45 protein-coding genes and 1 pseudogene (2 of these 46 running past the window's edge) are annotated in these 57671 nt (G+C 72.7%); 23 read left to right on the forward strand and 23 right to left on the reverse strand.

Features of this window, described 5'->3' with window-relative positions; all coding sequences use genetic code 11:
- A protein-coding gene (locus ACJX2R_RS23720) for a citrate synthase 2 (RefSeq protein WP_262699169.1) crosses the window boundary here: on the forward strand, positions 1–1002 show its 3' portion. 102 nt of this gene lie to the left of the window's left edge; only the last 1002 of its 1104 coding nucleotides appear in the window; the start codon falls outside the window, past its left edge; its stop codon occupies positions 1000–1002.
- Position 1003: 1 nt separating this feature from the next.
- Here the strand turns inward: ACJX2R_RS23720 and ACJX2R_RS23725 are convergent, their stop codons facing one another.
- The 9 genes from ACJX2R_RS23725 to ACJX2R_RS23765 all read right to left on the reverse strand — a co-directional run bounded on the left by ACJX2R_RS23725 (position 1004) and on the right by ACJX2R_RS23765 (position 15450).
- On the reverse strand, positions 1004–1672 hold the full coding sequence (locus ACJX2R_RS23725) for a TetR/AcrR family transcriptional regulator (protein WP_262699170.1): 669 nt from the start codon (positions 1670–1672) through the stop codon (positions 1004–1006).
- Positions 1669–2667, reverse strand: a complete 999-nt coding sequence (locus ACJX2R_RS23730) for an enoyl-CoA hydratase family protein (RefSeq protein WP_413101774.1) — start codon at positions 2665–2667, stop codon at positions 1669–1671. Before ACJX2R_RS23730 ends, ACJX2R_RS23725 begins: the two co-directional genes overlap by 4 nt.
- Positions 2664–4247, reverse strand: coding sequence for a 4-coumarate--CoA ligase family protein (locus tag ACJX2R_RS23735; protein WP_413101775.1), 1584 nt, complete (start codon positions 4245–4247; stop codon positions 2664–2666). The genes ACJX2R_RS23730 and ACJX2R_RS23735 overlap by 4 nt, the downstream gene beginning before the upstream one ends.
- Before the next feature lie 128 nt (positions 4248–4375).
- Positions 4376–5536: an acyl-CoA dehydrogenase family protein gene (locus ACJX2R_RS23740; RefSeq protein WP_262699172.1), complete on the reverse strand. Its 1161-nt coding sequence runs from the start codon at positions 5534–5536 to the stop codon at positions 4376–4378.
- Between the two features lie 247 nt (positions 5537–5783).
- On the reverse strand, positions 5784–7742 hold the full coding sequence (locus tag ACJX2R_RS23745; RefSeq protein WP_413101776.1) for a biotin carboxylase N-terminal domain-containing protein: 1959 nt from the start codon (positions 7740–7742) through the stop codon (positions 5784–5786).
- 11 nt (positions 7743–7753) lie between these two features.
- On the reverse strand, positions 7754–9352 hold the full coding sequence (locus ACJX2R_RS23750; RefSeq protein ID WP_413101777.1) for an acyl-CoA carboxylase subunit beta: 1599 nt from the start codon (positions 9350–9352) through the stop codon (positions 7754–7756).
- Positions 9353–9455: 103 nt separating this feature from the next.
- Positions 9456–11183, reverse strand: a complete 1728-nt coding sequence (locus ACJX2R_RS23755; protein WP_413101778.1) for an acyclic terpene utilization AtuA family protein — start codon at positions 11181–11183, stop codon at positions 9456–9458.
- A 90-nt stretch (positions 11184–11273) separates the two neighbouring features.
- Complete coding sequence (locus tag ACJX2R_RS23760) at positions 11274–12233, reverse strand: TIGR03084 family metal-binding protein (RefSeq protein ID WP_413101779.1); 960 nt, start codon at positions 12231–12233, stop codon at positions 11274–11276.
- Positions 12234–12552: 319 nt separating this feature from the next.
- Positions 12553–15450, reverse strand: coding sequence for an FAD-binding and (Fe-S)-binding domain-containing protein (locus ACJX2R_RS23765; protein ID WP_413101780.1), 2898 nt, complete (start codon positions 15448–15450; stop codon positions 12553–12555).
- Between the two features lie 258 nt (positions 15451–15708).
- On the opposite strand from ACJX2R_RS23765, the gene serC reads away from it, so the two are divergent.
- A complete protein-coding gene (serC, locus tag ACJX2R_RS23770; RefSeq protein ID WP_413101781.1) occupies positions 15709–16827 on the forward strand; it encodes a phosphoserine transaminase in 1119 nt (372 codons plus the stop codon).
- Between the two features lie 96 nt (positions 16828–16923).
- Here the strand turns inward: serC and ACJX2R_RS23775 are convergent, their stop codons facing one another.
- On the reverse strand, positions 16924–17928 hold the full coding sequence (locus ACJX2R_RS23775; protein ID WP_413101782.1) for a hypothetical protein: 1005 nt from the start codon (positions 17926–17928) through the stop codon (positions 16924–16926).
- Positions 17929–18284: 356 nt separating this feature from the next.
- On the opposite strand from ACJX2R_RS23775, the gene ACJX2R_RS23780 reads away from it, so the two are divergent.
- Positions 18285–18836, forward strand: a complete 552-nt coding sequence (locus ACJX2R_RS23780; RefSeq protein WP_413101783.1) for a hypothetical protein — start codon at positions 18285–18287, stop codon at positions 18834–18836.
- A gap of 246 nt (positions 18837–19082) precedes the next feature.
- Entirely contained in the window at positions 19083–20078 is a 996-nt protein-coding gene (locus ACJX2R_RS23785; protein WP_262699182.1) for an aldo/keto reductase, read from the forward strand.
- A 177-nt stretch (positions 20079–20255) separates the two neighbouring features.
- On the opposite strand, the gene thpR is transcribed toward ACJX2R_RS23785, so the two are convergent.
- The 4 genes from thpR to ACJX2R_RS23805 form a co-directional block, all read right to left on the reverse strand.
- Positions 20256–20870, reverse strand: coding sequence for an RNA 2',3'-cyclic phosphodiesterase (gene thpR / locus ACJX2R_RS23790; RefSeq protein ID WP_413101784.1), 615 nt, complete (start codon positions 20868–20870; stop codon positions 20256–20258).
- Between the two features lie 150 nt (positions 20871–21020).
- Positions 21021–22463: an MFS transporter gene (locus ACJX2R_RS23795; RefSeq protein ID WP_413101785.1), complete on the reverse strand. Its 1443-nt coding sequence runs from the start codon at positions 22461–22463 to the stop codon at positions 21021–21023.
- A 34-nt stretch (positions 22464–22497) separates the two neighbouring features.
- Positions 22498–22959: a MarR family winged helix-turn-helix transcriptional regulator gene (locus ACJX2R_RS23800; protein WP_046090048.1), complete on the reverse strand. Its 462-nt coding sequence runs from the start codon at positions 22957–22959 to the stop codon at positions 22498–22500.
- Between the two features lie 227 nt (positions 22960–23186).
- Complete coding sequence (locus tag ACJX2R_RS23805) at positions 23187–24653, reverse strand: NCS2 family permease (protein ID WP_413101786.1); 1467 nt, start codon at positions 24651–24653, stop codon at positions 23187–23189.
- A gap of 234 nt (positions 24654–24887) precedes the next feature.
- On the opposite strand from ACJX2R_RS23805, the gene ACJX2R_RS23810 reads away from it, so the two are divergent.
- Together ACJX2R_RS23810 and ACJX2R_RS23815 are read left to right on the forward strand one after the other, a co-directional pair.
- Positions 24888–25169: a DUF2530 domain-containing protein gene (locus ACJX2R_RS23810; protein ID WP_262699186.1), complete on the forward strand. Its 282-nt coding sequence runs from the start codon at positions 24888–24890 to the stop codon at positions 25167–25169.
- Between the two features lie 336 nt (positions 25170–25505).
- Positions 25506–26324, forward strand: a complete 819-nt coding sequence (locus ACJX2R_RS23815) for an SAM-dependent methyltransferase (RefSeq protein ID WP_413101787.1) — start codon at positions 25506–25508, stop codon at positions 26322–26324.
- Between the two features lie 103 nt (positions 26325–26427).
- Here ACJX2R_RS23815 and ACJX2R_RS23820 read toward each other — a convergent pair whose 3' ends face one another.
- Positions 26428–30012 (reverse strand): sacsin N-terminal ATP-binding-like domain-containing protein, encoded by a 3585-nt coding sequence (locus ACJX2R_RS23820; RefSeq protein ID WP_413105938.1) that lies wholly within the window; start codon positions 30010–30012, stop codon positions 26428–26430.
- Between the two features lie 1182 nt (positions 30013–31194).
- Positions 31195–32097, reverse strand: a complete 903-nt coding sequence (locus ACJX2R_RS23825; RefSeq protein ID WP_413105939.1) for a DUF3027 domain-containing protein — start codon at positions 32095–32097, stop codon at positions 31195–31197.
- Positions 32098–32262: 165 nt separating this feature from the next.
- Between ACJX2R_RS23825 and ACJX2R_RS23830 the strand changes: the two genes are divergently transcribed.
- The 4 genes from ACJX2R_RS23830 (at position 32263) to ACJX2R_RS23845 (ending at position 36552) form a co-directional block, all read left to right on the forward strand.
- Entirely contained in the window at positions 32263–34032 is a 1770-nt protein-coding gene (locus ACJX2R_RS23830; protein ID WP_413101788.1) for an MFS transporter, read from the forward strand.
- A gap of 141 nt (positions 34033–34173) precedes the next feature.
- Positions 34174–34680, forward strand: a complete 507-nt coding sequence (locus tag ACJX2R_RS23835) for a hypothetical protein (protein ID WP_262699189.1) — start codon at positions 34174–34176, stop codon at positions 34678–34680.
- A 172-nt stretch (positions 34681–34852) separates the two neighbouring features.
- Complete coding sequence (mqnB, locus tag ACJX2R_RS23840) at positions 34853–35665, forward strand: futalosine hydrolase (RefSeq protein ID WP_413101789.1); 813 nt, start codon at positions 34853–34855, stop codon at positions 35663–35665.
- Positions 35662–36552 (forward strand): 1,4-dihydroxy-6-naphthoate synthase, encoded by an 891-nt coding sequence (locus ACJX2R_RS23845; protein WP_413101790.1) that lies wholly within the window; start codon positions 35662–35664, stop codon positions 36550–36552. Before mqnB ends, ACJX2R_RS23845 begins: the two co-directional genes overlap by 4 nt.
- Before the next feature lie 135 nt (positions 36553–36687).
- On the opposite strand, the gene ACJX2R_RS23850 is transcribed toward ACJX2R_RS23845, so the two are convergent.
- Positions 36688–37071 (reverse strand): cold-shock protein, encoded by a 384-nt coding sequence (locus ACJX2R_RS23850; protein ID WP_317259519.1) that lies wholly within the window; start codon positions 37069–37071, stop codon positions 36688–36690.
- Positions 37072–37239: 168 nt separating this feature from the next.
- On the opposite strand from ACJX2R_RS23850, the gene ACJX2R_RS23855 reads away from it, so the two are divergent.
- On the forward strand, positions 37240–37548 hold the full coding sequence (locus ACJX2R_RS23855; RefSeq protein WP_413101791.1) for a hypothetical protein: 309 nt from the start codon (positions 37240–37242) through the stop codon (positions 37546–37548).
- 112 nt (positions 37549–37660) lie between these two features.
- On the opposite strand, the gene ACJX2R_RS23860 is transcribed toward ACJX2R_RS23855, so the two are convergent.
- Positions 37661–38302, reverse strand: coding sequence for an HAD family hydrolase (locus ACJX2R_RS23860; protein WP_371105968.1), 642 nt, complete (start codon positions 38300–38302; stop codon positions 37661–37663).
- Positions 38303–38368: 66 nt separating this feature from the next.
- On the opposite strand from ACJX2R_RS23860, the gene ACJX2R_RS23865 reads away from it, so the two are divergent.
- From ACJX2R_RS23865 to ACJX2R_RS23875, 3 genes are all read left to right on the forward strand, one after another.
- Positions 38369–39478, forward strand: a complete 1110-nt coding sequence (locus tag ACJX2R_RS23865) for a FecCD family ABC transporter permease (protein WP_413101792.1) — start codon at positions 38369–38371, stop codon at positions 39476–39478.
- A 5-nt stretch (positions 39479–39483) separates the two neighbouring features.
- On the forward strand, positions 39484–40707 hold the full coding sequence (locus ACJX2R_RS23870) for a FecCD family ABC transporter permease (protein ID WP_413105940.1): 1224 nt from the start codon (positions 39484–39486) through the stop codon (positions 40705–40707).
- 86 nt (positions 40708–40793) lie between these two features.
- Entirely contained in the window at positions 40794–41675 is an 882-nt protein-coding gene (locus ACJX2R_RS23875) for an ABC transporter ATP-binding protein (RefSeq protein ID WP_413101793.1), read from the forward strand.
- A gap of 67 nt (positions 41676–41742) precedes the next feature.
- On the opposite strand, the gene ACJX2R_RS23880 is transcribed toward ACJX2R_RS23875, so the two are convergent.
- A complete protein-coding gene (locus tag ACJX2R_RS23880) occupies positions 41743–43044 on the reverse strand; it encodes a hypothetical protein (RefSeq protein WP_413101794.1) in 1302 nt (433 codons plus the stop codon).
- Between the two features lie 186 nt (positions 43045–43230).
- On the opposite strand from ACJX2R_RS23880, the gene ACJX2R_RS23885 reads away from it, so the two are divergent.
- On the forward strand, positions 43231–46218 hold the full coding sequence (locus ACJX2R_RS23885) for a helicase C-terminal domain-containing protein (RefSeq protein WP_413101795.1): 2988 nt from the start codon (positions 43231–43233) through the stop codon (positions 46216–46218).
- A gap of 70 nt (positions 46219–46288) precedes the next feature.
- Here ACJX2R_RS23885 and ACJX2R_RS23890 read toward each other — a convergent pair whose 3' ends face one another.
- The gene (locus tag ACJX2R_RS23890; protein WP_413101796.1) at positions 46289–46993 is read right to left on the reverse strand and encodes a VanZ family protein; all 705 of its coding nucleotides are present in this window, start codon (positions 46991–46993) and stop codon (positions 46289–46291) included.
- Positions 46994–47487: 494 nt separating this feature from the next.
- On the opposite strand from ACJX2R_RS23890, the gene ACJX2R_RS23895 reads away from it, so the two are divergent.
- The 3 genes from ACJX2R_RS23895 to ACJX2R_RS23905 all read left to right on the forward strand — a co-directional run bounded on the left by ACJX2R_RS23895 (position 47488) and on the right by ACJX2R_RS23905 (position 52291).
- Positions 47488–49137, forward strand: a complete 1650-nt coding sequence (locus ACJX2R_RS23895; RefSeq protein ID WP_413101797.1) for a DNA repair helicase XPB — start codon at positions 47488–47490, stop codon at positions 49135–49137.
- A 164-nt stretch (positions 49138–49301) separates the two neighbouring features.
- The gene (locus ACJX2R_RS23900; protein WP_413101798.1) at positions 49302–49772 is read left to right on the forward strand and encodes a hypothetical protein; all 471 of its coding nucleotides are present in this window, start codon (positions 49302–49304) and stop codon (positions 49770–49772) included.
- Between the two features lie 296 nt (positions 49773–50068).
- Positions 50069–52291 carry a HelD family protein gene (locus ACJX2R_RS23905; RefSeq protein ID WP_413105941.1) on the forward strand — a complete coding sequence of 741 codons (2223 nt, stop codon included), beginning with the start codon at positions 50069–50071 and terminating at the stop codon, positions 52289–52291.
- A gap of 95 nt (positions 52292–52386) precedes the next feature.
- Here ACJX2R_RS23905 and ACJX2R_RS23910 read toward each other — a convergent pair whose 3' ends face one another.
- The gene (locus ACJX2R_RS23910) at positions 52387–53109 is read right to left on the reverse strand and encodes a copper homeostasis protein CutC (RefSeq protein WP_413101799.1); all 723 of its coding nucleotides are present in this window, start codon (positions 53107–53109) and stop codon (positions 52387–52389) included.
- 56 nt (positions 53110–53165) lie between these two features.
- Between ACJX2R_RS23910 and ACJX2R_RS23915 the strand changes: the two genes are divergently transcribed.
- From ACJX2R_RS23915 to ACJX2R_RS23925, 3 genes and pseudogenes are all read left to right on the forward strand, one after another.
- Positions 53166–53837 (forward strand): hypothetical protein, encoded by a 672-nt coding sequence (locus ACJX2R_RS23915; protein WP_413101800.1) that lies wholly within the window; start codon positions 53166–53168, stop codon positions 53835–53837.
- Between the two features lie 274 nt (positions 53838–54111).
- A complete protein-coding gene (locus ACJX2R_RS23920) occupies positions 54112–55386 on the forward strand; it encodes a Cmx/CmrA family chloramphenicol efflux MFS transporter (RefSeq protein WP_413101801.1) in 1275 nt (424 codons plus the stop codon).
- 86 nt (positions 55387–55472) lie between these two features.
- Positions 55473–55628, forward strand: a pseudogene (locus ACJX2R_RS23925) (response regulator transcription factor); the annotation flags it as partial.
- Positions 55629–55636: 8 nt separating this feature from the next.
- Here ACJX2R_RS23925 and ACJX2R_RS23930 read toward each other — a convergent pair.
- Positions 55637–55909, reverse strand: coding sequence for a DUF4031 domain-containing protein (locus ACJX2R_RS23930; RefSeq protein ID WP_413101802.1), 273 nt, complete (start codon positions 55907–55909; stop codon positions 55637–55639).
- Positions 55909–56265 (reverse strand): hypothetical protein, encoded by a 357-nt coding sequence (locus ACJX2R_RS23935; RefSeq protein WP_020870494.1) that lies wholly within the window; start codon positions 56263–56265, stop codon positions 55909–55911. The genes ACJX2R_RS23930 and ACJX2R_RS23935 overlap by 1 nt, the downstream gene beginning before the upstream one ends.
- 213 nt (positions 56266–56478) lie before the next feature.
- Between ACJX2R_RS23935 and ACJX2R_RS23940 the strand changes: the two genes are divergently transcribed.
- A complete protein-coding gene (locus ACJX2R_RS23940; RefSeq protein ID WP_413101803.1) occupies positions 56479–57462 on the forward strand; it encodes a MurR/RpiR family transcriptional regulator in 984 nt (327 codons plus the stop codon).
- A 110-nt stretch (positions 57463–57572) separates the two neighbouring features.
- Positions 57573–57671: the beginning of an N-acetylmuramic acid 6-phosphate etherase gene (murQ, locus tag ACJX2R_RS23945; RefSeq protein ID WP_262699204.1), read on the forward strand. Its footprint extends 834 nt past the window's final position; the window shows 99 of its 933 coding nt (coding positions 1–99); the start codon lies at positions 57573–57575; its stop codon lies beyond the right edge, outside the window.

Genomic DNA, 57671 nt, shown 5'->3' on the forward strand with positions numbered 1-57671 from the left:
ATCGAGGATCTGGTGGGCCATGTCTCCTTCGGGAACGTCTGGGGTCTGCTGGTCGACGGCGCCTTCAACCCGGGGCTGCCGGCCGCCGAGCCGTTTCCCATCCCGGTCCACTCCGGGGACGTCCGGGTCGATGTGCAGTCCGCGCTGGCCATGCTCGCGCCCGTCTGGGGCCTCAAACCGCTGCTGGACATCGACGAGGAGCAGGCCCGTGAGGACCTGGCGCGCGCGGCCGTGATGGCCCTGTCCTACGTGGCCCAGTCGGCCCGTGGCCAGGCGAAGCCGATGGTGCCGCAGCGGGAGATCGACAAGGCCGGAACCATCGTGGAGCGCTTCATGCGGCGCTGGCGCGGTGAGCCGGACCCCAAGCATGTGGCCGCCGTCGACGCGTACTGGACCTCGGCGGCCGAGCACGGCATGAACGCCTCCACCTTCACCGCCCGCGTCATCGCCTCCACCGGCGCCGACGTGGCCGCCGCGCTCTCCGGCGCGGTGGGCGCCATGTCGGGGCCGCTGCACGGCGGCGCGCCCTCCCGGGTGCTCGGCATGATCGAGGAGATCGAGCGCACCGGGGACGCCACCCGCTACGTCAAGCAGGCCCTGGACCGGGGCGAGCGGCTGATGGGCTTCGGCCACCGGGTCTACCGCGCCGAGGACCCGCGGGCGCGGGTGCTGCGGCGCACCGCCAAGGAGCTGGGCGCACCGCGCTTCGAGGTCGCCGAGGCGCTGGAGCGGGCCGCCCTGGACGAGCTGCACAGCCGCAGGCCGGACCGGGTGCTGGCGACGAACGTGGAGTTCTGGGCGGCCATCGTGCTGGACTTCGCCGAGGTCCCGGCGCCCATGTTCACCTCGATGTTCACCTGCGCCCGTACGGCGGGCTGGAGCGCGCACATCCTGGAGCAGAAGCGGACCGGCCGTCTGGTGCGGCCGTCGGCCCGGTATGTCGGCCCCGGCGCGCGCAGCCCGCACGAGGTCGACGGCTACGGGGACACCGCCTCGCGGTAGGTCACGAGGCGGCTGGGGCCGGGCGGTCGTGGGCAAGGTGATCGCCAACCGGGTGGCCGTCCGGGTCCCTCGGGGTCAGGATCCCCTCCAGGATCCGCGACCACTGGGCCACCACCCGCTCCCGGCGGTGGCCGTCGTCCGTCAGCAGATTGGCCAGGCCGAGCCCCCGCCCCATGTCGAGCAGGCCCTGGACGGCCTCCCGGACGCCCGGCACCGACTCGTCGGCGCCCAGCAGTTCCACCGCCATCCGATGCGTCTCCCGGCCGATCTTCGCCTCCAGGGCGGTCACCCGGGCTCCCAGCTGCTCCTCGTACGAGGCCGCCACCCACAGCTGGAGCGCGGCCCGGAAGAGCGGGCCGGTGTAGAGGGTGACCAGCGCCTCGACCACCGCGGGGACACGGCCCTCCCCGTGCGGTGCGGGGAGGGCGCGCAGCTCCGCCGAGCGCTCCTCGGCGACATGTTCGACGGCGGCCGTGAAGAGGTCCTCGCGGGTCGGGAAGTGGTGCTGGGCCGCGCCGCGCGACACCCCGGCCCGCTCGGCGACCACCGCGACCGTGGATCCGGCCCAGCCGCGCTCGGCGAGGCAAGCCACGGCGGCCTCCAGCAGCCGCCTGCGGGTGGCGCGGCTGCGGTCCTGCTTGGGGTCGCGCGATGCCGTACGGGGGGTCATCGGGACACCCCGACGGAGCCCGTGGCCCCCGTGTTCCCCGAGGCACCCGTGTCCCCCGAGGCCGGTATCGGCCCCGTATCCGCCCCCGCCCCCGCGGCCGGTACCGCCCCCGCATCCACCGCCGCCCCCGCGTCGGCCGCCGTCTGCCGCATCCACGCCGGGTCGCGCCGCTCCAGGAACGACGTCATGCCCTCACGCGCCTCCTCGGAGGCGAAGAGGCGGGCCGACAGCGCGGCGAGCGCCTCGCCGTCCCGGTCGAAGGCGCGCAGCACATCGGCGGTCACCAGCCGCTTGGACTCGGCCAGGCCCTGCGGGGAGCCCCGGCGCAGCCCGTCGAGGACGGGCGCCAGCGCCTCGTCCGCGTCCCCCTCCGGGTCCGCGAGCGTCACCAGCCCGATCCGGGCCGCCTCGGCTGCGTCGAACCGCTCGCCCGTGAGGTAGTAGCGGGCCGCCGCGCGCCGGTCCAGCCGGGGCAGCAGCGGCATCGAGATGACGGCCGGGGCGAGGCCGAGCCGGGCCTCGGTGAAGGCGAAGCTGGCGCCGCGCCCGGCCGCCGAGATGTCGCAGGCCCCGAGCAGCCCGAGCCCACCGGCCCGTACGTGCCCGGTGACGCGGGCGACCACCGGCTTGGGCAGCTCCACGATCGACCGCAACAGATCCACAAGACCGGACGCCCCGGACGCCGAGGGCGGTTCGCTCAGGTCCGCGCCCGCGCAGAAGGTCGTGCCGGTGTGGGTGAGCAGCACCGCCCGCACCCGGTCGTCCCGCCCGGCCGCCGCCAGCGCCTCGCGCAACTCGGCGACCAGGCGCGAGGAGAGGGCGTTGCGGTTGCGCGGCGAGTCCAGGGTGAGGGTGATGATCCCGCGCGCGGAAGCGGCCCGTACGAGCGGCTTTCGCGCGTCGGCCGTAAGGCCGTCGGTCGTGGAGCCGTCGGCCGTAAGGCCGTCGGTCAGCGGGCGGCCGGCCGTGGGGCCGGCCGTGGGGCCGTCGGTCATGGGGCGGTCGTGCTCCTTTCCCTGGCGCGCAGTTCACGCCTGAGGATCTTGCCGGTGGCCGAGCGCGGCACGGCGTCCGTGAACTCCACGCGGCGCACCTTCTTGTACGGGGCCACCTGTCCGGCAACGTACGCGACCAGGTCGTCCTCCGAGATCCGGGTCCCGGGCCTGGGCACCACGTACGCCTTGGGGATCTCATTGCCCGCCCCGTCCGTCACCCCGATCACGGCGGCGTCGACGACGGCCTCATGGGCGAGCAGCACGGCCTCCAGGTCGGCCGGGGCGACCTGATACCCCTTATACTTGATCAGCTCCTTCACCCGGTCCACCACATACAGCCAGCCGTCCGCGTCCACATGTCCGACGTCGCCGGTGTGCAGCCAGCCCTCGGCGTCGATCATCGCGTCGGTGTCCTCGGGGCGGCCCAGGTAGCCCTTCATCACCTGCGGTCCGCGGATGACGATCTCGCCGTCCTCGCCCACGGCCAGGTCGGCACCGCTGTCCGGGTCGACGATGCGCATCTCGGTGCTCGGGAGCAGCTTCCCCACGGTCCCGGGCGGGGCGTTCTTCGCGTCGCGCGGCACCAGATGGGAGCCCGGGGACAGCTCGGTCATCCCGAACGCCTGAAGCAGCGGTGGCACGCCGAGCCGCTGGGCGCACGCCTCCGCGAGCCGGGCGTCCAACGGGGCCGCCGCGCTCAGCACATACCGCACCGACGACAGGTCATGGCCGTCCACCGCCGGGTGCTTGGCGAGCGCGAGCACGATCGGCGGGGCCACATAGAGCGCCTGGGCGCGGTGCTTCTCGATCGCCGCGAGGAAGGTGTCGAGTTCGAAGCGGGGCAGCACGATCACCGTGCCGCCGTTGCGGAGCGGTGCGTTCATGAGCGCCGTAAGGCCGTAGCTGTGGAAGAACGGCAGGACGGCCAGCACCCGCTCCCCCGGCTGGTTGGGCACCAGCGTCTCCACCTGCGCGAGGTTGGTGGACACGTTGCGGTGGGTGAGCATCACGCCCTTGGGGGTGCCGGTGGTGCCGGAGGAGTACGGCAGTACGGCGATGTCCTCGGCCGGGTCGATCTCCACCACCGGTTCCGGCGCGGTGCTGCTCAGCATGGAGCGCAGCGAGCGATGGCCGCTCGCCTCGTCGCATACGAAGATCTCCCGTATCCCGCCCGCCCGTTCGGCCGCCTGCCGGGCCACGCCCAGCAGCGCCGAGACGGTGACGATCCACGACGCGGCCGCGTCCCGGAGCTGCTTGGCGAACTCCTCCGGCGTGGCCAGCGGATGCACCGTGGTGACCGCGGCCCCGGTGCGGGTGGCGCCGTAGAACGCCGGTGGATACATGATCGAGTTGGGGCTGTGCAGGCCCACCACATCGCCCTTGCGCACCCCCGCCTCGGCCAGCGCGGCCCCGATCCGGCGCGCGGCGCGGTCCAGCGCGGCATAGCTCAGCGCCGCCCCGGTCACGCCGTCCACCAGCGCGGTCAGATCGCCGAACTCCTCGGCCGCGCGGGCCAGTACGGCGTCGTGGATGGGCAGATCGACGGGCGGTACATCGGGATACTCGCTGCGCAGCACCATGGCCGCTCCCCTCAGCTCTGATGGACCTACCTGTCCGTTCTGCCCTACCCGCGAGCTCCCTACGACTTCGGCGGGCCCGGTGCCGACTCAGCGAGTCCGGGCGCCCGCCAAGTACGACCTGGGCCCGCTCAGTACGACTTGGGCAGGCCCAGGGTCTGGTGCGAGACGTAGTTGAGGATCATCTCCCGGCTGACGGGGGCGATCCGGGCCACCCGGGCGGCCGTGATCAGCCGCGCCAGCCCGTACTCGGCGGTCAGGCCGTTGCCGCCGAGGGTGTGCACGGCCTGGTCCACCGCCTTCACCGCGGCCTCCCCGGCCGCGTACTTGGCCATGTTGGCGGCCTCGCCCGCGCCCGCGTCATCGCCCTCGTCGTACAGGTACGCCGCCTTCGCCATCATCAGCCGGGCCAGCTCCAGCTCGATATGGGCCTGGGCGAGGGGGTGGGCGATCGCCTGGTGGGCGCCTATGGGCTCCTTCCACACCTGGCGGGTACGGGCGTAGTCCACGGCCTTGTCGAGCGCGTAGCGGCCCATGCCCAGCGCGAACGCCGCCGTCATGATGCGCTCCGGATTGAGCCCCGCGAACAGCTGGAGCAGCCCGGCGTCCTCGTCGCCCACCAGCGCGTCGGCGGGCAGCGCCACGTCGTCCAGCACCAGCTCGAACTGCTTCTCGGCGGCGGCCAGCTCCATGGGGATGTGGTGGTGGGAGAAGCCGTGGGTCTCGCGCGGGACGATGAACAGACAGGGCTTGAGCTTCCCGGTCCTGGCGTCCTCCGTACGGCCGACGACAAGGACCGCGTCGGCGTTGTCCACACCGGTGATGAAGACCTTACGGCCGTTGAGTATCCAGCCGCCGCCCTCGTCCCGGCGGGCGGTGGTGGTGATGCGGTGCGAGTTGGATCCGGCGTCGGGCTCGGTGATGCCGAAGGCCATGGTGATGCTGCCGTCGGCCAGACCGGGCAGCCAGCGCTCCTTCTGCCCGGCGGTGCCGAACCGGGCGATGACGGTGCCGCAGATGGCGGGCGAGACGACGAGCATGAGCAGCGGGCAGCCCGCCGCGCCCAGCTCCTCCAGGACGATGGACAGCTCGGTGATGCCGCCGCCCCCTCCGCCGTACTCCTCGGGGAGGTTGACGCCGAGATAGCCCAGCTTGCCTGCCTCGGTCCACAGTTCGGCGGCCCCGTCGCCCTCCTGGGGGCCGCCCGGGGCGTGCCCCTTGGCGAAGGACGACACCGCGGCGCGGAGCGCCACGCGCTCCGGGGTGTCCACGGGCGTGTGCGGGCTGGTCATGGACGGCTCCTCCCACGTACGTGCGTTGTGCGGGCCATGTGCGCTGTGCTGTACGGGCCCCTTGCGGTGCGTTGCGCGGTCCGGCTGTGACGCGTCGCGCCACGGGCCGTTACGGTCCCGCGCGGCCCGTAGGGGCGGTACGGGGTGTGCGGGCGGTACAGGATGTGCGAGTTGTGCGGCCCGTACGGACTGCGCGAGCTGCGCGGCTCATACAGACTGTGCAGCCCGTACGGTGCGCGGGGCCGGGTCACTCCCCGGCCGCCACGACGGCGAGCAGGGCTCCGACCTCGACCTGGCGGCCGGGGGCGGCGTGCAGGGCGGTGAGCACCCCGGCGGCGGGCGCGGTCACGCGGTGCTCCATCTTCATGGCCTCCAGCCACAGCAGGGGCTGTCCGGCCTCCACCCGGTCCCCCACCGCCACCTCGGCGACCCGGACCACCGTGCCCGGCATGGGCGCCAGCAGCGAGCCGGGCTCGGCGCGGGCGGTGGGGTCGGGGAAGCGGGGCAGCGCGGTGAACACATGGCAGCCCCGGGGCGTGTCGACATAGCGGCGGTCCCCATAGGCCGTCACCTCGAACGTCCGCCGGACCCCGGCCACGACAAGGACCACCCGCGCCGGATCCGCGTCCCGCCCCGGGGCAACATCCCGCCCCGGCTCGGCGGTCAGCAGCCGGACGTCGGAGAAGCCCTCCGCGAGCAGCCCGTCACGGGTGAGGCGGTAGCGCACCTCGTGCTCGGTGCCGTCCGGTTCGGCGCGGTAGCTCCTCAGCTGCGGCTGGGAGGGCACATTGCGCCAGCCGCCCAGCCGCCCCGCCACGGTCGCCGGGCGCCGCGCCGCGTCGGCGAGGGCGGCGGCGAGGGCGGCGAGCGGAGCCGCCTCATCGTTCTGGGAGGTTTCAGCGGTCAGCTCGGACAGATGGCGTTCGAGGAACCCGGTGTCCATACGGCCCGCCTCGAACTCCGGGTGGCGCAGTGCCCGTACGAGCAGTTCCCGGTTGGTCACCGGGCCGTGGATCCGGGCCCGCTCCAGCCCGTGGGCCAGCCGCCGCACCGCCTCGGCCCGGGTGGGGGCAACGGCGATGACCTTGGCCAGCATCGGGTCGTAGTGGACGCCGATCGCGTCCCCGCCGTCCGGTCCGGAGTCCACCCGCAGCCCGGGGATCTCCAGCCGGTGCAGGATCCCCGTCTGCGGCCGCCAGTCGCGCGCCGGGTCCTCGGCGTACAGCCGCGCCTCGACGGCGTGCCCCCGGGCCGCCGGAGGCTCGGCGTCAAGCCGCTCCCCCTCCGCGATCCGCAACTGGAGCGCCACCAGGTCGAGACCGTGGATCTCCTCGGTGACCGGGTGCTCGACCTGGAGGCGGGTGTTCATCTCCAGGAAGTACGCCCGCCCCGAGGACGAGACCAGGAACTCCACCGTGCCCGCGCCCTCGTAGCCGATCGCACGCGCCGCGTTCGCCGCCGACTCGGCCAGGGCGCGCCGCAGTTCCGCGTCAAGACCGGGGGCCGGGGCCTCCTCGATGACCTTCTGGTGGCGGCGCTGGAGGGAGCAGTCGCGGGTGCCGAGGGTCCATACGGTGCCGTGGGTGTCGGCGAGCACCTGGACCTCGACATGGCGGGCGCCCTCCATATAGGGCTCAACGAAGATCTCGCCGTCGCCGAAGGCGGAGGCCGCCTCGGCGCGGGCGGAGTCGAGTTCGGCGGGGAGCGCGGCCAGCTCGCGCACCACCCGCATGCCCCGGCCGCCGCCGCCCGCCGCCGCCTTGACCAGCACGGGCAGATCGCCGGCGGCGACCTCGGCCGGGTCGAGCGGATCGAGCAGCGGCACACCCGCCTTGCGCATGATCTCCTTGGCCCGGGTCTTGGAGGCCATGGCCTCCATCGCCTCGGGTGGCGGCCCCACCCACACCAGCCCCGCGGCCCTTACGGCGCGCGCGAAGTCGGCGTGCTCCGAGAGGAAGCCATAGCCGGGGTGGACGGCGTCGGCCCCGGCGGCCTGGGCGGCCTTCACCAGGAGGTCGCCACGCAGATAGGTGTCGGCCGGGGCGTCGCCCGACAGCCTTACGGCGGCGTCGGCCTCCCGCGCGTGGGGCGCGTCGGCGTCCGCGTCGGAGTGCACCGCGACGGTGGCGATACCGAGGTCACGGCAGGTGCGGACGATTCGACGCGCTATCTCGGCGCGGTTGGCGACCAGGAGGGAACGGATCACGGGTTCCTCACTCACATCCGGAAGACGCCGAAGCCACCGCGCGCGCCCTCGACCGGCGCGGTGTGCAGGGCGGACAGACACAGGCCGAGTACGGTGCGGGTGTCGCGCGGGTCGATGACGCCGTCGTCGTAGAGCCGCCCGGAGAGGAAGAGCGGCAGCGACTGGGACTCGATCTGCTGCTCCACCATGGCGCGCAGCGCGCCATCGGCCTCCTCGTCGTACGGCTGGCCCTTCGCGGCGGCGGACTGCCGGGCGACGATCGACATCACCCCGGCGAGCTGCTGCGGGCCCATCACGGCTGACTTGGCGCTGGGCCAGGCGAAGAGGAAGCGGGGGTCGTACGCTCGGCCGCACATCCCGTAGTGACCGGCGCCGTATGAGGCGCCGATGAGCACGGACAGATGCGGGACGCGGGAGTTGGAGACGGCGTTGATCATCATGGCGCCGTGCTTGATGATCCCGCCCTGTTCGTAGTCGCGGCCGACCATGTAGCCGGTGGTGTTGTGCAGGAAGAGCAGCGGTATGTCGCGCTGGTTGGCGAGCTGGATGAACTGCGCGGCCTTCTGCGACTCCTCGCTGAACAGCACCCCCTGGGCGTTGGCCAGGACCCCGACCGGATAGCCGTGCAGCGCGGCCCAGCCGGTGGCCAGGCTGCGCCCGTACAGCGGCTTGAACTCGTCGAAGTCCGAGCCGTCGACGATCCGGGCGATCACCTCGCGCGGATCGAAGGGGACCTTCAGATCGCTCGGAACGATGCCGAGCAGCTCCTCGGCGTCGTACTTCGGCGGTTCGGCGGGCCCCGGATCGGGGTGCGCCTTGCGCCAGTTGAGGCGCGCGACCACCCGGCGGGCCTGGCGCAGCGCGTCCGGCTCGTCGGTGGCGAAGTAGTCGGCGAGCCCGGAGGTGCGGGCGTGCATCTCGGCGCCGCCCAGCGACTCGTCGTCGCTCTCCTCGCCGGTGGCCATCTTCACCAGCGGCGGGCCGCCCAGGAAGACCTTGGAGCGCTCCTTGACCATGATCACGTGGTCGGACATCCCGGGGATGTACGCGCCTCCGGCGGTGGAGTTGCCGAAGACCACCGCGATCGTGGGGATCCCTTCGGCGGACAGCCGGGTGAGATCCCGGAACATCGCCCCACCGGGGATGAAGATCTCCTTCTGGGACGGGAGATCGGCGCCACCGGACTCGACGAGGTTGACCAGCGGCAGCCTGTTGGCGCGGGCGATCTCATGGGCGCGCAGCGCCTTCTTGAGCGTCCAGGGGTTGCTGGCCCCGCCGCGTACGGTTGGGTCGTTGGCGCTGATCAGGCACTCCACACCGGAGATCACCCCGATACCGGTGACGATCGAGGCCCCCACCGGATACTCGCTGCCCCAGCCGGCCAGCGGCGACAGCTCCAGGAAGGGGGTGTCCGGGTCCAGCAGCATCTCGATCCGCTCGCGGACCAGCAGCTTGCCGCGCTTGCGATGGCGCTGGACGTATTTCTCACCGCCCCCGGCGAGCGCCTTGGCGTGCTCCCCCTCCAACTCGGCGAGCTTGGCGAGCATCGCCTCCCGATGGGCCGTGTGATCGGCGCCTGCGGGGTCGAGCGCGGACGCGAGCACGGTCACAGCGATACCTCCGGTATGTCCAGGCGACGAGAGGGCGAGCCATCGCCAACGGCCATGGCCCGGAGATCGCCAACGGCCGTGGCCCGGGAGCCGGAACGGGGAGTCAAAGCAGTACCTCCGGTATGTCCAGATGGCGGGAGCGCAGCCATTCGCCGACGGCCTTGGCCTGGGGGTCGAAGCGGGCCTGCGCGGCGACGCCCTCGCCGAGCAGGCCGTCCACGACGAAGTTCAGGGCCCGCAGCCGGGGCAGCGGATGGCGGGTGACGTTCAGTTCGGCCGTCTCCGGAAGCAACTCCCGCAGCCGGTCGACGGTGAGGGTGTGGGCCAGCCAGCGCCAGGCGTCCTCGCCGCGCGCCCAGACGCCGATGTTGGCGCTGCCGCCCTTGTCGCCGCTGCGGGCCCCGGCGACCGCGCCGAGCGGGGCGCGGCGGGTCGGGCCCGGCGGCAGCGGGGGCGGCAGCGGAAGCTCGTCCACCGGGCCTCCGGCGGCGGGCGTGGTGGGCGAGGCGGACGTGGTGGGTGGGGCGGGTGCCGGGGGAATGGGCAGCCGGGAGCCGTCCGGCAGTACGGCGGTGTGCGGCACGGCGTCGGCCGGGGTCTCCACGGCCTCGAAGACGCCGTAAGGGGAGCCCTTTCCGGGCGGGGCGGTGACATGGAAGCCGGGGTAGCTGGCCAGGGCCAGTTCCACGGCCGCGCCACTGATGACCCGCCCCACCGCCGCCGGGTCCCGGTCGCGCACCACCAGCCGCAGCAGCGCGCTCGCCTCCTCCTGTACGGCCGCGTCGGGGTGGTCGGTGCGGGAGAGGGTCCAGCGGACCTCGGCGGGGCGGCGTTTGCTCATCGCCCCCTCCATCTGGTCCCGTACGAGCGCCGCCTTGGCCTCGATGTCCAGGCCGGTGAGCACGAACACCACCTCGTTGCGGTGGCCGCCGAGCCGGGTCAGCCCGGTCTTGAGGGTGCGGGGCGGCGCCTCGCCCCGTACGCCGTGGACGCGCACCCGGTCCGGGCCGTCCTGGGCCAGCCGCACCGAGTCCAGCCGGGCGGTGACATCCGGGCCCGGATAGCGGGCGCCCGCCGTCTCGTAGACGAGCTGGGCGGTGACGGTCCCGACCGTGACGGCGCCGCCGGTGTGCGGATGCTTGGTGATCACGCTGGAGCCGTCGGGGTGGAGCTCGGCGAGGGGGAAGCCGGGGCGGCGGACGTCGTGCTCGACGAAGAAGGAGTAGTTGCCGCCGGTCGCCTGGGTACCGCACTCCAGGATGTGCCCGGCGACCACGGCTCCCGCGAGCGCGTCCCAGTCGTCGGCGGCCCATCCGAAGTGCGCGGCGGCCGGGCCCGTCACCAGCGCGGCGTCCGTCACCCGCCCGGTGACCACCACATCCGCGCCACCGCGCAGACAGGCCGTGATCCCGGCCCCGCCGAGATACGCGTTGGCGGTGACCACGCCGGGCCCCCAGTCGCGGGTGCCGAGGAGGTCGTCGCCCTCGACATGGGCCACCCGGCAGCCGATCCCGAGCCGCTCGGCGAGCTCGCGGATCGCGTCCGCCAGCCCGGCCGGGTTGAGCCCGCCCGCGTTGGTGACGAGCCGTACGCCGCGCTCCATGGCGAGCCCCAGGGTGTCCTCGAGCTGGCGCAGAAAGGTCGTGGCATAGCCCCGCGCGGGGTCCTTGGCGCGGTCCCGGCCCAGGATGAGCATGGTCAACTCGGCGAGGTAGTCACCGGTCAGCACGTCCAGGGGCCCACCGGTGAGCATCTCGCGCAACGCGTCGAAGCGGTCGCCGTAGAAGCCGGAGGCGTTGCCGATACGGAGGGGGCGGGGCGGAGGGGTCACGGGGCGCCTCCGGGGCGGGGAGGAGGGGTCACGGGCGCCCCTGGGCCCGGGGAAGGGAGCACGGGGCACCGCCGAGTCGGGGCGGAGGTATCACGAGGCGCCTCCGGGGCGGTGTCCGGGAACGCCGCGCTGCGGGGCGGGGCGTGCGGATGCGCCGCGCTGCGGGGCGGGGTCTGCGGAGGCGCCGCGCTGCGGGGCGGGGCTCGCGAGGCCGCCCCCGGCGTCGCCATCCACCACGTGCTCCGTATCCACCAAGTGTTCCGTCCGCTGCCCCGGACCGCGCCCCTTCCCGGGCGGCCCCGCGAACGCCTGGGCGATGTCCAGCCAGCGGTCCGCGTCCGGCCCTTCGGCGCGTACGGCCAGATCGTCGCGGTGGGCCCGCTGGGTCACCAGCAGACAGAAGTCCAGCGCGGGCCCGGTGACCCGCTGAGCGGCGCCCTCCGGCCCGTACGCCCACACCTCACCGTCCGGAGCCGTGAGTTCGACCCGGAACTCCTCGGCCGGCGGCTCCATCCCCCGCTCCGCGTACGCGTAGCCCCGCGCCCGGACGCCGATCCGGGCCACATGGCGCAGCCGGGCGGTGGGGGCCCGGTGCACACCCAGGGCGTCGGCGACGTCCTGGCCGTGCGCCCAGGTCTCCATGATCCGAGCGGTCGCCATGGACATCACGCTCATGGGCGGCCCGTACCAGGGCAGCCGGGCGCGCGGCGGCTGCGCGGCCAGCGTCCGGAGCAACCGCTCCCGCCCCTCGCGCCAGTGGCCCAGCAGCACCTCGGGCGGCTCGGCCGCGCCGCGCTCGGCGCCCTCGTCCACGAACGCGTCCGGCGCGGCCCACGCCCGGCGCACCTCGTCCGCGAACCCCTGGGCGTCCTCGGCGGCTTGTACGGCCCGCTCGTCGGTCCATGCGAGATGGGCGATCTGGTGGGCGATGGTCCACCCGGGCGCGGGCGTCGCCATCCGCCACTCCGCGCCCCCGAGCCCGGCCACCAGTCCGTCCAGCTCGTCCCCCTCCGCCCGCAGGTCGCCGAGCAGAGCCTCCGTCTCGGACACGCGTCGCTCCCGTCGTCGGGTCTGTCGGGTGTCGGCCTTCTCTCGCCCTCGTCGAGCCCTTCGAGTGGGTCGAGTGGGTCGAGTGCTCTCGTCGAGCGAGGGTGGCAGCGCGACGAGAAACAATCAAGCACGCTTGCATGATTCAGCCGGTTGAGACGGCCCGTCAGGGCGCGCCAACAATGGGGCTGGTCGGCTCGCTGAGGTGTGTGGCTCGACCGACCAGCCCCCGACAACCGCGACCAGCCCCCGACAACCAGGCAGCCAGCCCCCGGCAACCGCGACCGACAACCGGCGACCGGCAACCGGCCGCCCGCTCGCCTTACGGCAGCCGTTCCGCCAGCACCTCCGCCAGGTGGCGGCCCTTCTGGCCCGCCAGCTGGGTGAGTTGGGTGCGGCAGGAGTAGCCGTCCGCCAGGATCTCGGTGCCGGGTTCCGCGGCCCTTACGGATGGCAGCAGTTGCTCCTCGGCGCAGGCCGTCGAGACCTCGTAGTGGCCGTTCTCGAAGCCGAAGTTGCCCGCGAGGCCGCAGCAGCCGCCGCTCAAGGTGCCCGTAAGGCCGGCGCGTTCGCGGAGGCGGCGTTCGGCGGTGTCGCCCAGGACGGCGTGTTGGTGGCAGTGGGTCTGGCCGACGACGGGGCGGTCGATCCTCGGGGGCTGCCAGTCGGGGGCGTACCGCTCCAGTGTCTGGGCGAACGTCGAGACGGACTCGGCGAGGCGCGCGGCGCGCGGGTCGGTGGTGAGGAGTTCGGGGAGGTCGGTGCGGAGGGCGGCGGTGCAGCTGGGTTCGAGGCCGACCACCGGGAGTCCGGCGTCCAGGGCCGGGGCCATGACGTCCAGGGTGCGCCGCATGACCGTACGGGCGCGGTCGAGCTGGCCGGTGGAGACCCAGGTCAGCCCGCAGCATACGGGCTTCGGCGGGACGACCACCCGCAGCCCGGCCGCCTCCAGCACGGCGACCGCCGACCGGCCGACGGACGGGGAGAGGTGGTTGGTGAAGGTGTCGGGCCAGAGGACGACGGTCTGTCCGCGCTCGGGCCGTCCCGACCCCGATCCCGATTCCGATTCCGAGTCGGCCCCGGCCCCCGCCTCGCGCGCCGCCTGTCGTACCCCCTCGCGCGCCGCCTCGCGGACCCGGTCGCGCCACCACCTCGTGAAGGGCTCGTGGGCCAGTTCCGGGATGTCGCGTTCGGGGGCGATGCCGCCCAGGCGTTTGGCCAGGGCGGCGAGTGGGCCCACCCCGGCCAGCGCGTTGGCCGCCGGGGCCGCCCGCAGGAGGGACGCCGCGCGCAGCCACACCGGGAGCCAGCCCATCGAGTAGTGGGCCGCGGGACGCAGCCGGCCCTCGTAGTGGTGGTGCAGGAACTCCGCCTTGTAGGTGGCCATGTCGACCTCCACCGGGCAGTCGCTGCGGCAGCCCTTGCAGGACAGGCACAGGTCGAGCGCGTCCCGTACCTCCTCCGAGCGCCAGCCGTCCTGGACGACCTCGCCCGCGAGCATCTCGTGCAGCAGCCGGGCGCGGCCGCGCGTGGAGTGCTTCTCCTCGCCGGTGGCGCGGTACGACGGGCACATCACTCCGTCGCCGGACACCGACTCGTTACGGCACTTGGCGACGCCCACACAGCGCCGGACCGCCGCCGAGAAGTCGCCCTTGTCGTGCGGATAGCCGAACTCGACGTCCACCGGGCGCCTCGGCAGCGGATCGAAGCGCAGGTTCTGGTCCAGGCGCTGGGGGCGGGCCAGAACGCCGGGGTTGAGGCCGCCCTCCGGGTCCCACAGGTCCTTGAAGCGGGAGAAGAGGCCGACCATCTCCGTCCCGTACATGCGCGGCAGCAGTTCGGCGCGGGCCAGGCCGTCGCCGTGTTCGCCGGAGAGCGAGCCGCCGTGTGCGACGACGAGATCGGCGAGATCGGCGGAGAAGGCGCGGAAGACCCGGATGCCGGGCTCGGTCAGCAGGTCGAAGTCGATGCGGACGTGGATGCAGCCGTCCCCGAAGTGCCCGTACGGCGTGCCGCGCAGCCCGTGCTGGGCCATCAGGGCGCGGAAGTCGCGCAGATACGCGCCGAGCCGCGGCGGCGGCACCGCGCAGTCCTCCCAGCCGGGCCAGGCCTCGCTGCCGTCCGGCGTCCTGGTGGCGGTCCCGGAGGCGTCCTCGCGCACCCGCCACAGGGCGCGCTGCCCGGCCGGGTCGGCGACCACGGTGTGGTCCGTGGTCGCGTCGGCGGCGGCGCGGGCCACCTCCTGGGCGCGGGAGAGCGCTTCCTCCCGGGTGGCGCCGCCGACCTCCACGAACAGCCAGGCGCCGCCCTTGGGCAGCCCGGTCGTCCCGGCGACCAGATCGGCGGCCATGCCCTCGACGGTCAGCGGACCGTACGGCAGCAGGGTGTGCGCGGCCTCGGCCGCGGCGCTCTCGTCGGGGTAGCCGAGTACGGCCAGGGCGCGGGCGCCGGGCGCCTCCACCAGCCTTACGGTCGCCTCCGTCACCACGCCGAGGGTGCCCTCGCTGCCGGTGAGGGCGCGGGCGAGGTCGGCGTTCTTCTCGGGCAGCAGCTCGTCCAGGGCGTAGCCGGAGATCCGGCGGGGCAGCTCGGGGAAGCCGGTGCGCAGCAGGGCCAGATGCTGACCGGCCAGGGACCGTATGCCGTCGCGGAGCCGGGCGGGCAGGTCGTGGAGGCCCTGGGCGGCGCGCACCCGCTCCCCGCCGTAGGTGAGGACGTCCAGCTCGTGGACGTTGTCGGCGGTGGTGCCCCAGGCCACGGAGTGGGAGCCGCAGGAGTTGTTGCCGATCATGCCGCCGAGGGTGCAGCGGCTGTGGGTGGACGGGTCGGGGCCGAACGTCAGCCCATGGGCGCCGGCCGCCGTACGGAGGTCGTCGCAGATCACGCCCGGCTGGACGACGGCGGTGCGCCGCTCCGGGTCGAGCGAGAGGATGCCGCGCATATGGCGGGTGAAGTCGAGGACGACGCCGAGCCCGGTGGCCTGGCCCGCGATCGAGGTCCCGCCACCGCGCGCGACCACCGGCACCCCGCGCTCCCGGCACACGGCCAGCACCGCCGCCACATCGTCGCCGTCGCGGGGCGCGACCACCCCGGCGGGGACCCGCCGGTAGTTCGACGCGTCCATGGTCATCAGGGCCCGGCTCGCCGTATCGAAGGAGACGTCCCCGCGAACGGCTCGTCGCAGCGCCTGCTCCAGCTCATCTGCCTGGTGATCAGCCATGCTCTCCATGGTCCACGGCGAGGCGGCCGTTGAGAATGTCCCATTCCGATTCATGGTCGCCATGCATGGTGTGCGCGGCCTGCGTGGCCGCCTTAAGGCCGCCATGTTCCGCGATCGGGCCCCATACCGGCGCATCCCCCATACCGGGCACATCCCCTATACCGGCACACCCTCGCGCGTCAACAGGATGTGGACATACCGTCTCACCCGCTGGACGGGCAGTCGGAGCGCGGCGGCCGACGGATTAGGCTTCGGCTCGTGGCTGAGATCCGGATTCCCGATGACATCAAGCCCGCCGACGGACGCTTCGGCTCGGGCCCCTCCAAGGTGCGCACCGAGGCGCTGAGCGCCCTGGCCGCGACCGGAAGCTCCCTGCTGGGCACCTCCCACCGCCAGGCCCCGGTCAAGAACCTGGTCGGCACCGTACGCGAAGGGGTGCGCGAGCTCTTCCAACTCCCGGAGGGGTACGAGGTCATCCTGGGCAACGGCGGCTCCACCGCCTTCTGGGACATCGCGACCCACGGGCTGATCGACTCCAAGTCGCAGCACCTGTCCTTCGGCGAGTTCTCCTCGAAGTTCGCCAAGGCGGCGAAGCTGGCGCCGTGGCTCGAGGAGCCCACGGTGATCACCTCCGACCCCGGCACCCACCCGGAGCCGCGCGCCGAGAGCGGCGCGGACGTCTACGCCTTCACCCACAACGAGACCTCCACCGGTGTCGCCATGCCCATCCAGCGGGTGGCCGGCGCCGACGAGGGCGCGCTGGTGCTGGTGGACGCCACCTCCGGGGCGGGCGGTCTGCCGGTCGACATCACCGAGACGGACGTCTACTACTTCGCGCCGCAGAAGTCCTTCGCGGCGGACGGCGGCCTGTGGATCGGCGTCTTCTCGCCCGCCGCGCTTGAGCGCGCCGCCCGGATCCACGCCTCCGGCCGGCACGTCCCCGAGTTCTTCTCGCTGCCGACCGCGATCGACAACTCGCTGAAGAACCAGACGTACAACACCCCGGCGCTGGCGACGCTCTTCCTGCTGGACGACCAGCTGAAGTGGATCAACGGTCAGGGCGGTCTGGACTGGGCGGTGCGCCGCACCGCGACCTCCTCGCGCACGCTGTACGGCTGGGCCGAGGAGTCCAAGTTCGCCACCCCGTTCGTGGCCGACCCGGCCAAGCGGTCGCAGGTCGTCGGCACGATCGACTTCAACGAGGAGATCGACGCCGCCGCGGTCGCCAAGGCGCTGCGGGCCAACGACATCGTGGACACGGAGCCGTACCGCAAGCTGGGCCGCAACCAGCTGCGAGTGGCGATGTTCCCGGCCGTCGACCCGGCGGACGTCGAGGCCCTGACGGCGTGCGTGGACTACGTCATCGAGCACCTCTGACACACGCTTTCGCCATACGCGTCTGACCCACGCTTTCGCCATACGCGAAGGGGCCCGCGGCCGACCAGCCGTGGGCCCCTTCGCGTACGTTGACGATCAGCTCCTACGGAAGAGCTTGCGCAGGCCGAGGAACACCACCAGCGCGCCGACGAAGGTGAGCCCGGCCTTGACCAGGTTGCCGTTCTTGTCGCCGTCGGTGAGCTTGCCGTCGACGCGGTCGGAGTACTCCCCGTTCTTCTTCTGCTCCTTCGCGGTGGCGTCCGGCAGCAGCTCCCCGCCCAGGTCCACCGGCGTCACCTTGGAGCCCGCGCCCTCCGTGCCGTACATGAGGGTGCCGCCGTCCGGGGTGAAGGTGACCGACTCGCCCTGGCGCTGGAGCGGCAGCCCCGGCTCCTCCTCCAGCCGCGTCGGCTTTCCGTTCCGCCAGCGGTACTCGGCGGCCGAGAAGTAGCCGCGGAGCACCAGCCGGGTGCCGTCCGGGGAGAACGCCCCGTCCGTGACCTCCATGCCGATGTCGGAGACCCGCTGGAAGACATTCACCCCGGAGGGGCTCAGCGTGGTCGGTCCGGCGTACAGCCCGGCGTCCTCGTCGCTCTTGCTGGCGATGTAGACGCGGCCCGTCTTGGGATGGACCATCAGCGCCTCGGCGTTGCGCGGCCCGCCCTGGTACTTGACGGTGAACTGGGTCGCGGTGACGGTGGTGTCCTTCAGCCGCTTCGGCTCCGGGAAGCGGTAGATCCACACATGGGACCACTGACCGCCCAGGTTGTCGCCGATATCGCCGACGTAGACATTGCCGTCCGGCCCTATCGAGATCGCTTCCACATCGCGGGGATCCCCTATCCCGCGCAGGGTGACCCGCGCGACCGTCTTCCCGGTCCTGCCGTCCACGGCGTATACGTACGGGCCGTCCGAGCTGTCGTTGTGCGTCCAGTAGACGCCGGGGTGCAGACGGCTCGCGGCGAGGCCGCTGGACTCGGTGATCCGTGAATCCTGGATCGTGAAGGGGGACGGCGACGACGAGTCGTCGGCGGCGGCCGGGGCGGCTGCGGACACGGTCAGCAGCGCGGCGGCACCGAGTACGAACGGAAGCGGACGCATGGGCCCAAGCCTGCCATCCCGCCGGGGGCGCCCGGCGCCGGAACCACGCCGAGGAGCCCCCTCCGGCCACGCATGGCTCCCGCCTGGGCCGCCCGGTTTTACGCCCGGCGGGGCCACCGCCCGGACATGGCTACTGTCCACGCCCGACTTCCATGATCAAGCCCAATCGCGCATGACTTCCGCGATCACGGGCAGATAACGTCTGTCAATTATTTGTGCGGGCAGCCATCCCGAAATAACCCCGAGATTATTTGATCTCATCCAGGGATTATTTCGGCGAGAAATTTATCGGTCATTGGCGGCATAGCGGGCGGCGGCATTGCAATACAGAAAGGCCCCGCTTACGGTCTGAGCCCATGAGCGAATACAGCCAGTCCTCCTATGCGCAAACCGCACCGCCCACGCATTCCGCCGGTGCCCCGAACCATGGTGCGGCACCGGCCGCGCCGTCCAAGAAGATCGCGATCTTCGCGATCGTCGGCTCGGTCATCGCGCTGGTCGGCTCCATGGTGAACTGGGTGATCTCCGACGCCGAGGGCGCCACCGGGGGCATCAAGGGCATCGACGGCGACGGCATCATCACGCTGATCGTCGCCCTGGTCGCGGCGATCCTGTTCATCACCGCCATGGCCACCAAGAAGGCGGCGCTCTACCTGGTCGGCGGCGTTCTGGGGCTGGCCATGGCCATTGTCGCGGTCATCAACATGGCGGACCCCGAGCGACTCCTCATCCAGAAGCTGAAGGACGAGGAGGGAGTGTCGCAGCAGGTCGCGGAGAAGGCGGCGGAGCAGGCCGCGAAGCTGTACGACATGACCGCGGGACCGGGGCTCTACATGGTCCTGGTCGGCGCGCTGATGGCCCTGGCCCTCGGCGTTCTCGGCTTTATGAAGTCCCGCGCCGCCCGGTAATCCGAAAAGACCGGTCGCATTCGGCGACCCCATTCAGCGGCGACCCCCGGCAATCCTGCCCGATTGAATTCCGGCCGGAGCCGCAAAACCCCAAGACGCCCGCTTTTTGACCGCACGGGGGGCCAAAAAGCGGGCTTTCGGGTTTTCCATGGGGAATTCTCGGCCGGGGCCCTGCCGCCGCCGATGGCGGAGCACCCGGCCCGTCCCCCTTGATTAGAGCGCACTCCAACGGCTTGGCTGATCCTCATGGAGTACACGCAGCTCGGACGCACAGGTCTCAAGGTCAGCCGTATCGTCCTCGGCACCATGAACTTCGGTCCGCAGACGGAGGAGACCGACAGCCACTCGATCATGGATGCCGCGCTCGACGCGGGCATCAACTTCTTCGACACCGCCAATGTGTACGGCTGGGGCGAGAACAAGGGCCGCACCGAGGAAATCATCGGGAGCTGGTTCGCCAAGGGCGGCGGGCGCCGGGAGAAGACGGTCCTCGCGACCAAGGTGTACGGAAACATGGCCGCCGAGGGTGAGCCCTGGCCCAACAGCGACAAGCTCTCGGCCGTGAACATCCGCCGGGCCGTGGACGCCAGCCTCAAGCGGCTCGGCACGGACTACATCGACCTCTACCAGTTCCACCACGTGGACCGCTCCACCCCGTGGGACGAGATCTGGCAGGCCATCGACGTCCTCGTACAGCAGGGCAAGATCGTCTACGCGGGCTCCTCCAACCACGCGGGCTGGCATATCGCCCAGGCCAATGAGGCCGCGGCCCGCCGCGGCTCGTACGGGCTGGTCAGCGAGCAGTGCCTGTACAACCTGGCCGAGCGCCGCGCCGAGATGGAGGTCATCCCCGCCGCGCAGGGCTACGGCGTGGGCATCATCCCCTGGTCGCCGCTGCACGGCGGGCTGCTCGGCGGAGCGCTCCGCAAGGAGCGCGAGGGCGGCGGTTCGCGCAGCACGTCCGGGCGCAGCGCCGACGCGCTGAAGAACGCGACGGTGCGCGATCAGATCCAGCGGTACGAGGATCTGCTGGCCAAGCACGGCATCGAGCCCGGCGAGGCGGCCCTGGCCTGGCTGCTCACCCGGCCCGGGGTCACCGGTCCGATCGTGGGTCCGCGCACGGCCGAACAGCTGGCGTCGGCGGTGCGGGCGTCGGAGCTGAAGCTGGGCGAGGAGGTGCTGGCGGAGCTGGACGCGATCTTCCCGGGTCCGGGGCCGTCGCCGGAGGCGTTCGCCTGGTAGCCGTGGGCGAGAGCTAGAGCTAGGAGAGGGCGTGGACCGCGCGGCGGCCCACGCCCCTCTCGCGTTCAGCCTCCGAGAGCGGCCGCCGCGGCGACGACGACGAGGATCAGCACCAGCGCGCCACTCATGATCATGTTTCTGGTCTTGGGGTCCACACCTCGAGATTAGCCGGACCGCTCAGTGCCCCAGCGGCCAGGCCGCCACCACCTCGTAGCGCGGCTGCTGCCCGGGGACGCCCGGGGCCGGTGGATGGCTGCGCACCAGGCTGAGCTCGCTCACGGTCCACTCCCGGCCGGCGAAGTCCGTGAGCCCGTCCACGTACGGCGCGAGGCTGGTGGCGGAGCCGTGGCGCTGGGAGCCGTGGCGCGGGGAGTCGTGCCGCGCGGAGCGGGCTCGGGCGCGGGCGATGGTCAGATGCGGGTGGTACGGCCGGTGCCGGTCCATCGGCACCCCGGCCCGTCGGCCCCCCGCCTCGGCGGAGTCGGCCAGCCGCCGCAGGGCCTCGCTGTCGCCGTCGACGCCCACCCACACCACCCGGTCGTCGAACCGGCCGCCACCCGCGAGCCGCAGCTCATGGGGGTGGTGCCGATGGGCGGCGCGGGCCAGCCGGGTGTGCAGCTCGGGCAGTACGTCCTCGGCCACCTCGCCGAAGAAGGCGAGCGTGAAGTGCCAGCCCTCCCGCTCGGTCCAGCGCAGCCCGTCCGCCCCTGGCAGCGCCCGGAGCGCCTTGACCCGCGCGGCCAGCTCGGCGACGGCCGCCTCCGGCGGCAACACGGCGGCGAAGAGTCTCATCCGCCCAGTCTCCCGCACCAGGGGTGGGCAACTCAGCCCCTCCAGGAGGCACCTCCCAGCGGTAGCTGGTGGAGTGTGAGGAGCGGGGTCCGGGGCGGAGCCCCGGCGAGGCCGAAGGGGCGCAACCCCGGCGAGGCCGAAGCGACCGGTTCAGGCCGTGGCGGCCAGCGGCTTCTCCTCCGTCTCAGGTGTGCGCGGCACGAAGATCACATGCGGGTGGCCCCGGCGCAGGTCCAGCTTCAGCCGCAGGCCGCCGGACCGGACCAGGATCAGCCCCACCGCGGCCGCGGCGGCCGCCGAGATCAGCCCGCCCGCGGCGAAGCCGATGCGCGCGCCGCAGGTGTCGGTGACCCAGCCCACCAGCGGGCCACCGATCGGCGTACCGCCGACGAAGACCATCATGAACAGGCTCATCACCCGGCCCCGCATCGCGGGATCCGTCGCGAGCTGGACGCTGGAGTTCGCGGTCACGTTGAACGTCAGGCTGAAGATCCCGATCGGCACCATGAGCGCCGCGAAGAGCCAGAAGTACGGGGTGGCCGCCGCGACCATCTCCAGCACGCCGAACATCAGCGCGGCCCCGACCAGCAGCCGCCGCCGGGCCACCACCCGCCGCGCGGCGAGCAGCGCGCCCGTCACCGAGCCGATCGCGATCAGGGTGTTGAGCAGGCCGTACGTACCCGGCCCGGCGTGGAAGACATCGTCGGCGAAGGCGCTCAGCCAGATCGGGAAGTTGAAGCCGAAGGTGCCGATGAAGCCGACGAGCACGATCGGCCAGATCAGATCGGGGTTCCCGGCCACATAGCGCAGCCCCTCCCGCAGCTGCCCCTTGCCGCGCGGCGCCCGCTCGACCTTGTGCAGCTCACTGGTGCGCATGAGCAGCAGACCGATGATCGGGGCGCCGAAGGAGACTCCGTTGATCAGGAAGGCCCAGCCGCTGCCCACGGCGGTGATCAGCACACCGGCGACCGCCGGGCCGATCAGCCGCGCGGACTGGAAGTTCGCGGAGTTGAGGCTGACCGCGTTCCGCAGGTCCTTGGGGCCGACCATCTCGTTGACGAAGACCTGGCGGGTCGGGTTGTCGACGACGGTGACCATGCCGAGCAGGAACGCGATGAGATAGACGTGCCAGACCTGTACATGGCCGCTGAGGGTGAGGGCGGCGAGGGCGAGCCCGCACAGCCCCAGCGCGGTCTGGGTGAAGAGCAGCAGCCGGCGCCGGGGACATCGGTCCGCGATGACCCCGCCGTAGAGACCGAAGAGCAGCATGGGCAGGAACTGAAGCGCGGTGGTGATACCGACCGCGGTGGAGGAGCCGGTGAGGCTCAGGACCAGCCAGTCCTGGGCGATCCGCGACATCCAGGTGCCGGTGTTGGAGATCATGGCACCGGTCGCGAACAGGCGGTAGTTGCGGATCCTCAGCGAACGGAAGGTCCCGCCCCGGGCGCGTTCCGCGGTGACGGTGGGCGCGGGGTCGGATACGGGGATTCCGGAGTCGCCCGGGTTTCCAAGATCTCCGGGGTCTCCGGGCTCTGCGGGGTTTGCGGGGTTCTTCGGTGCGGGTGCGGAGTCTGCTCCGGGTCCCGTACTCAAGTGCGTTCGCCTCCTGGCTGCCTCGGGGTCCTTCTTACATATGCGCGAGCTTCTCCAGCACGGGCGCGGCGGCGCGCAGCACGTCCCACTCGTCCTCGGTCAGCTCCCCGACCAGCTCGGCCAGCCAGGCGTTGCGCTTGCGTCGGCTCTCTTCGAGCATGGCCTCTGCCCGCTCGGTCGGCGAGACGACTTTCTGCCGCCGGTCCTCCGGATGCGGCTCGAGCCTGACCAGTCCCTTGGCCTCCAGCAGCGCCACGATGCGGGTCATCGACGGCGGCTGGACGTGCTCCTTGCGGGCCAGCTCGCCGGGGGTGGCGGAGCCGCACTGGGCCAGCGTGCCCAGGACCGCCATCTCGGTCGGGCTGAGCGATTCGTCCACCCGCTGGTGCTTGAGCCGCCGCGAGAGACGCATCACTCCGGACCGCAGTGCACTCACGGCGGCCGCGTCATCGGGGGGCGCCTCCGCCTGGTGCTGGAGGCGGGACAGATCGGGCATGGTCTTTAGCATAACTCATTACCTCACCTAATGAAACCCTGGTTACTTCCCTATTTCTATTTCACCCGAACGAGTGAGTTGACTCCGGGTAGTGATGTAAGGCGGCACGCATGAGCGCCCAGGACCGCGGGGGTCCTGGGCGCTCGGGGCGGAACGCTCATGCGTCAGGCGGGACGGCGTACACCAGGGTGGGACGACGACTCGGCCCAAACGGGGCCGAGCTCGGCTCAGGAGACGCCGAGTGCCTGTTCGATCGGGTTGAGCAGGAAGTACACCAGGAAGCACAGCCCCACCGCGCCCAGCAGCCACGGGATCTCCCGGGTCCGCCGGGTGGCGATGCGCAGCAGCAGGAACGAGAGGACACCCAGCCCGATCCCGTTGGTGATGCTGTACGTGAAGGGCATCGAGATCATGGTCAGGAAGGCCGGGATCGCGATCGTGGAATCGCTCCAGTCGATCTCCTTGACGTTCGCCGCCATGATCAGGAAGCCGACGACCACCAGCGCGGGGGTCGCGGCCTGCGAGGGCACCACCTTGGCCAGCGGGGTGACGACCAGCGCGAGCAGGAAGAGCGCGCCGGTCACCACGTTCGCGAGCCCGGTGCGCGCCCCTTCCCCGACACCCGCCGTGGACTCCACGAAGCAGGTGTTGGCCGAGGCCGAGCCGAAGCCGCCGCCCGCGACCGCGACGCCGTCCATCATCAGGATCCGGCCCATGCCCGGCAGCTGACCGCGCTCATCGGTCAGCCCGGCCTCCTCGCCGACGCCGATGATCGTGCCCATCGCGTCGAAGAAGCCGGACAACAGCACGGTGAAGACGAAGAGGCAGCCGGTGAGCAGGCCGACCTCATGGAAACCGCCGAAGAGGCTGACATCGCCGACGAGGCCGAAGTCCGGGGTGTCGACCACCTTCTCCGGCACCGAGGGGATGGTCAGCCCCCACTGGGCGTCCGGGATCTGGGCCAGGGAGTTGATCACGATCGCGACCACGGTCATGGTCACGATGCCGATCAGGATCGCGCCGCGCGTCTTGCGGACGATCAGGATGAAGGTGAGCGCGAGACCGGCCACGAACACCAGCACCGGCCAGCCCTGGAGCCGCCCGGCCACGCCCAGGCCGAGGGGGACGGTGGTGTGCGCGGAGTCGGGGTTACGGCTGACGAAGCCGGAGTCGACCAGACCGATCAGGGCGATGAAGAGACCGATACCGATCGCGATTGCCCGCCGCAGCCCGGATGGGATCGCGTCCATCACCCGCTGCCGCAGCCCCGAGGCGACGAGGATCATCAGCACCAGACCCGCGAGCACCACCATGCCCATCGCGTCCGGCCAGCTCATCTTGGGCGCGAGCTGGAGCGAGACCACGGCGTTGATGCCGAGGCCCGCCGCGAGCGCGATGGGGACATTGCCGATGATCCCCATGAGCAGTGTGGTCAGGCCCGCGATCAGGGCGGTGGCGGTGACCAGCTGGCCGTTGTTGAGCTGATGCCCGAACTTGTCCGTACCGGCGCCGAGGATGATCGGATTCAGTACGACGATGTAGGCCATCGCAAAGAACGTGGCCAGTCCGCCCCGGATCTCCCGGGAGATCGAGGAACCACGCTCGCTGATCTTGAAGAACTTGTCGATGCCGTTGGCGGGGGGAGTCGGAGCCTGCTTGCTGGCGTCGACCGGCGCGGTGGCCGAGGGGGACATGAAGGACCTCAGTGTGCGTGAACATCAACAGCGGGCCCTTTGGATGATCGAACGAGACATTCCACTCAGACCCAGAAGTATTCAGTATGAAACTATCAAGGTCCGATCGCCAAACCGGTCCGGGCGGGGTCCCCGTGAGGCCTCGGTGCGACCTCCGTGCGGTCTCCGTAAGGCCTCTGTGAGGTCCGGCACGACCCCGGTCGGGCCCATGACCGGCCCCCTTAAGCTGTGGCCATGACGAAGTGGACCCCCAAGCACGAGGCGCCGGAGCCCCTTGAGGGCAATGTCGTGGCCACGATCACCGGCGGCACGATCGTGTGGTTCGTCCTCTTCCTCGCCCAGCTGCCCTTCTACGGCTGGTTCCATGAGCACGGACATCTGTGGTGGCTGTGGACCTGCCTGGCCGGCGGCGGCCTCGGGCTGCTCGGCATCTGGTACGTACGGGCCCGGGACGCGGCGATCCGCCGCGACTCGCGGAACGGCGACGCGCGGACGGCCGACGCGCAGAACGGCTGACGCGAGCGGCACTGCTGGCGTGCGGAACGGTCGGCACACCCACGCGACGGCGCGGCGCCGGACCGTCCGCCGTTCCCGGCAGCGGCCCGGCGCCCTGGCCTGGTGCGCGGGCGCGCTCCCCTCCTCATCACGCACCCGTTCACCCGTCTGTGGTGCGTACAGAAAGTGGTGCGCACAGAAAGACGAGGCCCCGCCGCGGGGACGCGCGGGCGGAGCCGGATGGGCCAACTGTACGATCTTCACGGGCCGTTCACAATGTTGCGGAAGCCTCACGGCGGGCACTTTGTTCGGGAACTACCGTCTTGTGATCGTCAACTCACCAGTAATGTGAGGGATATGACCGGTAACCGCTTTCGTGCCGATGAGATCGACACCAGCAAGCCGCACTCGGCCCGCATGTATGACTACTTCCTGGGCGGCAAGACCCACTACGCGGTCGACACCCACGCCGCCGAACAGGTCGAGGCCGTCTGGCCCGACGTCAAGCCGTGGACCCGTGCCAACCGGTCATTCATGCACCGCGCGACCCGCTGGCTCGCGGACGAGGCGGGCATACGGCAGTTCCTGGACATCGGTACCGGTATCCCCACCGAGCCCAACCTCCACCAGATCGCCCAGAAGGCCGCCCCGGACTCCCGGGTCGTCTACGCGGACAACGACCCGATAGTTCTGGCCTACGCGCAGGCCCTGTTGCTCTCCACCCCCGAGGGCCGCACCGCCTACATCCACGCGGACGTCAGCGATCCGCAGGGGATCCTGGCCGCCGAGGATCTGAACGACACCCTCGATCTGTCCCAACCGGTCGCCCTGTCGCTGAATGCGATCATGCATTTCATCTCGGACGAGCAGAAACCGTACGAGATCGTGCGCCAACTGGTCGAGCCCTTGGCCTCGGGCAGCTATCTCGTGCTCTCACACGGTGCGCTCGACCCCCGCCCCGGGGTCTCGGACGCGGTCACCAACCTCTACCGCAGCAGTGGCATCCATGTGCAGGGACGCACCCAGGAAGAGATCCTTCCGTTCTTCGACGGGCTGGAGCTGGTGGATCCGGGCGTGGTGATGCCGCACCGTTGGAAGCCCGAGAGCGAGCAGGCCAGGGCCGAGGCGGAGGCCAAGGAGCTGTGGATCTTCGCGGGCGTGGCTCGCAAGCCCTGACCGGGGGCCTTGTCCCGGGGCCGGGCCTTGCCGCGAGGAACGGGCCGTTCCCTCGGGCAAGGCCCGCACACACCCCCGCACACACCCCGTACGCGCGCGCCCGTCAGTCGAACCAGCGGGCCCGCGCCAGCTCCTCCGTACGGGTCAGATCCTCCAGCAGGGCCGCCACCTCGAACCGGCGCGCCCAGTGGCCGGCGGCCCAGGACAGACCGGCCGCGACGCCCTCGACCGTCGAGGCGTGCAGGGTGCCGTCCACATACCGCCAGTCCAGCTCGATCTCCCCCGCGCCCCCGCCCGCGCTCTCGCCATCACCCGAGCCCGTTCCCGCTCCCGTTCCCTCGCCCGAGCCTGTCCCCTCGCCCGAGCCCTCGATCAGCAGTTCCTCATGCTCGATGTACGACAGCGGGGCGCCCGGGAGGAGTTCGCGGACCGCCTCGGGCACCTCGTGCGGATCGCCCTGTGAGGTCACCCGCGCCGGGTACGCCTCGCTCAGCCGCCGCACCTGGAACAGCTCGGCCAGCTCCGCCGCCCGCGTCGGCCGTACGGGCAGCAGCGCCCGGCCGTCCGCCTCGGCCAGCGGCACCAGGTCGGGGGCGTCCGCGACCAGCGCCTCGCCCGCCTCGACCACCGTCGGCTCACCGTCCACGACGGCGCGCAGCTCGTCCGGCAGGGTCACCTGCTCGGGTTCCAGGTCGGCCAGTTGCCCATAGATGGCGTGCAGCTGGGCGGGGGTCACCTGGCGGTCCGGGTCGGAGAGGCGGGCCAGCAGCTCGGCGGCGCCGCCCGGCTCGTCCAGCAGCGCGGCGACGGAGGTCCGTACCCCCAGCGCCCGCAGCACCTGCTCGTCCTCGAACCCGGCCGCGTCCACCGCCTCGTACAGCCCGGCCAGCAGCGGATCGCCCCCGGCCGCGCGCAGCCCGGCGGGGCGCCGGCCGTCCAGCACCGGATGGCCGCGCAGCCACCACGCGGTGTACGAGCGCACGATCTCCGTCGTACCGTCCGGCAGCAGCACCCGCACCGGCGCGGTCAGCGCGTCGCGCAGCGGCGGCTGGGCGAGCATGGCCAGCGCCCGCGGCCAGGCGTCGTCGTCGACCAGGTCCAGGTCCCGTACGGCCACGATCTCGGTGGCCACCGGCGGCACGGGTGTCTCCGGCAGCCGGTCCAGCACGTCCTCGCACCACACATCGACGGCGTCCAGCACGCCGACGTCGTCCGGTTCGGTGAAGTCGCCCTCGCGCGGCTCCAGTTCATCAGGGTCCAGCACCACATCGGCGGCCCTGACCAGCGTGAAGCCCGCCAGCACACCGACCGCGGCGAGCGGCTGCTCGCCCCAGCGATCGGCCAGCTCGGCGTCGCACGCGGCCAGTTCGCCCTCCCGCATCACCTGCTCGAAGGCGCTGCCGGGGAGGACCAGCTCACCGGCCGGGGCCAGCTCGCCGTCCTCGTCCGGGAGCGCGAGCGCGGCCAGCCACGGCTCGTCGCCGGGCGCCAGCCGGGCCTGCTGGACCAGGCCCAGGACGGTGTCGGCCAGCGTGTCGGCGTCCAGCGCCGCGCCCAGGCCGCCCTCGCCCTCCTCCGCGAACGGGTCGTACTCGTCCTCCGCCTCCAGCGAATGCGCGACGGCGGTCCGTACCTGGGGGGTCGTCAGCACGGCGCGGGGCGTGGCGGGCGTCGCGCCAAGCTTCTCCAGCAGCGGATGGGCCGCGTCCGGATGTGCAACTTTCAGGCCGAGGCGGGCGAGGGTGCGATGCGTATCGCTGACCGCGGCGCCGCGCTCGGGGGTCCGCGCGGGGGCGGTGGGCTCGGTGATTCCGGTGGGCTCGGTGATTCCGGCAGGCCCGACCCGTCCGGCGGGCTCGGTGGTGACGGCGGACTCGGCCGTTCCGATGCTGTCCGGGCCGTGCAAGCTGTCCAAGTCTCCGTCGGCCTCGCCCGGCAGCGGCAGCAGCACCTGCCGGGGCCCGATCGTCGTCCGGCCGTCCGCCAGCGGCACCGGCAGCCCGCTGAGCCGGTCCGGGTCGATGCCGCCCAGCGAGTCGTACAGCCGTCGCCACCAGGCCGGGGCGCGCTCCACCCCCGCGAGCCGGTCGATGAGCTCGCCCAGCGGCACCCGGGCCACGCCCAGCACCCGCAGCTCCGAGCGGCGCTCGAGACCCGCGGGCAGCAGCGTCGGGAACAGCTCGGCCAGCACCTCCACCGTCTCCGCGCCCGCGCCCTCGACGATCTCGGCGTCCCGGGGCCGCAGCGCGTACGGCTCGCCCTCGGCGCCGCCGCGCGCCAGCACGTCGTCATCCCAGTCGGCCGGGGCGGGCGCGGGCGGGGCGGCAGCCGGCTCCCCCGCCCCGGGGCCGCCCTCGGCGGCGTCCGGGCCGAGCGCCTCCGGCGAGCCGAGCCAGCCCGCCACGGCCTCGGCCACGGCCGCGTCCTCCGCACCCACGCCCACCGCCGGTGCGGCGGCACTGGGCAGGAACGGCACCCTCGGCAGCCGCTCCAGCACCCGCTGGCGCAGCTCCCCGTCCAGCTCGCCCCGGCCCAGCTGGCCCGGGACCAGGTCGATCGAGCCGACCGAGACCGGATGCCAGTCGCGCAGCAGCGTCGCGTACGCCTCGGCCGCGCGGTCCAGCAGGAAGTCCGTGAGCGGCCCGGGGGCGGTGTGGCGGCGGGTGGGCTCCAGCGGGAAGGACGCGATCAGTAGCGCGGGCATGCCCAGCGGCTCGTCGGTCGGCGTCGGGGCGTGGACGACCGGGGCGGTCGCGGGGCGCGTCGGCGCGCCCTCCGCGTCCACCGGAACCGCCCAGGTCACCGACCACACCGGGCGCAGCCGCTCCTCCACCGGACGGTCGGCCAGCAGCTCCGGTTCCAGCCGCCCGCCAACGCTCTCGGTGCGCCAGCGCGTCGTACCGCGGGCGCCGCTGTCCTCGACGACGGTGTACGGGCCGTCCTGGCGACGGCGCAGCGTCCGGGTGCCCTCGACGGTCTCGACCACGACCTCGGCAAGACCGGGGAGGGTGAGCAACAGCGCGTCGTCGATCCCGGCCAGCAGCCGCTCCGCCACGTCCCAAGCGGCGCCGTCGCGCAGCGGCAGCACCACGACGGTGTCGTAGCCCTCCGGGGCGCTCCCCTCGGCGGGCAGCGGCAGCCGCAGCAGGGGTACGTGGCCGTCACGGCGGCGCAGCTCCTCGGCGAGACCCGGGCCGCCGGCGGCGGCGGCGCGCTGGGTCAGCTCCCGCGCCTCGGCCAGCGACCAGCGCACCCCGCCGGTGCGGCCCACGATCGCGGGCTCGTCGCTCACCGCGAGCACCGCCGCGAAGCCGACGCCGAACCGCCCGACCGCGCTCTCCGGCTCATCCCGCTTGGCCGACGCCCGCAGGGTGGACAGCGACTCGACGCCCGCCGCGTCCAGCGGCGCCCCGGTGTTGGCGACGGCCAGCACGGCGGGCTCGCCGTCGGTGGCCGGCCGCAGGGTCAGCCGCAGCCGCCCGGGCACCCCGGCGCGGGCGGCGGCGTCCGCCGCGTTCTGGGCCATCTCGACGACCAGCCGGTCCCGGTGGCCGCCCAGCGCCAGGTCCTCCTCGGCGTTGGCGTCCTCCCGGAACCGGGCGGGCGACGCGGCCCAGGCGTCCAGCACGCCGCGCCGCAGCCGCGCGGTCCCGAACGGGTCCGCGTCCTCGGTCGCGCCTCGCACCATCGCCGTGCTGCTCACGTCTCGCCTCCGGAAGTTCCTGGTCGGGGTCCGTCCTGCGGCACGCCGCCACACCGCCGAGTCCCCCGCGGTGCGGATCACCCCACCGCGCTCGCCGTTCCCTTACGTGCCGCGTGCCGCCCTTGCTAGCCGCGAACGTACCGCTATCCGCCCCCAAACGACGCCCCGGGCCCCACACAACCGGATTCTCCCCCTCACCTTCTCTCACCTTGGGGCCCACGGGACCTGGCCCACCGGGCCCCTGCCCTGGGCAGACAGGTCGAAGGCGCACCCTCCACCACCGCTGTGGCCCCTGCTGTGGCCCCCGATTGGTGGGGGGAGCTGTGGCGGGCGCCCTTGGTGCCGTCGTGACCAATTGCCCCAGTGCACCACGATCTGCTGGCGCTGCCCGCGCCCCGCGGATGTCCGACGGGTCGTGACGCCTGCGGCGGGCTGCTCCCCTCCCCGCCCCTTCCCGAAACTGGGGCTCCGCCCCAGACCCCGAACCGGAGCATCCGCCCCAGGCCCCGGACCGGGGCTCCGCCCCAGACCCCGGACGGGGGCTTCGTCCCTTTCCGCGGCATCGATATGCGGCTCCGCCGCGCGGGGGCACTGCCACGGGCAGACACCGCCACACGCAGACACCGCCACGTCGGGGCGCTGCCGCGTGGGGGCGCCGCCACGCGCGGGCACCGCCGCGTCGGGACGCTGCCGCGTGGGGGCACCGCCACACGTGGACACCGCCGTGTCGGGGCGCTGCCACAGGCAGACACCGCCACACGCAGACACCGCCACGTCAGGGCGCTGCCGCGTGGGGGCGCCGCCACGCGCGGGCACCGCCGCGTCGGGACGCTGCCGCGTGGGGGCACCGCCACACGTGGACACCGCCGTGTCGGGGCGCTGCCACAGGCAGACACCGCCGCGTCAGGGCGCTGCCGCGTGGGCGCGCCGCCACGCGCGGGCACCGCCACACGCGGGGGCACCGCCACACGTGGACACCGCCCTTGGACCCCGGGGTCCAAGGGCGGAGCGCCCTGCCGCGCGGCGGAGCCGCGAACGCATGCTGCGGGAAGGGCGGGGAGGGGAAGGGCCCGCCGGTCGCAACACCCCATAGGTGCCCCTGGGCGTCGCAGCCCCGGCCGGGGGCGGCCCGGCCAGGGGACGTCGTGGGGTGGGGTCCCGCGGCCCTCAGCTGTGGCCGAGTTCCTCTGGCGGGGTGTCCGGCTCGACAGAGCCGCTCGTGCGGTCCGGGTGGAGGGGGAGGGGTTCGACGACGGTTTCGTCGACTACGGGTTCGGCCGGGCGGGGAGGCTTGGGCATGACGGCGGCCTCCGAGTGGGCGCCGCAGCCGTAGGAGAGGGAGACCACGCGGCCGTCCGCCGGGCTGAACTCGTTCGCGCAGACTCCGAACGCCTGTCCCAGCGAGCCGCCGAGGGCCACCAGGAAGCCGCAGCTCGCGCAGGTGCCGGGGGCCGCCTGGGCCATGGGGGTCTTGGGGCCGAACGCCTCGTCCCAGCGGTCGGCCGCGACGTGGAGGCCGTAGCGGGACAGCACCCGGGCGCGGCGCATGCCCAGCTCCTCGGCGACGGCCGCGATCGAGCCGGTCGCGGGGGCGGTCTGCGCCGCGGGGGCGCCGGCCGTCACATCGGCTTCCTCCACCGCCGCGAGCTGCTGCATCTCCTCCGAGACCGCGGAGTTGGGCGGCGGGGCGTCCTCGCCCGAGTAGCCGGGCTCCAGGCGCAGATCATCGGCCTCGGTGGGGAGCAGATCGCCCGGCCCCATGTCGCCGGGGCGCAGCCGCTCGCTCCAGGGCACCCACTCCGGCGCGAGCAGCGCGTCGGGCCCGGGTAGCAGCACCGTCTCGTCCAGGGTGACGGCCTTCGCGCGGGAGGCGCGGGTCACCGTGACCGCCCAGCGCCAGCCGCGATAGCCCGGTTCGGGGCTCTCGAAGAGATGCGTGACCACGCGGTCGCCCTCGGCGACAGCGCCCAGATACTCGCCCACCTGCCCCGGATGGGCGGCTTCCACGGCCGCCTCGCGGGCGAGTTCGACCGCCTCGGCGCACAGGCGGTCGGGGGTACGGCTTCGCATCGCACTCACAGGATCGATTCTCTCTTCCACGCCGTCGCAGCCGTCTGACCTGGTGCGCCAGCCGTACGGCCGTCGCGGGACCGCGGACGGAGCGGACCATGGGGCCGCGTCGACGTCCGCGCCCATCCGGCCTTCGGGCGCACCTTGTACGTCCCATTCTGCGGGATGGCTACTCGGCACACGGCCAGGAACGACCCTCGGTGGCGCGGTTACGCACGCTACCTTGTCCGGCCGCACCGGCCCTACCCCCGTCTCATCCTCACCTCCCGCCACGGCGCCGTACGCCCCCTCCCCGCCCGCCCCCGCGAAAGCGCATTTCCGCTGGACAGCGGGGTGTTGCCGATCCACGCCGGCGGCCCCGCCATCCGGAAAGCCGTCGAAGGTCTGACGCTTCGGCCGCTTGGGCTGCACCATGGTCAGGTGGCAGGAACGCGGTGGTACAGCGGCGGCTCGACCAGGAGGTCGGGCCGCTGGATCGTCCACGCGCTCCGTCTCCCCTTCGCGCTCCGCCTCCCTTTCACCGCGGCCGGGCGCGGCATCCGCCGGGCCACCCACGCCCACGGCGCCGGCGAGTCGGGGCTCGGCAAACTGATCGAACTGCACGCGGTGAACTCCGCGGGCGACATGCTGATCACCGTCGCCCTCGCCTCCACGATCTTCTTCTCGGTACCGACCGACGAGGCCCGTGGCCGGGTCGCGCTCTACCTGGTCATCACCATGGCGCCGTTCGCGCTGCTCGCCCCCGTCATCGGCCCGTTGCTCGACCGCCTCCCGCACGGCCGCCGCGCGGCGATGGCGGGCGCGATGCTGACCCGTGTGGTGCTGGCGCTGACGATGGCGGGCGCGGTGGCGGGCGGCGGGCTCGAGCTGTATCCGGCGGCGCTGGGCGTGCTGGTGGCGTCGAAGGCGTACGGAGTCGTCCGTTCCGCCGTCGTGCCACGGCTGCTCCCACCCCACTTCTCCCTGGTCAAGGCCAACTCCCGGGTCACCCTGGCCGGGCTGCTCGCCACCGGCGCGGCCGCCCCGCTGGGGGCCGGGCTGCACCAGATCGGGCCGAGCTGGCCGCTGTACGGGGCGTCCGTGATCTTCCTGCTGGGCGGATTCCTGTCGTTCACCCTGCCGCACAAGGTGGACTCCTCGAAGGGCGAGGCCAGGGCGCAGCTGACCTCGGGGCAGCGCCATCTGCATCTGCCGGTCACGGTGCGCAAGCCCAAGGCCAGGGTGGGCGGGACCAGGGCCGCCTCGGCGGCCGGTGGGGACAGGACCGCCCTTTCCAGGGCTGCCTTCCCTCGGATCGCCTTCTCCAGGATCGCCTTCTGGAGGGGCCGGGCCGGGCGGCCCGGCCTCCGTACGGTCGGCCCCTCCGTGCTGCACGCCCTTCAGGCGTGTGCCGCGTTGAAGGCCCTGTCCGGGTTCCTCACCCTCTTCCTCGCCTTCCTCCTCCGCGACCAGCCGCTGGGCGGGCTCGGCCCCGAGGTCTCGCTCGGCCTGGCCGCGGTCTGCGCGGGCGGCGGCAACGCGCTGGGCACCGCGATCGGCGCCTGGCTGCGGGCGCGCGGCCCGGAACTGATCATCGCGGTGGTGCTGAGCTCCGCCCTGGGCGTACTCATCGTGTCGGCGGCCCTCTACGGCGCGGTGACGGTGGCCGCCGTGGCCGCCACCGCCGGGATCTCCCAGGCGCTGGGCAAGCTGTCGCTGGACGCGCTGATCCAGCGTGACGTCCCGGAGGAGGTCCGCACCTCGGCGTTCTCGCGGTCCGAGACGACGCTCCAGATGGCGTGGGTCGTCGGCGGCGCCATCGGCATCGTGCTGCCGCTCCACGGGGTGCTGGGGATGGCGGTCGCCGCGGCGGTGATCGCGCTGGGCACGGCGCTGAGCGTCCGCGGACTGCTGAGCGCCTCCCGGCAGGGGGCGCCGTATCCGCGGGTGGCGTGAATTGGAGCTACGGGCAGTGTGGGTACTGGGGCCGCCGGAGGCGTTCTGGGAGCAACCGGCAGTGTGAGTCCCTGGCGGGACCGCCCTCGGCGAGTCGTACCCGCGCGCGAGGCGATCGGTGGAGCCAGATAGCCTGCCCGCATGACCGCTGCGCTGTTTTCCAGGGGCAAGGGCCGCCGCGCCGTCACCGCCGCCTGTGCTGTGTCCCTCGGGCTCGTCGCCCTCTCCGCCTGCGACAAGCCGACCCCGCTGGCAACGGTGACGGTCGGTTCGAACACCGTGACGGCCGAGGCGAGCAACGGCTGCTACGGCGACGGCAAGGATCTGAGCTCGAAGAAGTTCAAGGACTGCCTGTCCGCCAAGCCCGAGAAGACGATCAAGGTGACCCCTGGGGACAAGGTTCGGCTCGGGGTGGACCCCGAGATCGCCAAGTCCAGCTGGGGCCTGATCGCCAACAACCCGGTCATGGCCGAGGCGAGCAAGGAGACGTACCGCAGCTTCGACAGCGATACGCTCTTCGCCAAGCAGAACCCGCAGACCGGCCAGACCACGCTCGAGAAGAAGGTCACGATCACGGTCGCCGAGCTCGGCAAGAGCAGCCAGGGCGTCAAGGGCATCTGGCGCTTCACGCTGGAACGGGACTCCTGACGGGGTTCCCGAGGGGAGCCCCGACCGGACCCCTGGCGGGATTCCCGTCGGGACCCCCGACTGGACTCCCGACTGGGCTCCTGACGGGCGGAACTCCGCAGGACGGGGCCCGGTCGCACCGGGCAACCGGCCGCGCCGTGACAGGGTTGTGTGTGACAAGGGGGAGTCACCCATGCGCGTACTGATCGTCACGGCCGTACCCGCCGAGCGGGACGCCGTCGTACGGGGCGTCGGTGCCACGGCCCCCGAGTTGGCCGAACTCCCCGTACCCGGCGGGGTGCTCCACCGGCTGAGCCCGGCGCCGCCCACCGGGCCGCCGCTCACCGTGGATGTCCTGGCCGCCGGGGTCGGCCCGGCGGCCGCGGCGGCCGGAACCGCCGCCGCCCTGACCGCGGCCGCGGTCGCCCGCACCCCCTATGACCTCGCCGTATCGGCCGGTATCGGCGGCGGCTTCGGCACAGCGATCTCAAACCCAGCGACCTCCCCCGCACCCCCCGCCGCCGCGCACCTCAGCTCCGCCGCCGCGCACCTCGGCTCCGTCGTCGTCGCCGACGCCATCGTCGCCGCCGACCTGGGCGCCGAGACCCCCGACGGCTTCGCCGCCGTCACCGACCTGGGCTTCGGAACCGTGGAACACCTCCCGCCCGCCCCGCTCGTCGCCGCCGTCGCCGAGGCGACGGACGCCGTGCGCGGCACCGTGCTCACCGTGTCGACCGTGACCGGGAGCGCCGAACGGGCCGCCGAGCTGCTGCGCCGCCATCCGCGCGCCGTCGCCGAGGCCATGGAGGGCTTCGGCGTCGCGGAGGCCGCCGCGGCCCAGTCCGTGCCCACCCTGGAGGTACGGACGGTCTCCAACGCCGTCGGGCCGCGCGACCGCGCGGCCTGGCGGATCGGGGAGGCGCTCGAAGCGCTCACGGGCGCCTTCGCGACCATCGCCCCCCTCCTCGGCACCTGGACCTTTGACCCGGAAGGAACCCGGCAGTGACTGAGCCCCTGAGTGACCCCCTGACTGAGCCTTTGAAGATCGCCTACTCCCCGTGCCCCAACGACACGTTCGTCTTCCACGCCTGGGCCCACGGCCGCGTCCCCGGCGCGCCCGCGCTCGATGTCACCTTCGCGGACATCGACATCACCAACGGGATGGCCGAGCGCGGGGAGTTCGACGTACTGAAGGTGTCGTACGCCGTACTGCCGTGGGTGCTGGACGACTACGCGCTGCTGCCCTGCGGCGGCGCGCTCGGCCGCGGCTGCGGTCCGCTGGTGCTCTCGCGGCAGCCCGGCGAGGGACAGCAGCTCACCGGCAAGGATCTGGCGGGGAAGACGGTCGCGGTGCCGAGCGAGCGTTCGACCGCGTATCTGCTCTTCCGGCTGTGGGCCGCCGCCGAGGTGCCGGGCGGGGTCGGCGAGATCAAGGTGTTGCCGTTCCACGCGATCATGCCCGCGGTGCGGGACGGCGAGGTCGACGCCGGGCTCGTCATCCACGAGGCCCGGTTCACCTATCAGAATTACGGACTGCACTGCCTGGCTGACATGGGTGAGCACTGGGAGCAGACCACCGGACTCCCGATCCCGCTCGGCGCGATCATCGCCAAGCGCTCACTGGGTGCCGAGCGGCTCCGGGAGCTCGCCGACGCCGCCCGGACATCGGTACGGATGGCCTGGGACGACCCGGAGGCGTCGCGGGCGTACGTCCTGGACCACGCCCAGGAGATGGACCCGGCCGTGGCCGATCAGCACATCGGACTGTACGTCAACGAGTTCACCGCCGACCTCGGCGAGAGCGGCTACGCCGCGGTGCGCGGGCTGCTGACCCGGGCGGCGGCGGAGGGGCTGGTACCGCCACTCGGGCCCAGTGCGCTGGACGCGGTCTGACGCTTCGGCACGCTTCGGCACGCTTCAGCAAGTGGTCGCACGCCAAGCGGAGCCGGATGGATATCCATCCGGCTCCGCTGAAGGAATTGGGTATCTCGGACCGGGGTCAAGTCAGACGCAGACCGGACTCAGGTCTCAGACGTCGAGCTGGTCGGCCACCGCCCGCAACATGCCCGCGATCTTGTGGCCGTGTGCCTTGTCCGGATAGCGGCCGCGCTCCAGCTGCTGCGTCACATTCTCCAGCAGCGTGGTCAGGTCCTGGACGATGGACGCCAGCTCATCCGGCTTGCGGCGCTGGGCGGCCGCCACGGAGGGAGTCGGATCGAGAACGGTGACGGACAATGCCTGATCCCCGCGATTTCCGGCCACCACGCCGAATTCCACGCGCTGCCCCGGCTTCAGTGAGTCGATGCCTTCCGGAAGCACCGACGAGTGAACGAAGACGTCGCCACCGTCATCGCGGGAGAGAAAGCCAAAGCCCTTCTCACTGTTGAACCACTTGACCTTGCCGGTAGGCACGTCTGTCTCGTCCTCGTCGCTCGTCGGAAAACACGGAAAAACAGCTCTCGATAGCACTACAGCGGGTCGTAAGACCCGCCACCACCAAGGCTAATGGTCCCGAGCCTGGTGACAAGACGTACCCGGGTGGTTCCTATGCGCGCTCTGGCACGGATCTACCCTGGTCCGGTGAGTAATGAAACCCCGCACCGCGGCGGCTCCCCCGGCCGCCCTCGAGAGGCGCCCCTTCCCGGCGACCGGCTCATCCGGTCCGGCGTCATCGTCTTCGCCATCGGAGCGGTGGCCACGCTCGTCACCGTCGCGCCGCTCTTCTTGGGCGCGGATCCGCTGCCCTCGGTGGCGTACGTCGTCTGCATGCTGATGGGCGTCGGCTTCGCCCTCGCCGCCGTCGGGCTGCTGCGCTCCATCGCGGCACAGCGGCGGGAGGCCGCGGCCGCCGCCCGGGTGTCACGGCCCCCCGTACCGCCGTCCGGGTGAATCGGGTGGACGGGTGAACCGGGTGCATCAGACTGGCTGAGCTGGTGGGGCGTGTGCTGGTGAGCTGGTGCGCCGTGTGCTGGTGGGCTGGTGAACTCGTGAGCTGGGCAGCTCAGCCCGCCGTGCGATCGCCTATGTAGCCCGACAGCCAGGACGGGAACGCCGTCAGATCGTCCAGCACGACATCCGCGCCGGCCGTGAGCAGCTCATCCACCGCGCAGGGCCCGGTGGCGACCGCTACGGACAGCGCACCGGCCGTACGCGCGCCGCGTACGTCACCCGTGTGGTCCCCGACGTACACCGTCGCCCCGTACTCCCGCAGCGCCTCCGCCTTGGCCTCGGCCCACAGCCAGCCGATCACCGCGTCCGCCTCGATGCCCAGGTGGCTCAGGTGCAGCTTGGCGTTGGGCTCGTGCTTCGCGGTGACGACGATGGCCCGGCCGCCCGACCGCCGCACGGCCTCGATCGCCTCCCGCGCCCCCTTCATGGCCGGGGTGGGCGCGATCGCGTACTCCGGGTAGAGCTCGCGGTAGAGCTCGCCCATCTCCTCGACGCGCTCATCGGGGAACCAGTGCACCAGTTCCTGTTCCAGTGGCGGGCCGAGCCGGGTGATGGCGAGGTCGGAGTCGATGTAGGTGCCGGTCCGGGCCGATAGCGCCTCGTACGCCGCCTTGATGCCCGGCCGGGAGTCGATGAGGGTCATGTCGAGGTCGAAGCCGACGGTGAGAGCGGAGTGCGAAGACATGCCCGCCATTGTGCCTCGGCCCACCCCATACACTTAGCCTCGCCTAACTTCGTAGCCGACGAGCGAACGGACGCGATGACCGCCGACCGGACCAGCAACCGCCCTCCCAGAGCCCCCCTGGTCCGCGCCTCCCCGGCCCCCGCCTCCTCGGCACCCACTTCCCCGGCACCCGCCTCCCCGGTCCGCGCCTCCCTGGTCCGCCGCCGCCTCGGCTGGACGGCCGCGGCAGTCGTCGCGCTGCTGCTCGCCGTCCTGCTGAGCCTCGCCGTGGGCAGCCGCCAGATCGCCCCGAGCGCGGTCCTGGACGCGCTGCTGCACGGCGGTTCGAGCGACGCCGCCGACATCGTGCGGTCCCTGCGACTGCCGCGCACCCTCATCGGGCTGATGGTCGGCGCGGCGCTCGCCATGGCGGGCACCGTGATGCAGGGCGTCACCCGCAACCCGATCGCCGACCCCGGCATCCTCGGCATCAGCCAGGGCGCCTCGGTGGGCGTGGTGCTCGCGATCGCCTTCGCCGGGGTGCACACGCTCAGCGGCTTCGTCTGGTTCGCCTTCGCGGGGGCGGGGCTGGCGTCGGTCACCGTCTACGCCATCGCCACCAGCGGGCGGGGCGGCGCGACCCCGGTCAAACTCGCGCTCTCCGGCGCCGCGATCAACGCCCTGCTGGTATCCGTGACCACGGGCGTGCTGACGACGAAGGCGGCGGCCCTGGATGAGTTCCGCTTCTGGCAGATCGGCTCGCTCGCCGGACGTGACACCGGGATCGTCGGCCAGATCTGGCCGTTCCTGCTGGTCGGCACGGTGCTGGTGATCACGGTGGCACGCGGTCTGGACGCGCTGGCGCTCGGCGAGGACGTCGCGAAGGGGCTCGGCCAGAACGTGGCGGTCGTACGGATCGTCGCCGCCCTCGGCGCCACGATCCTCACCGGTGTCGGAGTCGCCGCCGCCGGTCCGCTCGCGTTCATCGGCCTCGCGGTCCCCCATATCGCCCGCGCGATCGTCGGCACCGACCACCGCTGGGTGCTTCCGATGGCCGCCCTGATCGGCCCGGTGATGCTGCTGGTCTCGGATGTGGTGGGCCGGGTCGTCTTCCCGCCGAGCGAGGTGCCGGCGGGCGTGATGACCGCGCTGATCGGGGTGCCCTTCCTGGTCACGCTGGTGCGCCGGAAGGCGGTGGCCGCGTGACGGCGATGGAGAGCCGTAACGACGCCCGTACGGTCCGCGCGGAGGGGGACCGCGCGACGGAGGGCCGCCCGGAGGTCCGCGCGGAGGTCCGCACGGGGGCTCGCCCCGGGATCCGACCGGCCGGGTACGGCCTGATCCGTATCAAGAGCAAGGGGCATGGCGGACGTGGGGGACGTGGGGGCCGAGGCGGACGAGGCGGATCGTTCCTGCTGCACCGCCGCTCGGCGCTCGTCGCGATCGGGCTGGCCCTGGCCACCGCCGCCGCCTGCGTGACGTATCTGTGCGTCGGCGAGAGCTTCATCGCCCCCGGCGACGCCGTGAAAGCCGTCCTGCACACCCAGTGGGGCCTCGGCCAGGCCACCCCGAACGACCTCGTCGTCGGCACGCTGCGGCTGCCCAGGATGACGCTCGGCCTGATGGTCGGCGCCGCCTTCGGCATCGCGGGCGCGCTGATCCAGACGGTGGCCCGCAACCCCCTCGCCAGCCCCGACATCATCGGCGTCAGCCAGGGCGCGAGCGCGGTGACCGTGGGCGCGATGACCTACGGGGTCAGCTCCTACGCCGTCCTGCCGTACCTCTCCGTCGCGGGCGGCCTCGCCGCCGCCGCACTGGTCTACGTCTTCGCCTGGCGCGGCGGACTCCAGGCGGCCCGCTTCGTACTCATCGGCATCGGGTTCGCCGTCGCGCTGCGCTCGATCACCCAACTCTTCCTGACCAAGGGCGACTATCTCGTGGCCCAGCAGGCGAAGGTGTGGATGACCGGTTCGCTCAACGGACGTGGCTGGGGCGAGGCCACTCCCCTCGGCTGGGCACTGCTGGTGCTGCTGCCCGGTGTGCTGTGGGCGGCGCGGGCACAGCGCACGGTGTCCATGGACGACGACACGGCCACCGCACTGGGCGTACGGCTCGGGCGGGCGCGGCTGGGCCTGGTGGCCCTCGGCGTCGTACTCGCCTCGATGGCTACGGGCGCGGCCGGCCCGGTGGACTTCGTGGCGCTGCTCGCCCCGCAGATCGCCCGCCGGATGACCCGGACCGCCCAGATCCCGCTGCTGTGCTCGGCCCTGACCGGAGCGTTCATCGTCGTCACCGCCGATCTGCTGGCCCGCAAGCTGTTCGCGCCGACCGAACTGCCGGTGGGTGTACTGACGGCGGCGGTCGGCGCCCCGTATCTGATCCACCTGCTGCTGTCTTCCGGGGGACGCGGCCGTAAGGGAGGCACCGCCGCATGACCGCTTCGGCGTCCACAACGGGAACGAGCCCGGAGCCCGGTCCGGAGGAGACTGGCCCGGGGAAGGCCGGTCCGGGGGAGGCCGGTTTGGCGGAGACCGCTTCCGTGAACCGGCCGAACTGCCCGAACGAGCCGAATGGGCCGAATGGGCTGAACCGCCCAAACCAACCTAACCGGCTCACCGCACGCGAACTGACCCTCGCCTACGAGGACCGCACCGTCGTGGACGGGCTGGACCTGGAGATACCCGACGGCGAGGTCACGGTCATCGTCGGCCCCAACGCCTGCGGCAAGTCCACCCTGCTGCGCGCCCTCGGACGGCTGCTTCGGCCACGCGGCGGCGCCGTGCTCCTCGACGGCACGGATCTCGCGCGCATCCCGACGAAGAAGATCGCCCAGTCCGTGGGGCTGCTCCCGCAGACCCCGGTCGCGCCCGAGGCGATCACCGTCGCCGATCTCGTCTCCCGTGGCCGCCAGCCGCATCAGCGGTGGTGGCAGCAATGGTCGGAGGAGGACGAACGCGCCGTCACGGACGCCATGGAGCGCACGGACGTGACGGCGCTCGCCGACCGCCCGGTGGACGAGCTGTCGGGAGGGCAGCGGCAGCGCGTATGGATCGCGATGGCACTCGCGCAGGAGACCGATCTGCTGCTGCTGGACGAACCGACGACGTATCTGGACATCTCCCACCAGGTGGAGGTGCTGGACCTGGTGCGCCAGCTCAACCACGAACGCGGCCGTACGGTCGTCGCCGTCCTCCACGACCTCAACCAGGCCGCCCGCTACGCCGACCATCTGATCGCGATGAAGGGCGGCAGCATCGTGGCCCGCGGCCGCCCGGAGGGCATCGTCACGGCGGAGCTGGTACACGAGGTCTTCGGCCTCGACTCGGTGGTCGTGCCGGACCCGGTGACCGGCAGCCCCTTGGTCGTCCCGGGCACGCCTTGGCAGGCCGCCGAGCAAGGCTGAGCGCGGCAGGGCTGGCGCCCGGCGTCGGCCCTACGCCGTAGCCCTGAGTCAGCGCTTGCGCCTCGCGTCAGCTCTTGCGCTTCGCCGCGCGCCAGAGGAGGAACAGCACCGAGGCGATGGCCGCGCCCCGGACGACGTAGGGCCAGGTCTCGGTCAGGGCGTCCTTCCAGCCGTGTTCGGGGATCGGCTCGCCCCACTTGCCGTCGGCTCGGCCATACAGCCAGATCGCGGCCCCGGCCGCGACCAGGCCTGGCATGCCCAGGGCGGCCCACTTCGCCTCGGCAGGGGAGCGGCGGTAGGTGCTGTAGTACGCGATCACCCAGCCGAAGGCGATCAGGATGATGTTGCCCAGGGCCGCACCCGCCACGAGGAGTGCGACCGCCACCAGCAGCACAGGGCCGAGCCCGGACAGCCATGTGGGGACGCCGCCGCCCGCGGGCTGGTCGGCCGCCTTACCCGCCTTACCGGGCCCGAGCAGTACGCGGCGCAGCCCGCTACGCGGCTTGCCCCCGGCCCCCGCCTTCTTGGCCTCGGCCTTCGCCTTCGCCTCGGCGTCCGCCTCGGCCTCGGCGGCGGCCGCTTCCGCAGCCGCCTTCTCCTCGGCCTCGCGCCGCTCCTGGCGCTCCTGCTCGGCCGACTTGCCCTTACCGAGCAGTTCGGGGATCTCGATCCCGCCGGTGAACCCCTCGACCGCGCCGTACTGCGCGTCGCGCTGCTCGGGCTGGGCGAACGGGCCCGGCTCGACATGCCACCAGTCCATATCGGACTCGCGCGGGCCCAATTCGTCCTCGCCCGCGAGGTGCGGCGGCGAGGCGGCGTTGGACGGGGGCGTGGCGGGGGTGGCGGGCCTCGGCTTGATCAGGGAGGGGGTGCCGTCGCCCGGCGTGCGATTCGCGCGCCCGTCCCCGTTCCGGCCGGTACCGGGCACCCCCGGGGCGTCCTCCTCGCGCGGGGCTGGCACCTTACCGGTGAGACCGCTGCTCTTGGCGAGCCCGGCCAGCTTGTCGCGGGCCGCCCGCGCCGCCCCGGCGGCCCCTCGCGGGGCCGCACCGCCGCCCGTAGCGCTGCCCGCGCCGCCGCCCCTACCGCTGCCCGCCGTACTGGGCTCACCACCGATTCCCCCCGATCCCGGGTCGGGGCCTCGGCCACCCGCGGCGGCCACCACATCGGCCGGTGAGCCCAGCTTGGACAGGATCCGCTTCACCCCGGCCGGGCTGTCCGCGCCTCCGGTGGCCCGGCGATGGTCGATATCGGCACGGAGCCCGGAGACCAGCCGCATACGTTCACCGGACGACAGACCTTGCTGCTGAGCCAGGTCACCGACACGGCTCAGATAGTCGTAGACGAGCTTCTCGCTCTCGATCCCCACCAAGACCCCTGAGAATGCGCACCGTCGGCGTATCAATCGGCTCCGACGGTACCGCGCGGAACCGGAATCCCGCCGCACCCCCTCCGCCCCGCACCCCGCGGGTACTGTGGATCGAATGAGCAGTTCATGGAATCGAGAGGGCTGACATGCCCGAAGAGACCAGCTCGCGCAACCGGGAGGCATGAGTTGCCCGCAGACACCGGCCACGGGGACAGCGGTCCGCAAGATCGCGTCCCCCGGGGCGGCGGCCCACGAGACGGCAGCCACGGCGACCACGGCGGCCGTGGCCTCGGGGTGCCGCGCACCCTCGCCGAGGAGCTGCGCACCCGGCCCGACGACACCCTCGCCGCCCTGCTGCGCGCCCGCCCCGATCTGCTCTCCCCGGTCCCCAACGACCTCACCCAGCTCGCCACCCGAGCGGGCACCCGCGCCTCGGTGGTACGGGCGGTGGAGCGTCTTGACCGATTCGCGCAACAGACCGCCGAGGCCCTGGCCGTCGCGCCCGACCCCTGCCCGTACGAGACCCTGCGGGACCTGCTGACGGGCGACGAGGGCGCTGAGGAGGCGGGGGGTAACGGGGGTACTGGGGACGCCCGTACCACCTCACCCACCGGGCCCACCTCGCCCGCCGGGACCACCCCGGGCGTCGGCGCCCCCCTGCGTGCCGAGGAACGTGCCGCGATCGTCGCCGAGTTGCCCCGGGCCGTGGCCACGCTGCGCGAGCAGGCCCTGATCTGGGGTGGGGACGATCGGCTTCGGCTCGTCCGGACCGCTCGGGAGCTACTCGCGCCCTCTCCCACCTCGCCCTCCCCCACTGGGCTCGGCCCAACCGTGCAGGAGGCCACGTCCGGGATGTCGCCGGGGCGGCTTCAGGAGCTGCTGGCGGCGGCCGGGGAGCGGCCCACGCACGATCCCGTCACGGCGGCGGCGGCCCTGGCCGAATTGTTCCGGGACCGCGCCCGGATGGCGGCGCTGCTCGACGGGGCGCCGGCGGGCGCGGCGGCCGTGCTGGCCAAGCTGACCTGGGGGCCGCCGTACGGGGAAGCGTCCGTCGCCTCGCCCACCCCGCCCGTCGGCTGGCTGCTGGACCACGGGCTGCTGCTCCCGTCCGGCCCGCGCAATGTCGTACTGCCCCGCGAGGTCGCCCTGCATCTGCGGCACGGCCGGGCACACCGCGCCCCCGAGCCGTTCGCCCCGCCGCTCTCGCCCGCCACCGAACACGATCCACAGGTTGTGGACAACACCGCGGCGGGCCAGACCTTCACCGCGCTGGCCACCGTCGAGGAGCTGCTGGGGCAGTGGGAGACCGCCGGGCCGCCCGTCCTGCGCGCGGGCGGGCTGAGCGTCCGCGACCTCAAGCGGACCGCCGTGGCGCTCGACGTGTCCGAGCCGGTGGCCGCCTTCTGGATCGAGCTGGCGTACGCGGCCGGGCTGGTGGCCTCCGACGGCGAGACCGACGAGCGCTACGCCCCCACCCCCGCCTACGACGACTGGCTGCGGTTGCCCGCCGAGGAGCGCTGGGCGCGGCTCGCCGCCGCCTGGCTGCCCGCGACCCGTACATCGGGCCTGGTCGGCGGCCGGGACAGCAGGGGCCGCACCCTCGCCGCGCTCGGCCCGGAACTGGACCGCTCCCCGGCCCCCGAGGTACGCCGACGGGTCCTCGAACTCCTGGCCACCCTCCCGCACGGTGCCGCGGCCGCCCCCGACGTCCTGCTGGCCCGGCTGCGGTGGGAACGGCCGACCGGCCACCGCGGGGCCCCGGCCCCCGCCCCGTCCGCCCCCGGCGCGGCCGCCCCTTCCGGGTCCGCCCCCGGGGCCACGTCGTCCGCCGCCACTACTTGGTCTTCCGCGGCCGCCCCGGGGGCCGCGTCCACCCCCGCCGTGTCCACCGCCGCCTCGCCCAGCGGCGCCTCGTCCACCCCAGCCTCGTCCACCGCCGCCTCGCCCACCGGTGAGGATCTGCGCTCGCGGCTGGCCCGCTGGGCCCTCACCGAGGCCGAAATGCTCGGGGTCACCGGCCGGGGCGCGCTCTCCGCCCACGGCCGCGCCCTGCTGGAACGCCACCCGGACGAGCCGACGGCCGCCGAGAGCGAACTCGCGTCCGCGCAGGCCGCCCGGCTGCTCGCGCCGCTGCTCCCCGACCTCCTCGACCACGTCCTGCTCCAGGCCGACCTGACCGCCGTCGCGCCCGGTCCGCTGGAACGGCCGCTCGCCGAGGCCCTGGGCGTCCTCGCCGACGTCGAGTCCAAGGGCGGCGCGACGGTCTACCGCTTCACGCCCGAGTCCGTACGCCGCGCACTCGACGCCGGGCGGACCGCCGACGATGTGCACACCTTCCTCGCCGCGCACTCCCGAACCCCGGTGCCCCAGCCGCTCACCTACCTCGTGGACGACGTGGCCCGTAAGCACGGCCGACTGCGCGTCGGCGCCGCCTCCGCGTATCTGCGCTGCGACGACGACGCGCTGCTCGCCGAGATCCTCGCCGACCGCCGTTCGGCGGGCCTGCGGCTGCGCCGCCTCGCCCCCACCGTGCTGGCCGCCCAGGCCCCGCCGGACACGCTGCTGGAGGGGTTGCGCGCGATGGGGTACGCCCCGGCCGCCGAGTCCGCCGAGGGCGATGTGCTGGTCAGCCGGGCCGAAGCCCAGCGCACCCCGCCCCGTAAGCCGCCCGCTCCGGTCCCGGAGGGCCCGCCGGTGCCCGACGCCACCCTGCTGGGCGCGGCGGTGCGCGCCATCCGCGCGGGGGACCTCGCCGCGACCGCGCCCCGCAAACCGGCGGTCGCGGCCGAGGCAGGGGCCGATTCAGGGGCAGGGGCAGGGCACGTTTCCGGCCCGGAGACCGCTTCCGGCTCACGGTCCGGGGCTGGTTCCGGGGCCGGAGCCGGGGCCAGGGCCAGTGCCGGGGCCGGTTCCGGGACCGGCGCCAGTGGCGACCGGCTGCCCCGCACCACCTCCGCCGACACCCTCGCCACCATGCAGGCCGCCGCCCTGACCGGCTCCAACGTCTGGATCGGCTACGTCAACGCGAACGGCGCGGCCACCCAGCGCGTGATCGCCCCGGTCCGGGTCGAGGGTGGCTTCGTCACGGCGTACGACCACACGGCCGACGAGGTGCGTACGTACCCCCTGCACCGCATCACGGGCGCCGCCGAACTGGCCGAGGACGCCACGTAACACGCCCAAATGGCCGTTCCGTCCAGGGATGGGATGGGGTGGGGCGGGGGCTACGGCACGCAGGGACAGCTCACGCCGCGGGCGGTGTCTCGGTCCCCCGCCGGGTCCACCGGTGCCACCAGTGGCGGCGGCGCGGGTGCAGGGCGTGGCCGAGCCAACGGCCGGCCACGACATAGCCGATCAGCGCGCCCGACGTGTTGAGGATGACGTCGTCGATGTCGAAGGCCCGGCCCTCGACGATGAGCCCCTGAACGGTCTCGACGGCCACCATCACCAAGGCCGTCACCACGACCACCCGCACCGCGCCCCGCGCCTTCGGCACCAGCATCGGCAGCAGCACCCCGAAGGGCGCGCCGAGCACCACATTGCCGCCGATCTGCTTCACCGTGTCCTGGAAGGCGGGCTGGTCGACGTAGGCGCGCAGCGAGCGTCCCGGATGCAGATTGGTGTGGACCAGGTCGACGGAGTTGGGCGAGGGCACGAGCGTGGCCTTGGCGAGCGCCGCCGCGAAGCCGACCATGCAGACGAACGCCACGAGCAGCACCATCGCCCGCGCGAGCCGCGCACCGAACGAGGTGCGTTGCAGCAGCGCCTTCTCCGGGGCGCCCTGGGGCTCGGGGGGTTCGGCGGTCCGGCCCTTGGTGGGCTGGGCCGTCGCCGACTGGACCCGTGCCTTCGCCGTCGGCGACTTCGGGGGCTGCAACTTCGTGGTCGGCGACTTCGGGGACTGCGACTTCGCCGTCGGCGACTTCGCGCTCCGCTTCTTCGCGGTCACAGACCCCTTCGTCAGGCCCCCGCCCGTCCGCGGCCCCTTCCTCTGACCACCGGTCTTTTGACCGCCGGCCTTTTGACTACCAGCCTTCTGACCGCCTGCTTTCCGACCACTGGCCGCCTTCTTCTGGCCTCCCGTCGTCCGGGAACCCGCCTGCGGCTTCTTCTCCGTCGTCCGCTTTACCGCCGCCCGCTTTGCCGCCGTCCTCTTCTTCTCTCCCGACCTCTTCTCCCCCGGCCTCTTCTCCCCCGTCCGCCGGATCTCCCATCCAGCGATGCTGATCACAGGGACTCGCCTCCCGCCCATGGCTCCGTTGTCGCCGCTCCGTCTGCCCGTATCCGTCTTCGCCGCTTGCCCGTAGCCGCCCGGAGTATCCCTGTGGCTCTCCGCCACAAATCCCCGTCGCGCTGTGCCCCGTCTCCCTCTCCCTCCCCGCCGCGCCTTCTCGATGGGGGACACTGGTTCTTTGGCCAGCCAGCACGAAAGGACCCAGGCGCGTGAATGGACCCCTCATCGTCCAAAGCGACAAGACGCTCCTGCTCGAGGTGGATCACGAGCAGGCGGGCGCCTGCCGCCGCGCCATCGCGCCCTTCGCCGAGCTGGAGCGAGCGCCCGAGCACATCCACACCTATCGGGTGACCCCGCTCGGGCTGTGGAACGCCCGCGCCGCCGGGCACGACGCCGAGCAGGTCGTGGACGCCCTCGTCGCGTACTCCCGCTACCCCGTCCCGCACGCCCTCCTCGTGGACGTCGCGGAGACCATGGCCCGCTACGGTCGGCTGCGGCTGCTCAAGCACCCCACCCACGGGCTGGTCCTGGAGACCAGCGACCGCCCGATCCTCGAGGAGATCCTGCGGTCGAAGAAGATCCAGCCGCTGGTCGGGGCCCGGATCGACCCCGAGACCGTCGTCGTCCACCCCTCCGAGCGCGGCCAGATCAAGCAGACGCTGCTGAAGCTGGGCTGGCCCGCCGAGGATCTGGCCGGCTATGTGGACGGCGAGGCGCACCCCATCGAGCTGCGCGAGGACGGCTGGGCGCTGCGGCCGTATCAGACGCAAGCCGTGGAGGGCTTCTGGCACGGTGGCTCGGGCGTCGTCGTGCTGCCCTGCGGCGCCGGAAAGACGCTGGTCGGGGCGGGTGCGATGGCCACCGCCAAGTCGACCACGCTGATCCTGGTCACCAACACCGTCTCCGCCCGCCAGTGGAAGCACGAGCTGGTGCGCCGCACCTCGCTCACCGAGGAGGAGATCGGTGAGTACAGCGGTACGCGTAAGGAGATCCGCCCGATCACCATCGCCACGTACCAGGTGCTCACCACCAAGCGGAAGGGCATCTACCCGCACCTCGAGCTGTTCGACTCCCGCGACTGGGGCCTGATCGTCTACGACGAGGTGCATCTGCTGCCGGCGCCCGTCTTCAAGTTCACCGCCGATCTCCAGGCGCGGCGGCGGCTCGGGCTCACGGCGACGCTCGTCCGGGAGGACGGCCGGGAGTCCGATGTCTTCTCCCTCATCGGGCCGAAGCGCTTCGACGCGCCCTGGAAGGAGATCGAGACGCAGGGCTACATCGCGCCCGCCGACTGCGTCGAGGTCCGGGTCAATCTGACCGAGGCCGAGCGGCTGGCGTACGCGACCGCCGAGACCGACGAGAAGTACCGCTACTGCGCCACGACCGACTCCAAGCGGCGGATCACCGAGGCGCTGGTCGCCCGGCACAAGGGGCAGCAGACGCTGGTCATCGGGCAGTACATCGACCAGCTCGACGAGTTGGGCGAGCACTTGGACGCGCCGGTCATCAAGGGCGAGACCACCAACGCCCAGCGGGAGAAGCTCTTCGACGCCTTCCGGCAGGGCGAGCTGTCGGTGCTCGTCGTCTCGAAGGTCGCCAACTTCTCCATCGACCTCCCCGAGGCCACGGTCGCCATCCAGGTCTCCGGCACGTTCGGCTCCCGCCAGGAGGAGGCCCAGCGGCTCGGCCGGGTACTGCGCCCGAAGGCCGACGGCCACCCGGCGGTCTTCTACTCGGTGGTCGCGCGCGACACGATCGACCAGGACTTCGCGGCGCACCGCCAGCGGTTCCTGGCCGAGCAGGGGTACGCGTACCGGATCGTGGACGCGAGCGAGCTGCTGGCGGACGAGGACGTCTGACGTTCGGACGTTCGGGCCGTCACCGGTCACCCATGACCCCATGCCCCATGACTTCTGTCATGGGAGGCCGGTGATCGGCGGCTCTGCCCGGGGCGTCCCCCGCCCGGAAGGATCGTGGGTGTCAGCAGTACACGGCACCACATGACGCCGAAGGGGCGGGGGACATGGCCATCAGCATCCGTAATCGCAAGGCCGAGACCGAGGCGACGGCCAAGGGCGAAACCAAGGCCAAGGGCAAGGCCGCCGACATCGGCCTGAGCGGGATCAAACCGCTGCCGCTGTGGTTCTTCGGCTTCGAGGGCGTCATGGGGGCCGCGTACGACCTGACCAAGGCGTGGGACGACGCCTGGATGGTGCTCATCGGGATCGCCTTGGTGAACATCGTCGTCGGGGCGACCGTGCTGCGCCGCCGGATGAAGCTGATGCGCGCGATGCTCAAGAACTCCCACACCCGGAAGATCGCCATCGGGATGGTCGCACTGCGCGTCGGCCTCCATCTCGTCCTCGCCGCCCTCGGTGCCCCGGTCACCTCGGTCGCCGGGCATCTGGCCGTCGCCGTCCTGATGAGCGCGACGACGGTGACGCTGATGTGGTTCAACCAGCGCGTGACCTTCCGCGCACTGCGGCTCGCCTGACTGGTCCAAAGGCAACCCGTCCAAGGGCGACTCGTCCGAGGAGCCGCCCCGGGGCCGGGGGAACCGCCTTCGGGGCGGCTCCCCCGGCCCCGTCATAATTCATTCGCCTCCCCGACATGCCCTGGCTACAATCGCCGGTCTTGCCGCCTCCCGCGTTCCGAACGGGAGAGCCGCCGCCCGGACGGAAACCGGTCGGCATCTCGTATCGCGCGTCCGTACGCGTCCGCGTCCGTACCCGCACACCCGTTTTCTGTACTCACCTCACCCGTGTGTACTCGCTCGCCGGAGGCTACGCCGTGCCCTCGCACGCCCCTGACCACCCAGATCCGCTCTCGGAGCCGCTCTCAGCGCCCGTCTCGGACCCGCTCGCGGATCCCCTCGCGGACCCGCTCACCGATCCCCTCGCGGCGGACCCCCTCACCGGCCCCCTCGCGCGGGAGCGCGCCCATCTGACCGCGTCCCGCGCCGCGCTGCGCGCCATGCGCGCCGACGTCGAGGCCCTCGACCTCCGGGACGTCACCGCGAACTGGGTCAACGCCGAAGCCCTGCACCACCAGGTCAGCGAGCGCATCAAGGCCCTCGCCGACCTCGCCGACACCCCGCTCTTCTTCGGCCGCCTCGACTATCTGCACGCGCCGGGCGCGGAGACGGCGAAGGGCGCCGAGGGGAAGCGGCCCGCCGCCCGGGGCGACTCAACGGACACTTTTTACATCGGCCGCCGCCATGTGCACGACGCGGACGGCGACCCCATGGTCATCGACTGGCGTGCCCCCGTCTCCCAGCCCTTCTACCAGGCGTCCAAGAAGGCGCCGATGGACATCGGGCTGCGCCGCCGCTTCGGCTATACGGGCGGCGAGTTGACGGCGTACGAGGACGAACGGCTCTCCGACCCCACCGAGGGGGAGCAGACCAGCAAGCTGCTCCAGTCCGAGATCGAGCGCCCGCGCGTCGGCCCGATGCGCGACATCGTGGCGACGATCCAGCCGGAACAGGATGAGATCGTCCGTCAGGGGATCGGCGGCACCATCTGCGTCCAGGGGGCGCCGGGCACCGGTAAGACGGCCGTGGGGCTGCACCGGGTGGCGTATCTGCTCTACGCGCACCGCGAGCGGCTGGCCCGCTCCGGCACCCTGGTCATCGGCCCGAACCGCTCCTTCCTCCACTACATCGAGCAGGTACTGCCCGCCCTCGGCGAGTTGCAGGTGGCACAGGCGACCGTCGAGGACCTGGTGACCCTGCCCTCCCTGGGCGCGGTGGCGCGGGGCACCGACTCCGCCGACGCGGCCCGTATCAAGGGCGACGCCCGGCTGGCCGAGGTGCTGCGCCGCGCCCTGCGCTCGTACGTCACCCGGCCCACCGAGCCGTGCGTCGTGGTGCGCGGCTCACGCCGCTGGCGGGTGCCCGCGTACGAACTGGAGGAGATCGTCGAGGAGTTGCTCACCCGCGACATCCGCTACGGCGCGGCCCGCGAGGCGCTTCCGCAGCGCATCGCGCATGCCGTGCTCGTCCGGATGGAGCAGGCGGGCGAGGCGCCCGACGACCGGGTCCAGGACGCGGTGGCCCGTAACCCCGCCGTGAAGGCGGCCGTCAAAGCGATCTGGCCACCGGTCGACCCGGCCAAGCTGGTGCTGCGGCTGCTCTCCGACGCCGACTTCCTGACCGAGCACGCGGACGGCGTCCTCGACGCCGACGAGCAGAAGACCATCCTCTGGGCGAAACCGGCGCGCGGAGTGAAGTCCGCGAAGTGGTCCCCGGCGGACCTGGTGCTGATCGACGAGGCCGCCGATCTCATCGAGCGCACCCCGTCCCTCGGCCATGTGGTCCTGGACGAGGCGCAGGATCTCTCCCCCATGCAGTACCGCGCGGTCGGCCGCCGTTGCAGCACCGGCTCGGCGACCGTGCTCGGCGACATCGCGCAGGGCACCACCCCATGGGCGACGGCCAGCTGGGAGGAGGCCCTGATCCACCTCGGCAAGGAGGGGGCGGGGATCGAGGAGCTGACCCAGGGCTTCCGGGTGCCGCGCGAGGTGATCGCATACGCCTCCCGGCTGCTGCCCGAGATCGCCCCCGGCCTGTCGGAGGCCACCTCGATCCGTGAGGCGGCGGGCGACTTCTCCGTACGGGCCGTGAGCCCGGCGGAACTGGACACGGCCGTGATCGCCGCCTGCCACGAGGCCCTGGGGCACGAGGGCTCGATCGGGCTGATCGCGGCCGACGCCCGCATCCCGGCCCTGGCCCAGGCCCTCGACACGGCGGGCCTGACCCACCTCACCCCCGGTGAGGAGACCAGCGCGGAGTCCCGCCTCACCCTCGTCCCCGCGACGCTGGCCAAGGGTCTGGAGTACGACTACGTGGTACTGGACGAACCGGCCGCCGTGGTCGACGGCGAACCCGACGAACGCACGGGGCTGCGCCGCCTGTACGTGGCCCTGACCCGCGCGGTCTCGGGGCTGACGGTGGTCCATGGGGCACCGCTGCCGGAGCGCCTGGCGGAGCGGCCGGAGCGGCCAGCGGCCTGACGGGGACGGGGTGGGATGGAGGGATGGGGTGGGATGGGCTGCGGTTCGGTGGTCGACCTCCCGGTCAGGCCACCGGAACCAGCGCGTCCTCCCAGTCAAGCCACCGGAACCGGCGCGTCCAAGGCCGTGCGCCACTGGGCGACCGCGATGGCGTCCACCGGGCCCGACCAGCCGCCGGGGCGGGCCGCGCCGCCGATGTGGAAGGCGTTGATCCCGGCGGCGCGCAGGGTGGGCAGGTGGTCGAGGCGCAGGCCGCCGCCCGCCATGATGCGCGCTTCGTAGCCCGGGGTACCGGCCCGCTCGGCCTCGGCGAGCAGGGTGAGCAGGCCGTCGTCCACGCCGCGCGCCGACCCGGCGGTGAGATACGTGTCGAGGCCGGGGATGTCGGCGAGCCGCTTGCGCAGGCCGTCGCGATCGGCGGCGCGGTCGATGGCCCGGTGGAAGGTCCAGCGGCTCTCGTCCACGCCGCCGCCCGCGCCCACGACCTCGGTCAGCGCGGTCACGGCGGCCAGGTCGACCCCGCCGTCGTCGGCCAGGAAGCCCAGGACGAACTCGTCCGCTCCCTCCGAGTGCAGCGCGGCGGCGGCCTCGCACAGCGCGTCGAACGCGTTTCCGGTCGCGAAGCCATCCGACGCGCGGAGCATCACCCGCACCGGCAGATCGACGGCCGAACGAACGGCGGCGAAGGTCTCACGGGACGGGGTGAGCCCGTCGGCGGCCATGTCGGTGACCAGTTCGAGGCGGTCCGCCCCTCCGGCCTGTGCGGCGATCGCGTCCGCAGGGGTCAGGGCGATCACCTCGAGCAATGGTCTAGACATGCAGGACAGCTTGCCACACCGCACAAGAGGGCAAACCGCTGCCCCACAATTGGCCCATGCCCGCACCCGCACCCATCCGCCATCCCGCCCATGACGCGCTGCTCACCCGCTGGACGGATCTCCTCACCGGCGCCCGCGACGCCACGACCCCGTCTCCCGTTCCCTACGGCGAAGACCTCCTGACCCGCTGGGCCGAGCCCCAGCGCCGCTACCACACCACCGATCACCTGCTCGCGGTCCTGGACCGGGTGGACGAACTGGTCCCCCATGTGCAGGCCCCCGACCCCGCCGCGATCCGCCTCGCCGCCTGGTTCCACGACGCCGTCTACCTCCCCGACCGCTCCACCAACGAGGAACGCAGCGCCCGCCTCGCCGAACGCGCCCTCCCGGAAGCCGGCGTCCCGGAGCCCCGCGTGGCCGAAACCGTCCGCCTCGTCCTCCTCACCCGCGACCACGACCCCGCCGAGGGCGACACCAACGGCGAAGTCCTCTGCGACGCCGACCTCGCCGTCCTGGCGGGCTCCCCCGAGAACTACGGCGCCTACGCGGCGGCGGTCCGCGAGGAGTACGGATTCGTCCCCGACGACGCCTTCCGCGAGGGCCGCGCGAACGTCCTCCGCCATCTGCTCGGGCTGTCCCGTCTGTTCCGTACGCCCATCGGACATGAACGCTGGGAGGCCGCCGCCCGCCACAACATGGCCACTGAGCTGGAGCTGCTCAGCGCGTAATGGTGGTGCCGGTTCGGGAGTCGCGGTACGGGACAGCTTCTCCGCGTCCAGGAGCGGCAGTACGGACGCGGTCTCCGGCCCCGGGGCCGCTGTTGCCAGATAGGCGGCCCATTCGTCCGGTGCGCCCGGGCCGTTCACAGCCGTCAGTCCACACCGTCGAGTGAACGTTCGAGAAGCGCACATCCCGATGTTCCGCGCAGGAATGCCGACGTCGTTCCGCGACGTTGTGCCTGGCATGCCCTCCTCCTCACCAGCGGATTCCGCTCGCTCCCGCATGCCCCCGGCGGTCTACGTCCTCGGACTGTCCGTGTTCGCCCTCGGTACCTCCGAGTTCATGCTGTCCGGACTGCTGCAACCCGTCGCGCGGGACATGGGGGTGTCGATCCCCACGGCCGGGCTGCTGATATCGGCGTTCGCGATCGGGATGGTGGTCGGGGCGCCGGTGCTGGCGGCGGCCACGTTGCGGTTGCCGCGGCGGACGACGCTGATGGCGCTGCTGGCGGTGTTCGGGCTCGGGCAGATCGCGGGGGCGGTGGCGCCGTCGTACGGGGTGCTGTTCGCGTCCCGGGTGGTGAGCGCGCTCGCGTGCGCCGGGTTCTGGGCCGTGGGCGCCGCGGTGGCGGTGTCGCTGGTGCCGGTGAACGCGCGGGCCAAGGCGATGGCGGTGATGGTCGGCGGGCTGAGCATCGCGAACATCGCCGGGGTCCCGGCCGGGGCCTTCCTCGGGCAACACGCGGGGTGGCGGGCCGCTTTCTGGGCGGTGGCCGGGCTGTCGGTGCTCGGGCTGGTCGGGGTCGTCGCGCTCGTACCGCGTACGGAGGTGCCGACCGGGGACGACCAGCCGCGGCTGCGGGCCGAGTTGCGTATCTACCGGGACCGGCAGGTGTGGCTGGCGCTGGCCGCCACCGCGCTGAGCGGTGGCGCGGTCTTCTGCCTGTTCTCCTACCTCGGGCCGCTGCTGACGGACGTGGCGGGACTGGACGAGGGCTGGGTGCCGACCGTGCTCGCGCTGTTCGGGGTCGGCGCGCTGCTGGGTACGGTGATCGGCGGGCGGATCGCGGACGCGCATCTGTTCGGCACGATGTTCGGGGGCATCATCGCCTCGACGGTCGTGCTGAGCGCGCTGGCGCTGACCGCGCACAGCGCGGTCGCGGCCGTGAGCCTGGCGCTGATGCTCGGCTTCACCGCCTTCTTCACCGCGCCCGCGCTCAACGCCCGGATGTTCAACCTCGCCAACGCCGCGCCCACGCTCGCGGGCGCGACGAACACCTCCGCCTTCAACATCGGCAACACGGTGGGCCCGTGGCTCGGTGGCCTCGTCATCGACGCGGGCTGGGGCTACCCGGCCGTGGCCTGGACGGGGGCGGCCCTCGCCGGTACGGGCGCGGTGACGACGGTGGCCGCGATGCGGGTGCACCGGGCGGAGGGCACGTCTCGCGTCATCGCGTCCTCGGCAGCGGCGCCGGCGTCGGCGTCGGCAACGGCCGCCTCGTACGCTCCGGAGTCCCGGCCGTCGCAGCGGCCGTCGCAGCGTTCGGAGAGGCGGTAGCGGAGCCCGGGGCGGGCGCGTCGCAGGTGCAGCCCGGGTGTGTTGCCGGTCTCCGGCGCATCCCCCGGACTTCGGCGCCTCCTCCGGCCGAGGGGCACAGTTCACGGCAGCTCGCCGAGCTGCTCGTCATCAGCGTCAAGACCGTCGAGCGCCACCGTGCCAACCTGCTGCGGAAACTCGGCCTGAAGGACCGGCTGGAGCTGACCCGTTACGCCATCCGCGTCGGCCTGATCGAACCGTAAGAGCCGCATCACTCCGCGCCCGCGACCCGCTTGGGGCGGCGGAGGCCCGCGGCCTTGAGACGGCGGAGGAGTTCCTTGCTGCCGACCTCCTCCGCGCCCGCCCCTACCGCCTTCGCGTACAGCTCGCTCGGCACGTCGTAGTGGTCGCGGTCGAAGCCTCGGCGCGGGGCGCCGATGCGGGCGGCGAAGGCGTGGAGTTCGGCGTAGGAGACATCGCTGACGAGGTGGGACCACAGGCGACCGTGGCCCGGCCACGAGGGCGGGTCGATCAGCACGGCCATCAGAGGGTGGTGCCCAGCGATCCCACGGGCGCCACCGCGACCGCCGTCTTGCCGCAGACCCAGTGCGGGTCGGGGCCCAACTCGGGCTCCACGTCGAGGGCGTGGAGGTCGCCGCCCTGGGTGCAGACGGGGCACAGCGGCCAGCGGCCGTACCGTTCCAGCAGGGCGTCCTGGACGTCCTGGGCGACCAGACCGGCCACGTACGCGACGCCTTCCGGCCACTGCTCGACCCACCACCGCCGGTGCGCGATCGCGTCTTCGACCAGCGAGACGATGTCGGCGCGGGCGACCTCCCCCGCCGCGAGGTCGGCCAGGACGAGGGCGCGGGCCGCGTGCAGTGCCTGTTCGAGCTTCATGGGTCCCATTGTCACCTTTGCTTCCTCCTGGCGCCTGTTCGTTCCGTCCGCGGTCCTGGTCGGGCAGCAGCTGTTCGGTTCGCCTGTCCGTTTCGCCTGTTCGGTACGTCCGCCGCCACGACCCGCCCCGGCTCGCCCCGCGCCCGCTCGCCGACCCGTCGCGTCGTCGTTCGGAGGGTTGACGAGCATCGTGGCCGGAAATAGTTTTCGCTGGTGAGTAGCGATCTGAAGGAAACTTTCATGCCTCCTCCGCAGCCCGACGGCACACCACCCGTCACCCCCGTCTCCCCTGCCCCCTCCGTCCCACCGGCCCCACCCGCCCCGGCCGCCCTCGCCGCCAAGGTCCGCACGTTAGCTCCCTCCATGACCCGCTCCATGCACCGCGTCGCCGAAGCCGTGGCGGGCGATCCGGCCGGTTGCGCGGCGCTCACCGTCACCGGGCTCGCCGAGCGGACCGGCACCAGTGAGGCCACCGTCGTCCGCACCTCCCGGCTGCTCGGCTACCCCGGATACCGGGATCTGCGCCTCGCGCTCGCCGCGCTCGCCGCCCAGCAGGCCGCCGGCCGGGCACCGGCCGTCACCGCGGACATCGCGGTGGACGATCCGATCGCCGACGTGGTCACCAAGCTGGCGCGGGAGGAGCAGCAGTGTCTGGCCGACACCGCCGCCGGGCTGGACACCAGCCAGGTCGAGGCGGCCGTCTCGGCACTGGCCACCGCCCGCCGGATCGATGTGTACGGGGTCGGGGCGTCCAGCCTGGTCGGCCAGGACCTGGTCCAGAAGCTGCTGCGCATCGGGCTGATAGCCCACGCCCACGCCGATCCGCACCTCGCGGTCACCAACGCGGTCCAGCTGCACTCCGGCGACGTCGCCATCGCGATCACCCACTCCGGGCGTACGACGGACGTCATCGAACCGCTACGGGTGGCCTTCGAGCACGGGGCGACCACCGTCGCGATCACGGGGCGGCCGAACGGAGAGGTCGCTCAGTACGCGGACCTGGTGCTCACCACCTCCACGGCCCGCGAGAGCGAGCTGCGCCCGGCGGCCATGTCCAGCCGGACCAGCCAGCTGCTGGTGGTGGACTGCCTGTTCATAGGGGTCGCCCAGCGGACGTACGAATCGGCGGCGCCCGCGCTCTCCGCGTCGTACGAGGCGCTCGCGCACCGCCACGATCCGCGTCCCGGGCACCGCTGAGCCCCGCCGGTCCCGCCCGACGGCCCTGCCCGATGGTCCCGTCCGCCGAGGCCACCCTCGCGTTCCCACCCCCACCCTCACGCTGACGTACCGGAAAGAGCCGCTTCGCCATGACTACCGCCGACTCCGCACGGCTCCGCGCCCAGCTCGACACCCTGACCACCGAGGCGTTCCGCCCCGAACTCGCCGAGATCGACCGGCTCGAAACC

It is taken from the genome of Streptomyces sp. Inha503, from assembly GCF_047215865.1.
Taxonomy (GTDB): Bacteria; Actinomycetota; Actinomycetes; order Streptomycetales; family Streptomycetaceae; genus Streptomyces; species Streptomyces lycopersici.

Bases quoted from the DNA above. Each gene is read 5' to 3' on its own strand.
- ACJX2R_RS23725 (WP_262699170.1), bottom strand. From the start codon at position 1,672: ATGACCCCCCGTACGGCATCGCGCGACCCCAAGCAGGACCGCAGCCGC.
- ACJX2R_RS23730 (WP_413101774.1), bottom strand. From the start codon at position 2,667: ATGACCGACGGCCCCACGGCCGGCCCCACGGCCGGCCGCCCGCTGACC.
- ACJX2R_RS23735 (WP_413101775.1), bottom strand. From the start codon at position 4,247: ATGGTGCTGCGCAGCGAGTATCCCGATGTACCGCCCGTCGATCTGCCC.
- ACJX2R_RS23740 (WP_262699172.1), bottom strand. From the start codon at position 5,536: ATGACCAGCCCGCACACGCCCGTGGACACCCCGGAGCGCGTGGCGCTC.
- ACJX2R_RS23765 (WP_413101780.1), bottom strand. From the start codon at position 15,450: ATGGCTGATCACCAGGCAGATGAGCTGGAGCAGGCGCTGCGACGAGCC.
- ACJX2R_RS23775 (WP_413101782.1), bottom strand. From the start codon at position 17,928: ATGCGTCCGCTTCCGTTCGTACTCGGTGCCGCCGCGCTGCTGACCGTG.
- ACJX2R_RS23780 (WP_413101783.1), top strand. From the start codon at position 18,285: ATGAGCGAATACAGCCAGTCCTCCTATGCGCAAACCGCACCGCCCACG.
- ACJX2R_RS23785 (WP_262699182.1), top strand. From the start codon at position 19,083: ATGGAGTACACGCAGCTCGGACGCACAGGTCTCAAGGTCAGCCGTATC.
- thpR (WP_413101784.1), bottom strand. From the start codon at position 20,870: ATGAGACTCTTCGCCGCCGTGTTGCCGCCGGAGGCGGCCGTCGCCGAG.
- ACJX2R_RS23800 (WP_046090048.1), bottom strand. From the start codon at position 22,959: ATGCCCGATCTGTCCCGCCTCCAGCACCAGGCGGAGGCGCCCCCCGAT.
- ACJX2R_RS23805 (WP_413101786.1), bottom strand. From the start codon at position 24,653: ATGTCCCCCTCGGCCACCGCGCCGGTCGACGCCAGCAAGCAGGCTCCG.
- ACJX2R_RS23810 (WP_262699186.1), top strand. From the start codon at position 24,888: ATGACGAAGTGGACCCCCAAGCACGAGGCGCCGGAGCCCCTTGAGGGC.
- ACJX2R_RS23815 (WP_413101787.1), top strand. From the start codon at position 25,506: ATGACCGGTAACCGCTTTCGTGCCGATGAGATCGACACCAGCAAGCCG.
- ACJX2R_RS23820 (WP_413105938.1), bottom strand. From the start codon at position 30,012: ATGGTGCGAGGCGCGACCGAGGACGCGGACCCGTTCGGGACCGCGCGG.
- ACJX2R_RS23825 (WP_413105939.1), bottom strand. From the start codon at position 32,097: ATGCGAAGCCGTACCCCCGACCGCCTGTGCGCCGAGGCGGTCGAACTC.
- ACJX2R_RS23830 (WP_413101788.1), top strand. From the start codon at position 32,263: ATGGCTACTCGGCACACGGCCAGGAACGACCCTCGGTGGCGCGGTTAC.
- ACJX2R_RS23835 (WP_262699189.1), top strand. From the start codon at position 34,174: ATGACCGCTGCGCTGTTTTCCAGGGGCAAGGGCCGCCGCGCCGTCACC.
- mqnB (WP_413101789.1), top strand. From the start codon at position 34,853: ATGCGCGTACTGATCGTCACGGCCGTACCCGCCGAGCGGGACGCCGTC.
- ACJX2R_RS23860 (WP_371105968.1), bottom strand. From the start codon at position 38,302: ATGGCGGGCATGTCTTCGCACTCCGCTCTCACCGTCGGCTTCGACCTC.
- ACJX2R_RS23865 (WP_413101792.1), top strand. From the start codon at position 38,369: ATGACCGCCGACCGGACCAGCAACCGCCCTCCCAGAGCCCCCCTGGTC.
- ACJX2R_RS23870 (WP_413105940.1), top strand. From the start codon at position 39,484: ATGGAGAGCCGTAACGACGCCCGTACGGTCCGCGCGGAGGGGGACCGC.
- ACJX2R_RS23900 (WP_413101798.1), top strand. From the start codon at position 49,302: ATGGCCATCAGCATCCGTAATCGCAAGGCCGAGACCGAGGCGACGGCC.
- ACJX2R_RS23910 (WP_413101799.1), bottom strand. From the start codon at position 53,109: ATGTCTAGACCATTGCTCGAGGTGATCGCCCTGACCCCTGCGGACGCG.
- ACJX2R_RS23915 (WP_413101800.1), top strand. From the start codon at position 53,166: ATGCCCGCACCCGCACCCATCCGCCATCCCGCCCATGACGCGCTGCTC.
- ACJX2R_RS23920 (WP_413101801.1), top strand. From the start codon at position 54,112: ATGCCCCCGGCGGTCTACGTCCTCGGACTGTCCGTGTTCGCCCTCGGT.
- ACJX2R_RS23930 (WP_413101802.1), bottom strand. From the start codon at position 55,909: ATGGCCGTGCTGATCGACCCGCCCTCGTGGCCGGGCCACGGTCGCCTG.
- ACJX2R_RS23935 (WP_020870494.1), bottom strand. From the start codon at position 56,265: ATGAAGCTCGAACAGGCACTGCACGCGGCCCGCGCCCTCGTCCTGGCC.